Source organism: Sphingomonas aurantiaca (assembly GCF_003050705.1).
Taxonomy (GTDB): domain Bacteria; phylum Pseudomonadota; class Alphaproteobacteria; order Sphingomonadales; family Sphingomonadaceae; genus Sphingomonas; species Sphingomonas aurantiaca.
In genome coordinates this window covers 230,568-286,787 of record NZ_QAOG01000005.1, presented here as the reverse complement: position 1 = coordinate 286,787, position 56,220 = coordinate 230,568, and the positions used below count along the sequence as shown (strand labels likewise).

54 protein-coding genes and 3 pseudogenes (2 of these 57 running past the window's edge) are annotated in these 56,220 nt (G+C 61.9%); 28 read left to right on the top strand and 29 right to left on the bottom strand.

The window, feature by feature from the left end; translation table 11 throughout:
- Together C8J26_RS15455 and C8J26_RS20935 are read left to right on the top strand one after the other, a co-directional pair.
- A protein-coding gene (locus C8J26_RS15455; protein ID WP_107959143.1) for an SDR family oxidoreductase crosses the window boundary here: on the top strand, positions 1-149 show its end. The gene continues 853 nt to the left of window position 1, outside the view; 149 of the gene's 1,002 nt are visible here — the last part of the coding sequence; its start codon lies beyond the left edge, outside the window; it ends in the stop codon at positions 147-149.
- A 5-nt stretch (positions 150-154) separates the two neighbouring features.
- Positions 155-1,147: pseudogene (locus C8J26_RS20935) on the top strand (glycoside hydrolase family 15 protein); the annotation flags it as partial.
- Positions 1,148-1,222: 75 nt separating this feature from the next.
- Here C8J26_RS20935 and C8J26_RS15445 read toward each other — a convergent pair.
- The 4 genes and pseudogenes from C8J26_RS15445 to C8J26_RS15430 form a co-directional block, all read right to left on the bottom strand.
- A pseudogene (locus tag C8J26_RS15445) lies at positions 1,223-1,795 on the bottom strand (alpha/beta fold hydrolase); the annotation flags it as partial.
- A 584-nt stretch (positions 1,796-2,379) separates the two neighbouring features.
- Complete coding sequence (locus C8J26_RS15440; protein WP_208631411.1) at positions 2,380-2,883, bottom strand: GAF domain-containing protein; 504 nt, start codon at positions 2,881-2,883, stop codon at positions 2,380-2,382.
- Positions 2,884-3,266: 383 nt separating this feature from the next.
- Positions 3,267-3,506, bottom strand: coding sequence for a VOC family protein (locus C8J26_RS20930; protein WP_235517089.1), 240 nt, complete (start codon positions 3,504-3,506; stop codon positions 3,267-3,269).
- The gene (locus tag C8J26_RS15430) at positions 3,503-6,031 is read right to left on the bottom strand and encodes a PAS domain S-box protein (protein WP_056420885.1); all 2,529 of its coding nucleotides are present in this window, start codon (positions 6,029-6,031) and stop codon (positions 3,503-3,505) included. The genes C8J26_RS20930 and C8J26_RS15430 overlap by 4 nt, the downstream gene beginning before the upstream one ends.
- Before the next feature lie 223 nt (positions 6,032-6,254).
- On the opposite strand from C8J26_RS15430, the gene C8J26_RS15425 reads away from it, so the two are divergent.
- A complete protein-coding gene (locus tag C8J26_RS15425) occupies positions 6,255-6,656 on the top strand; it encodes a BLUF domain-containing protein (protein ID WP_056420887.1) in 402 nt (133 codons plus the stop codon).
- 252 nt (positions 6,657-6,908) lie between these two features.
- On the opposite strand, the gene C8J26_RS15420 is transcribed toward C8J26_RS15425, so the two are convergent.
- Both C8J26_RS15420 and C8J26_RS15415 read right to left on the bottom strand, forming a co-directional pair.
- Positions 6,909-7,889: a PAS domain-containing protein gene (locus C8J26_RS15420; RefSeq protein WP_056420889.1), complete on the bottom strand. Its 981-nt coding sequence runs from the start codon at positions 7,887-7,889 to the stop codon at positions 6,909-6,911.
- Positions 7,890-8,021: 132 nt separating this feature from the next.
- A complete protein-coding gene (locus tag C8J26_RS15415) occupies positions 8,022-8,423 on the bottom strand; it encodes a response regulator (RefSeq protein WP_056420892.1) in 402 nt (133 codons plus the stop codon).
- A gap of 399 nt (positions 8,424-8,822) precedes the next feature.
- Here C8J26_RS15415 and C8J26_RS21180 point away from each other — a divergent pair, with 399 nt between their 5' ends.
- A complete protein-coding gene (locus C8J26_RS21180; RefSeq protein ID WP_425275412.1) occupies positions 8,823-9,113 on the top strand; it encodes a DUF6966 domain-containing protein in 291 nt (96 codons plus the stop codon).
- A 193-nt stretch (positions 9,114-9,306) separates the two neighbouring features.
- On the opposite strand, the gene C8J26_RS15410 is transcribed toward C8J26_RS21180, so the two are convergent.
- The gene (locus C8J26_RS15410; RefSeq protein WP_056420903.1) at positions 9,307-10,404 is read right to left on the bottom strand and encodes an ATP-binding protein; all 1,098 of its coding nucleotides are present in this window, start codon (positions 10,402-10,404) and stop codon (positions 9,307-9,309) included.
- 151 nt (positions 10,405-10,555) lie between these two features.
- The gene (locus C8J26_RS15405; protein WP_107959141.1) at positions 10,556-11,104 is read right to left on the bottom strand and encodes a TetR/AcrR family transcriptional regulator; all 549 of its coding nucleotides are present in this window, start codon (positions 11,102-11,104) and stop codon (positions 10,556-10,558) included.
- Between the two features lie 71 nt (positions 11,105-11,175).
- Here C8J26_RS15405 and C8J26_RS15400 point away from each other — a divergent pair, with 71 nt between their 5' ends.
- The 10 genes from C8J26_RS15400 (at position 11,176) to lysA (ending at position 19,186) form a co-directional block, all read left to right on the top strand.
- Entirely contained in the window at positions 11,176-11,865 is a 690-nt protein-coding gene (locus tag C8J26_RS15400; protein WP_107959140.1) for a DUF1349 domain-containing protein, read from the top strand.
- Between the two features lie 2 nt (positions 11,866-11,867).
- On the top strand, positions 11,868-12,416 hold the full coding sequence (locus C8J26_RS15395; protein ID WP_056420915.1) for a sugar O-acetyltransferase: 549 nt from the start codon (positions 11,868-11,870) through the stop codon (positions 12,414-12,416).
- A 45-nt stretch (positions 12,417-12,461) separates the two neighbouring features.
- Entirely contained in the window at positions 12,462-13,133 is a 672-nt protein-coding gene (locus C8J26_RS20665; protein WP_146168864.1) for a hypothetical protein, read from the top strand.
- Between the two features lie 26 nt (positions 13,134-13,159).
- Positions 13,160-13,759, top strand: coding sequence for a hypothetical protein (locus C8J26_RS15385; RefSeq protein ID WP_107959138.1), 600 nt, complete (start codon positions 13,160-13,162; stop codon positions 13,757-13,759).
- A 167-nt stretch (positions 13,760-13,926) separates the two neighbouring features.
- Entirely contained in the window at positions 13,927-15,582 is a 1,656-nt protein-coding gene (locus C8J26_RS15380) for a hypothetical protein (protein ID WP_107959137.1), read from the top strand.
- A 390-nt stretch (positions 15,583-15,972) separates the two neighbouring features.
- Entirely contained in the window at positions 15,973-16,536 is a 564-nt protein-coding gene (locus C8J26_RS15375; protein WP_056420929.1) for a hypothetical protein, read from the top strand.
- Between the two features lie 343 nt (positions 16,537-16,879).
- Positions 16,880-17,143 (top strand): hypothetical protein, encoded by a 264-nt coding sequence (locus tag C8J26_RS15370; RefSeq protein WP_107959136.1) that lies wholly within the window; start codon positions 16,880-16,882, stop codon positions 17,141-17,143.
- 14 nt (positions 17,144-17,157) lie between these two features.
- On the top strand, positions 17,158-17,673 hold the full coding sequence (locus C8J26_RS15365) for a methyltransferase domain-containing protein (protein ID WP_107959204.1): 516 nt from the start codon (positions 17,158-17,160) through the stop codon (positions 17,671-17,673).
- A complete protein-coding gene (locus tag C8J26_RS15360; RefSeq protein ID WP_107959135.1) occupies positions 17,670-17,933 on the top strand; it encodes a hypothetical protein in 264 nt (87 codons plus the stop codon). Before C8J26_RS15365 ends, C8J26_RS15360 begins: the two co-directional genes overlap by 4 nt.
- A 20-nt stretch (positions 17,934-17,953) precedes the next feature.
- Positions 17,954-19,186: a diaminopimelate decarboxylase gene (gene lysA / locus C8J26_RS15355; RefSeq protein WP_208631410.1), complete on the top strand. Its 1,233-nt coding sequence runs from the start codon at positions 17,954-17,956 to the stop codon at positions 19,184-19,186.
- Positions 19,187-19,375: 189 nt separating this feature from the next.
- Here the strand turns inward: lysA and C8J26_RS15350 are convergent, their stop codons facing one another.
- From C8J26_RS15350 to C8J26_RS15340, 3 genes are all read right to left on the bottom strand, one after another.
- The gene (locus tag C8J26_RS15350; protein WP_244185341.1) at positions 19,376-21,472 is read right to left on the bottom strand and encodes a beta propeller repeat protein; all 2,097 of its coding nucleotides are present in this window, start codon (positions 21,470-21,472) and stop codon (positions 19,376-19,378) included.
- 409 nt (positions 21,473-21,881) lie between these two features.
- Positions 21,882-22,586 carry a hypothetical protein gene (locus C8J26_RS15345; protein WP_146168863.1) on the bottom strand — a complete coding sequence of 235 codons (705 nt, stop codon included), beginning with the start codon at positions 22,584-22,586 and terminating at the stop codon, positions 21,882-21,884.
- A gap of 32 nt (positions 22,587-22,618) precedes the next feature.
- A complete protein-coding gene (locus C8J26_RS15340) occupies positions 22,619-23,716 on the bottom strand; it encodes an alpha/beta fold hydrolase (protein ID WP_107959132.1) in 1,098 nt (365 codons plus the stop codon).
- A 261-nt stretch (positions 23,717-23,977) separates the two neighbouring features.
- Here C8J26_RS15340 and C8J26_RS15335 point away from each other — a divergent pair, with 261 nt between their 5' ends.
- The 8 genes and pseudogenes from C8J26_RS15335 to C8J26_RS15305 all read left to right on the top strand — a co-directional run bounded on the left by C8J26_RS15335 (position 23,978) and on the right by C8J26_RS15305 (position 30,155).
- On the top strand, positions 23,978-24,352 hold the full coding sequence (locus tag C8J26_RS15335; protein ID WP_146168862.1) for a hypothetical protein: 375 nt from the start codon (positions 23,978-23,980) through the stop codon (positions 24,350-24,352).
- 600 nt (positions 24,353-24,952) lie between these two features.
- Positions 24,953-25,381, top strand: coding sequence for a hypothetical protein (locus C8J26_RS15330; protein ID WP_107959130.1), 429 nt, complete (start codon positions 24,953-24,955; stop codon positions 25,379-25,381).
- A 918-nt stretch (positions 25,382-26,299) separates the two neighbouring features.
- The gene (locus C8J26_RS15325; protein WP_167398862.1) at positions 26,300-26,749 is read left to right on the top strand and encodes a hypothetical protein; all 450 of its coding nucleotides are present in this window, start codon (positions 26,300-26,302) and stop codon (positions 26,747-26,749) included.
- Positions 26,750-26,797: 48 nt separating this feature from the next.
- Complete coding sequence (locus C8J26_RS15320) at positions 26,798-27,259, top strand: hypothetical protein (RefSeq protein WP_107959128.1); 462 nt, start codon at positions 26,798-26,800, stop codon at positions 27,257-27,259.
- Positions 27,260-27,270: 11 nt separating this feature from the next.
- Positions 27,271-28,131 carry a DUF1906 domain-containing protein gene (locus C8J26_RS15315; protein WP_107959127.1) on the top strand — a complete coding sequence of 287 codons (861 nt, stop codon included), beginning with the start codon at positions 27,271-27,273 and terminating at the stop codon, positions 28,129-28,131.
- A 43-nt stretch (positions 28,132-28,174) separates the two neighbouring features.
- Positions 28,175-29,104 carry a hypothetical protein gene (locus tag C8J26_RS15310; RefSeq protein WP_146168861.1) on the top strand — a complete coding sequence of 310 codons (930 nt, stop codon included), beginning with the start codon at positions 28,175-28,177 and terminating at the stop codon, positions 29,102-29,104.
- 86 nt (positions 29,105-29,190) lie between these two features.
- Positions 29,191-29,281, top strand: a pseudogene (locus C8J26_RS21175) (transposase); the annotation flags it as partial.
- A 40-nt stretch (positions 29,282-29,321) separates the two neighbouring features.
- Complete coding sequence (locus C8J26_RS15305; protein WP_146168860.1) at positions 29,322-30,155, top strand: hypothetical protein; 834 nt, start codon at positions 29,322-29,324, stop codon at positions 30,153-30,155.
- A 376-nt stretch (positions 30,156-30,531) separates the two neighbouring features.
- Here C8J26_RS15305 and C8J26_RS15300 read toward each other — a convergent pair whose 3' ends face one another.
- The 6 genes from C8J26_RS15300 to C8J26_RS15275 all read right to left on the bottom strand — a co-directional run bounded on the left by C8J26_RS15300 (position 30,532) and on the right by C8J26_RS15275 (position 37,619).
- On the bottom strand, positions 30,532-31,950 hold the full coding sequence (locus C8J26_RS15300) for a TolC family protein (RefSeq protein WP_107959124.1): 1,419 nt from the start codon (positions 31,948-31,950) through the stop codon (positions 30,532-30,534).
- Entirely contained in the window at positions 31,947-33,038 is a 1,092-nt protein-coding gene (locus C8J26_RS15295) for an efflux RND transporter periplasmic adaptor subunit (RefSeq protein ID WP_107959123.1), read from the bottom strand. Before C8J26_RS15295 ends, C8J26_RS15300 begins: the two co-directional genes overlap by 4 nt.
- A complete protein-coding gene (locus C8J26_RS15290) occupies positions 33,028-34,713 on the bottom strand; it encodes an ABC transporter transmembrane domain-containing protein (RefSeq protein ID WP_107959122.1) in 1,686 nt (561 codons plus the stop codon). The genes C8J26_RS15295 and C8J26_RS15290 overlap by 11 nt, the downstream gene beginning before the upstream one ends.
- 88 nt (positions 34,714-34,801) lie before the next feature.
- Positions 34,802-35,701: a hydrogen peroxide-inducible genes activator gene (locus C8J26_RS15285; protein ID WP_107959121.1), complete on the bottom strand. Its 900-nt coding sequence runs from the start codon at positions 35,699-35,701 to the stop codon at positions 34,802-34,804.
- Positions 35,702-36,161: 460 nt separating this feature from the next.
- Positions 36,162-36,794 carry a tyrosine-type recombinase/integrase gene (locus tag C8J26_RS15280; RefSeq protein WP_107959120.1) on the bottom strand — a complete coding sequence of 211 codons (633 nt, stop codon included), beginning with the start codon at positions 36,792-36,794 and terminating at the stop codon, positions 36,162-36,164.
- A gap of 309 nt (positions 36,795-37,103) precedes the next feature.
- Positions 37,104-37,619 carry a hypothetical protein gene (locus C8J26_RS15275; RefSeq protein WP_146168859.1) on the bottom strand — a complete coding sequence of 172 codons (516 nt, stop codon included), beginning with the start codon at positions 37,617-37,619 and terminating at the stop codon, positions 37,104-37,106.
- 737 nt (positions 37,620-38,356) lie between these two features.
- On the opposite strand from C8J26_RS15275, the gene C8J26_RS15265 reads away from it, so the two are divergent.
- Positions 38,357-38,542 (top strand): hypothetical protein, encoded by a 186-nt coding sequence (locus C8J26_RS15265; protein WP_107959117.1) that lies wholly within the window; start codon positions 38,357-38,359, stop codon positions 38,540-38,542.
- Positions 38,543-38,732: 190 nt separating this feature from the next.
- The gene (locus tag C8J26_RS20185; RefSeq protein ID WP_146168858.1) at positions 38,733-39,368 is read left to right on the top strand and encodes an SMI1/KNR4 family protein; all 636 of its coding nucleotides are present in this window, start codon (positions 38,733-38,735) and stop codon (positions 39,366-39,368) included.
- Positions 39,369-39,564: 196 nt separating this feature from the next.
- On the opposite strand, the gene C8J26_RS15260 is transcribed toward C8J26_RS20185, so the two are convergent.
- Positions 39,565-40,401 (bottom strand): helix-turn-helix transcriptional regulator, encoded by an 837-nt coding sequence (locus C8J26_RS15260; RefSeq protein ID WP_107959116.1) that lies wholly within the window; start codon positions 40,399-40,401, stop codon positions 39,565-39,567.
- A gap of 96 nt (positions 40,402-40,497) precedes the next feature.
- Between C8J26_RS15260 and C8J26_RS15255 the strand changes: the two genes are divergently transcribed.
- On the top strand, positions 40,498-41,400 hold the full coding sequence (locus C8J26_RS15255; RefSeq protein ID WP_107959115.1) for an SDR family oxidoreductase: 903 nt from the start codon (positions 40,498-40,500) through the stop codon (positions 41,398-41,400).
- A 265-nt stretch (positions 41,401-41,665) separates the two neighbouring features.
- Here C8J26_RS15255 and C8J26_RS15250 read toward each other — a convergent pair whose 3' ends face one another.
- Both C8J26_RS15250 and C8J26_RS20180 read right to left on the bottom strand, forming a co-directional pair.
- On the bottom strand, positions 41,666-42,166 hold the full coding sequence (locus tag C8J26_RS15250) for a hypothetical protein (RefSeq protein WP_107959114.1): 501 nt from the start codon (positions 42,164-42,166) through the stop codon (positions 41,666-41,668).
- Entirely contained in the window at positions 42,163-42,342 is a 180-nt protein-coding gene (locus C8J26_RS20180; RefSeq protein WP_146168857.1) for a hypothetical protein, read from the bottom strand. Before C8J26_RS20180 ends, C8J26_RS15250 begins: the two co-directional genes overlap by 4 nt.
- Positions 42,343-42,357: 15 nt before the next feature.
- On the opposite strand from C8J26_RS20180, the gene C8J26_RS15245 reads away from it, so the two are divergent.
- Complete coding sequence (locus C8J26_RS15245; RefSeq protein ID WP_208631409.1) at positions 42,358-43,044, top strand: TetR/AcrR family transcriptional regulator; 687 nt, start codon at positions 42,358-42,360, stop codon at positions 43,042-43,044.
- A gap of 4 nt (positions 43,045-43,048) precedes the next feature.
- Here C8J26_RS15245 and C8J26_RS15240 read toward each other — a convergent pair whose 3' ends face one another.
- Positions 43,049-43,714, bottom strand: coding sequence for a VC0807 family protein (locus C8J26_RS15240; RefSeq protein ID WP_244185340.1), 666 nt, complete (start codon positions 43,712-43,714; stop codon positions 43,049-43,051).
- The gene (locus C8J26_RS15235) at positions 43,711-45,111 is read right to left on the bottom strand and encodes an 8'-apo-carotenoid 13,14-cleaving dioxygenase (RefSeq protein WP_107959112.1); all 1,401 of its coding nucleotides are present in this window, start codon (positions 45,109-45,111) and stop codon (positions 43,711-43,713) included. Before C8J26_RS15235 ends, C8J26_RS15240 begins: the two co-directional genes overlap by 4 nt.
- Before the next feature lie 54 nt (positions 45,112-45,165).
- On the opposite strand from C8J26_RS15235, the gene C8J26_RS15230 reads away from it, so the two are divergent.
- Positions 45,166-45,702, top strand: coding sequence for a TetR/AcrR family transcriptional regulator (locus C8J26_RS15230; RefSeq protein WP_107959111.1), 537 nt, complete (start codon positions 45,166-45,168; stop codon positions 45,700-45,702).
- 526 nt (positions 45,703-46,228) lie between these two features.
- On the opposite strand, the gene C8J26_RS15220 is transcribed toward C8J26_RS15230, so the two are convergent.
- The 7 genes from C8J26_RS15220 to C8J26_RS15190 all read right to left on the bottom strand — a co-directional run bounded on the left by C8J26_RS15220 (position 46,229) and on the right by C8J26_RS15190 (position 54,585).
- Positions 46,229-46,771: a hypothetical protein gene (locus tag C8J26_RS15220; protein WP_107959110.1), complete on the bottom strand. Its 543-nt coding sequence runs from the start codon at positions 46,769-46,771 to the stop codon at positions 46,229-46,231.
- Positions 46,761-49,274, bottom strand: coding sequence for a DUF2235 domain-containing protein (locus C8J26_RS15215; RefSeq protein ID WP_107959109.1), 2,514 nt, complete (start codon positions 49,272-49,274; stop codon positions 46,761-46,763). The genes C8J26_RS15220 and C8J26_RS15215 overlap by 11 nt, the downstream gene beginning before the upstream one ends.
- Positions 49,271-50,284 (bottom strand): hypothetical protein, encoded by a 1,014-nt coding sequence (locus C8J26_RS15210; protein ID WP_107959108.1) that lies wholly within the window; start codon positions 50,282-50,284, stop codon positions 49,271-49,273. The genes C8J26_RS15215 and C8J26_RS15210 overlap by 4 nt, the downstream gene beginning before the upstream one ends.
- Before the next feature lie 78 nt (positions 50,285-50,362).
- Complete coding sequence (locus C8J26_RS15205; protein ID WP_107959107.1) at positions 50,363-50,989, bottom strand: M15 family metallopeptidase; 627 nt, start codon at positions 50,987-50,989, stop codon at positions 50,363-50,365.
- A 700-nt stretch (positions 50,990-51,689) separates the two neighbouring features.
- Complete coding sequence (locus C8J26_RS15200) at positions 51,690-52,058, bottom strand: hypothetical protein (RefSeq protein ID WP_107959106.1); 369 nt, start codon at positions 52,056-52,058, stop codon at positions 51,690-51,692.
- Positions 52,055-52,981, bottom strand: coding sequence for a hypothetical protein (locus C8J26_RS15195; RefSeq protein WP_107959105.1), 927 nt, complete (start codon positions 52,979-52,981; stop codon positions 52,055-52,057). Before C8J26_RS15195 ends, C8J26_RS15200 begins: the two co-directional genes overlap by 4 nt.
- A 152-nt stretch (positions 52,982-53,133) precedes the next feature.
- Positions 53,134-54,585, bottom strand: coding sequence for a Dyp-type peroxidase (locus C8J26_RS15190; RefSeq protein ID WP_208631408.1), 1,452 nt, complete (start codon positions 54,583-54,585; stop codon positions 53,134-53,136).
- Positions 54,586-55,794: 1,209 nt separating this feature from the next.
- Between C8J26_RS15190 and C8J26_RS15185 the strand changes: the two genes are divergently transcribed.
- Positions 55,795-56,220: the 5' end (the start) of a DUF6623 family protein gene (locus C8J26_RS15185; protein ID WP_341871506.1), read on the top strand. 540 nt of this gene lie beyond the right edge of the window; only the first 426 of its 966 coding nucleotides appear in the window; the start codon lies at positions 55,795-55,797; its stop codon lies beyond the right edge, outside the window.

Below are 56,220 nucleotides of genomic sequence, written 5' to 3'. Positions count from 1 at the left end.
GCAAGGACCGGGTAAAAGGAAGCCGCCGCGAGTTCTTTACGAGCCGTCAGCGCGATATGCTAAAGCTAGGCGTGGTAGGTGGTCTGCTGGGTGCGGGTGCTTTGATGGGTGTCGGTGCGTCACGCGCGCTGCCGCGTCAGCTTCGTTGACCGGGATGCTGGAGCGGCTGCTGCCACAGCATCATGAACGTATCGAACTCGGCGTTCGCAAGGACGGCTATCTGCCGCTTGAGCAATATGGCGCGCTTGGGGATGGCCGATCCGTCGCATTGTCCGGTGCCGATGGATCGATCGACTGGTGGTGCGTACCCAACATGGACTCGCCTCCACTGTTCGACCGATTACTCGATGGCGAGAATGGTGGGTGCTTTACGCTACAGCCCGATCACCCCTTCACGGTTGAGCGCCAGTATCGCCCGGGCAGTAATGTACTCGAGACGATCTTTACGACGCCGAGTGGGCGAGCAAAACTGACCGAGTCTCTCAACAGTGGCACGGCGGGGCGTCTGCCATGGGCCGAGCTGGCGAGGCGGGTCGATGGGCTGGATGGCACTGTTCGCTTTAGGCTGACGATGAAGCCTGGTCGGCGAGGCGATACGGTCAGTCCGTACCACTCGAAGATTGGGGGCCACACAGTTTTCCATGTCGAGCGCGTCCTTGGTCTATTCGTTCACAGCGACACGGTACATTGTGACTGGGCCGACGAAGGCATCACGGGCGAAGTGACGGTGGCTGCCGGCGAGCGTCAGACCGTCGCAGTCGTGGCTGGTCGTGACGAGCCGCTGGTGGCCCCAACGATTGAACAGATTGATGCACGCATCGACATATCGGACCGGGAATGGCGAGACTGGTGCGAGCATGTCTCCTACTTCGGTGAAGACCGCGAGGCATTCCTACGCAGTGCACTGGCGCTGAAGCTGCTACTCTACTCGCCGTCTGGCGCCATCGCGGCCGCAGCAACAACGTCGATCCCGGAAGGTATCGGCGGAGCAAAGAATTATGACTATCGCTACGCCTGGATCAGGGATGCCGGCTACACGATCAAGGCGTTCCTGACGGCAGGCCTTGAAGCCGAGGCGAAGGCTGCGTTCAGCTGGCTGCTCGACCAGCTTCGCAGCGTGGGCACGCGCGTGGTCTATATCCGCGGTGATGTAATGTGGCAGGTTGAGCCGGCGCTGAGCATCTTCGCCAAGATCGCCGTCCTCGGCGCCGGCGAGGATCAGCGCCGGGATTGCGATGCGTCCAGCCTCGGCGCTCCAATCCTCGCGACTGCCACGTTCCAGCCAGCCGAGCCACGCCTCTCGGCTTGACCGTCGCACGTCGTCGATCGCGGTGTCGCGCAGAGGTTTGGCCAGTGTTCTGGCGGTATTGGCGTCGACGAAGGTCGCGGCATTGACGCCTGCGATCTGACCGTTGGCGAACCAGTCAATCATCTGGTTACGGCGCTCTTCGTCCATCGGTTCGGGTGACGGTGGCGATGCCGCGACTAGTACGACCCCAAGTACGCCTGACAGGCCGATTTCGCCGGCTGCGGCGCGGGCCGCGACGAGCGTAACGATCTTGCCGCCCATGCTGTGACCGACGAGCACGCATGAGGTCAGCGCACGGGAGCGGATCTCGTCCGCCAGCCAGTCCGCCATCACTTCGACATCGCAATGCCCCGCCTCCGCCGCGGCGCCGAATCCTGGCAGGTCTAGCGCTACGCACGCTTGGTTTGGCAGGTGATCAAGAACTTGCTTCCACTCTCCCGCGCTGGCGCCGAGGGCATGAAGAAATACCAACGTCGGTCCGGTCATGCATCCTCGCTAAATCAACTGCATGCCCGACGTTGCAACGGTCAGTCCGTTCCGGTGTAATGCGTATTTCGTTGATTTATCTCACGATAAGGCGGCGACCATGATGGCTTCTCGGTGTCAAACCGACTGAGAGCGTTTTCCGTCAAGCCGCTAGAGACCAACGAATAACTGATGGGCCTTTTCCTGCTGATCCTCACCGCCGCACCGATCGCTACAATCCAGGTTCTGTATAAGGAGGAACCCGGATTGGCATCTACAGTCCGACGCAGCGTCCCCACTAATCCCGTACCTAAGCTTCCCGCAAAAGCCGTCTGCAGCTCATAGGGAGTAAAACCTAAACTTGGACAGCCTTCCTGCCAAACTATCGCCCAGCTGCGACATTCGAGTTCGCAGGTCAGGCGCCAAAGCGGGCGTTACGCGGAGATGAACCAATGTCTGGAGTTGGGGAGAGGGGAAGGGCGCGCGAATGACCGGATGTGGGTCGATCCCGCCTGCCGCGTCCGACTATCAGGTGCTACAGGCCATAGAGTGCTGGTGGCCGTCGAACGACGTAACCGAACGGCTCGCCGATACCGTCTGAGGTCTTACGTTAATGGAGTAACTACCGCCTTCATTCGGCTGGCAAGTTCGCGTTCGACTTCGCGAGCCATTATGACAAGAAGGGACTGATCAAAGTCCCCCGCCAGCGGCTCACTGTCCGCAACGCATATCGCGCCAAGCGCCAGTCCCGCGGGATCAGTAATAGGCGCGCCAGCATAGAAGCGGACGAATGGATCATTTATAACACTGTCGAACTCTTCGAAACGCGGATCGCTGCGCGCATCGGGGATGACCAGCATCTGCCCGCCCTGCCGAACCGTGACGGCGCAGAAGGCCGTGTTTCGCGGGGTTTCGGTGACACCCAGTCCACGTTCCGCCAACAAAGTTTGCATGCGTTTGTCGATGATTGAGATCGCCGCATACTGCGTCCGATAGTAATCGCGAACGACGTCCACAATGCGCTCAAGCTCCTCGCTGCCGCGCATTGCTAACGCTCCGCTCTGATCTACGGCAAGCTGTCGCTTCTTCTCATTAGAAAAAACGTCCAACCATGAACCGACGTGTGCCCCGTACACATCCATCTCCACACATTACCGTCGCACAGATATAGAATGGTTTCATAAAGCACGTGCAAGGAAATTATCATGTACTAGAAACGTAAATGCATAATTATAGCGTAATTACAGGGTGGAGCTAACGCCAAACATGCTTTATAGACGGTTGTTATTGGCCATATTGGTTATTTAGCGATATGTTAACTGACGGTCCCGTCATAGTTGGTACGACGAGACCTTTATAAGGTTGTCGTCGGGATCACGCACATAGACCGAACATATCGGCCCCCGCGCGCCCTTTTTGATGCCGGGGCCGGTTTCGATCGCAATGCCGAGGTTGCGGAAGTGGCCAGCGACTTCGGCGGGGGGCGTATCGGTCAGGAAGCAAAGATCATCGCTGCCGAGGTCGGCGTACGCGCGGTAAACCACGCCTCCTGCGAGGCGGATATCGGGCGAAGGTTGATCTTGTTGGGGCCAAATATCATGCTCATGCGAATTGGACCGTCATCCGAGGATGAAACATGCCGCTCCATGTCGAGCGCCTTCTCGTACCACTCCGCTGAAGCATCCACGTCGCGCACGTTGAACACGACGTGATCGATCGCCTTCACTTTCATCGACTGCCCTCTCGGTCGCTGCGTCGGGGTGAAGCGGTTGATGTACGATCCGACCTCTGGGTGGTGGTCTTCATCATGTCCGCCACCTTCAATGCCAACGCCTGCATGGTGAACGGCTTCGTCAACAGCTCCATGCCAGGTTCGAGATGACCATTACCGACCGCGGCATTCTCTGCGTATCCTGTGATGAAGAGCACTTTCAGCCCCGGTCGCAGGGTCCGTGCCGCGTCGGCGACCTGTCGTCCGTTCATACCGTTCGGCAAGCCGACATCGGTAATCAGCAGCTCTATCTTGGCACCGGACTGAAGGACCTTGATCCCGGACGCGCCGTCCGCGGCACCTATGACCGTGTAACCGATCTCGTCGAGGACCTCGTCGATGAGATGGCGGATGCTTGCTTCATCATCGACGACCAGAATGGTTTCGCCGCTTGCGGATGCCGCTGCCGCCAGAGCCTCTTCCTCTTCGGGAAGTAGGGCCTCCCCCATGTAGCGTGGCAGATAGACACAGATCGTCGTTCCTTCGCCCACCTCTGAGTAGATGCGGACCTGTCCGTTCGACTGACGGGCAAAGCCATAGATCATCGACAGACCAAGGCCGGTTCCCTGGCCGATCGGCTTTGTCGTGTAGAAAGGCTCGAACGCCCTTTCGATCGTCTCGGGTGTCATACCTGTCCCCGTGTCGGTCACGCAGATCGAGAGGTACTGGCCAGCGGGAAGGTCCCGCTCGCGCGCAGCATGGTCATCAAGCCATTTGTTGCCAGTTTCGATCGTCAGCCGGCCTCCATCCGGCATCGCATCACGGGCGTTGATGCACAGGTTCAGTATGGCGCTTTCGAGCTGCGTGGCGTCGATCATGGCGGTCCACAAACCAGCGGCTCCGATAACCTCGATGTTGTTTGTAGGGCCGACCGTTCGGCGCAGCAGATCCTCCATACCGACGATCAAACGGTTTACGTCAGTGGCCTTGGGATCGAGCGTCTGACGGCGGGAGAAGGCAAGCAGCCTCTGGGTGAGCGATGCCGCACGTCGGCCGGCCCCTTGCGCCGCGAGGATGAAACGTTCCGCGTCGTCGAGCCTGCCCCGTGCAAGGCGTAGCTGGAGCAATTCCAGATTGCCCATCATACCGGTCAGCAGATTGTTGAAATCGTGCGCCAGCCCACCGGTGAGCTGGCCAACCGCTTCCATTTTTTGTGCTTGCCGAAGCTGGTCCTCGGCGACCGTAAGCGCTTTTGCGGCAGCGCGTTCTTCGGTGGAGTCGCGGCCTACCGCGATAATCTTTTCATCCCCCGGCCCAGCGGCCCAGACGATATCACGATAGCTGCCATTCTTGTGTCGGTAGCGGTTCTCGAACCGGGCATAGGTCTGCCCGCTCGCGATGCCGGAGGCGCCGGTGATCGTGTGATCGAGATCCTCTGGATGAATGAGGGAAAATAGCGAGACACCGATCAACTCGGCTTCCGACCATCCGAGAATACGCGTCCATGCAGGATTTACGGCTTCGATGTCGCCGTCGAAGCTCGCTACCAGCATCAAATCGGACGAAAGCTGCCAGAGCCGGTTTCGATCAGCTGTCCGTTCGGCGACCTGTTGTTCCAGGGTGGCGTTCCACCGCTCAAGATCCTGCCGGGCCTTCTGGCGCTCTGTCTCATCACGAGCGATTTTGATGAAGCCCTGGTCATGGCCCTGAACGTCCGCGATGAGTGGATGCATCGATCCGCTTAGGAAAACAGGATGGCCATTTTTCTTTATATGCCAGCGTTCATCGGTAGCGGAGCCGTCCCGCGCGGCGCCAGCAAGCTCGCGAACATCGGCACCGCTAGCACGATCCTCATCGGTGAAGATCATTGAGATTGATTGTCCAACGGCTTCGTCGCCAGACCAGCCAAGCACGGCAGTCGCACCGGCTGACCAAGAGGTAATGATACCGCCAGTATCAACGGTCACGATCACATGATCCTTGGCGCCTTCGATAACGAGGCGAAGGCGTTCTTCACTTTGGCGTAGGGCAGCATCGCCAAGGACACGATCAGTCGTTTCGTTGGTGAGGATGAAGAGGCCGGCGACCTCGCCCTCTGCATCAAGGATGCGTGAATAGGAGAAGGTAAACCACGTATCCGCGGGCCCTCGGTCGGTCGCGAGCTTCCATGGCAGGTCCGTAAAGCGTTGGCTCTTGCCCTCGAAGGCATCGTCGATGATCGGCTTAGCCTGCGTCCAGGCGTCCGCCCACACATCCCTGAAAGGCGCCCCCATCGACCACGGAAGCCTAGGCCCGAGAAGCGGGAAATAGGTCTCGTTGAAAAAGAAGGTCAGCTCTTCGCGACCCCAGGCCAGAATCATAGATTCTGGTGAGTTGAGCACTGTACTTAGGGTCGACTTCAGAATGTCGGGCCAGCCCTCGGGAGGACCCAGAGGGTGGTTCGACCAGTCGCGATCAACGATGAGACGACTGGCTTCGCCGCCCCCCGCAAGAAACTGCAGCCCTGCTGGGAGGGAGGCGGGGGTACGAAACACGTCAGAAATCATGTCGATCCAGTGGATGGCGCCGGCGCTAGCAGGTCAAACCTACAGGCTGTGCCTACGATCCGGCAAGTCGGCGAAAAGCTTTAGGCAAACCCCTACTGCTGAGCAGGCCGATGCTACTGCGTATGGAGACGCCAGATTGGGACGCCGCAGGCGTCCCTGATCAATATGGTACCCCGATTGCCTTGGCCTGGGAACGCGATCCAAACCAGACGGTTACGATTAGATGCACCGACTAATCTATATCAGCAAATCGTTGATCGGGACCGATCGTAGCGATCTTGACGCGATTGTGAAAACCTCAGCCGTTCGCAACGCCTGCGCCGGCATCACCGGGGTGTTGTGGTTCGACAAGAATAACTTCGCACAAGTTCTCGAGGGTGATCGAGCAGCAATTATCGAAACTATGGACCGGATTAACGCCGATGAGCGCCACACGGATATCGAGATCATTTGCGACCGCGAAATAAAGCAGCCAATGTTCGGGAACTGGTCGATGACGCTTCCACGCGAAACCCCGGAGGGCATCGAGGCCACAGCTTTTCTGATCGGCTTTGCACAGAACGAACAAAGCGCCTCAGCAAGGAAGCTGTACGAGATCGCCATCGTCGCCGACGATCTTGGGTGATCAGCGATCGGTACCGCGCCTCTGAAAACAAGTTCTTAGTGCCGTGTGCCTTCCTGATTGTTCATCCCGACCGGGACGCAGGTTCCGCAGGAAAACTTGGTTTCGGACTACAGCACAGGCCGAACTCGATTGACGCATTGTCCAAGGCGCTGCGGGAGGTTTGATGCCTAGGATCGTGACGTGTTCTCGGCCCACCAGACGTCCGCGCGGCGACTGAAACAGGTCCCTTCCACGACCTTAAGACTTCGCTCGTCAGCGCCGGAAGGTCAGCCTGACCGACAAGCCGCTGTCATCCCAGTCGTAGGCAATGATCCCGCGACGGGCGCGCACGATCCGTTCCATCAATCGCAAGCCCTGTCCGCCGGTCCGATCACGCGCTAGGACCGGCTGGTTAGAACGCTCGACCCATAGGATCGTCAAGCTTTCGAGCTCTTCAACTGCGCTCACATGCACATTCCCGCCATGATGCAAGGCGCCGTGCTTGGCGCTGTTTACCGCCAGTTCGCCTATTACCAACGCAATGGCGTTCGCTTGGCCCTGGTCGACGATGGATGAGGAAAGCCGCTCGATCGTCACAGGACACGCCGGTTGATCGAATGGCGTCACAAGTGCGGGTATGAGGCGATCCAACTCCAGCGGCACCTCATCAGAAACAAATAGCGCCTGCGCGGTACTGAGCGCACCCATTCGCTCGGCCATCTCGTGCGCGAAGGCTTCGTTGTCCGCATTGCCCTTGGCGAACCCGATCAACAGGCTGCCGATCATGGAATAGGTATTCTTCAACCGATGTTTCATCTCAGCTGCCGCGATCTCGAGTGCCTCGCGCGCGGTCTCCGTCTCGGTGATATCGCGAGACACAGAGAGGTAGCCGGCGTGGTCGCCGGCATTGTCCGTCACCGGTGAGACAGTTACGTCCCACCACCTGGGCGATCCCTTTGCGGTCGGGCAAAATGCCCTGAACCGTACGGTTTGCCCGGTCGCTGCCTGCGGATACGATCCGATTATCGCCTGTCGCGCTTCGTCCGGCCACAGATCTGCCCATGGCTGACCTTCGACGGCGCAAAAATCGTCGATCTCCATCGCGCAAATGCCGTTGCCGTTCATGTACCGGATGTTGCCGTCGAGACCGATCAGCTTCACGCAATCCACGCTCTGATCGAGGACCGATGCGAGCGCGACGGACGAAAGACCGCTGACAGCGTGTGGCGCGACAATGAGTGCTTCGTTTTTCAAACCATGAACCCGACAAGAGCCCCGTGTGGTCAAGCTGACCGCCGCATCCGTCCATCTCGGCGAACGACTTCTTCTAACGTAATCCGATAGTTCGCGCCAATGCCTTGCCAAAACTGGTGAGCCGTCCCCGCTCTACCTGTGGTCCGTCGGCGATCCAGCGTCCCGCCTCGCCAATTGCTCTTGCACCAGTTTAACGAGCTGATCCGTCGCATACGGCTTGGGCAAAAACTTACCGGAATCTGGAACTTCGGCCGAGTCCAAGCGAACCCCACCAGAGGTGACGATGATCTCGATGTGCGGCCAGCGCTTTGTCACCTCCTCTGCCAGATCAAGTCCGTCGAGATCACCCGGCATGTTGATGTCGGTAAAAATCAGGGCGATCTCCGACGAACGCTCCAGTATCTCCAACGCCTCGCGTGCGTCACCGGCTTCGATGATGGAGAACCCCCGGTCCTCCAGAGCATCAGCGGCGATCATCCGGATGAACATCTCGTCTTCGACGATGAGAAGCGGTTGCTGCGGGGTGTCGGTCATTGAGGTCTAACGCATCAGCGCGATAACCGCTTATCGCGCCTTAAATTTCTTTGATATTCGGCGACTTCGCTTCGCCACGTCGGTAACCTGTCACTAGCGATCGTTTAAGCTATAACGATTTCAATTGCCCATGCTTTCTGGGAAAGGCGGCATATGTTCAAAGTCGCCTATCGCCACCCACCTTTTTAAAAGCGGAAGGTCCGCTCTCCGATCCCATCACGACATTTGCGAGCGGATAGCTGGGCGTCAAAATCGGTCATTCGCGAAGATGAACCAGCGTCCGAATTTAGGAAGCGAGGGAAGGGGCGTAAGCGTCCGGATGTGGGTCTGATGGAAGCCGTAGGGCAGGGCGTGTTCGCCCACTTGCGATCATTCCGATTGAACCGATAAGTTAGTGAAATGACATTGCATCCTGATGTTGCTCGGCTTGCTGAAACACTCGAGGCAATGACGACATTGCTGAAGCTGCACGGTGACAACAGATGGGCCGAGCAGGTCGAGCGATGTAGATCTAGTATCGCACAATCCGACTATCACGGGGTCGACCGATTTTTTTGTCTTTACGGTGGAATGGGATCGCTAAACGACGTGATTCTGCAATCCGGTGGAGTTACCCCGGCAGAAGACAACGAGCGGTTTGACGCGCTTCGAACTGATGCTTGGAAACAGGCGAATGCACTGGCGCGATAGGCAGTTCGCGGTAACGGCCGCTAACCTCTCCATCACGACCTTCGCGAGCGGATAGCCAGCCTTCAAAATCGGTCATTCGCAAAGATGAACCAGCGTCCGAAGTTGGGAAGCGAGGGAAGTGGCGTGAGCGTCAGACTATGGGTCGGACCGGCAGCATGGGCAGGTACTCCTGCCCCGTAGCTGACGTTCTTAGCTAAGCTCCCTCCAGCGGCTCGAGCCTCCATTTGGCAGCAAGCATCGACTGCAAAAGGTCAACGTAGCTCCAACCCTTGCCGCGGGCGGCGATCGCTGAGAGACAATCCTGATCTTCGCGCCCCGGGCGGCCTGGCCCCGTCATGTTGGGTTTCATGTTGAGGTCGAACAATTTGAACAGACCATGACGATCGGCGCGGCAATCGATCCGGATCGCGGTGCGGGCGTCGACCAGCGCGGCCGCCGAGACGCAACTGTCGATCATCGCTACGATGGAGGGATCGAGCAGCCGCTCGGGAGCGATTGCGATGCTGTTGGCGGTGACGGGAACGTCGCCGTTATACGGAGCTACACCGCTGCGCTGATCGAAGCGGTACACGGGCGGCAACGCCCAGTGCGTCGGTGCCCGCGAACCGTCTGGGCGCGGGGACGCGGGCGGCATGAGGGTGACGGTCATCTCGTCACCGCCGAGAAACTCCTCCACCATCAGCATGTCGCCGAAGGTTGCGGCTGCGATCAACGTCGTCGCGGCATCGCGCAGGGCACCGAGGCTTTCTACCAGGGTGACGCCTTGGCTGCCACGTCCGCGCACCGGTTTGACGATCATCGGAAAGGACATGCCGCGCAAAGCACCCGCGTCCTCGACATCGGCCAGCGCGCAGACGTTCTCCTTCGCCGTGCCGGACAGCAGAAACGACCGCGCTACCGGCAGGCCAGCCTCGGCCAGGAGTTGGTTGGTCTCGAACTTGTCGTCGAACGCCTGCATCGCCGCGGGAAGCTGCCCGACGATCTCGAAATCGGCCATTGCCGTCTCGAGCGGATGTCCTTCGAACAGGACCGTGTTCGCCCACAGGACCGTAGCGCCGGCTGCGCCTGCGCCACGGATGCCCTCGGCCGTGTCCGGGAATACCCAGTCGAGTGCCTTGGAAGGGTCTGGCAAGGCGGTCGGAGTGACCACATTCACGCCTGCTGTCCGCAATGCGAAAGCGATGTCGGCGCCGCCATCTGAATATCCGCCCGGCTTCGCATCCTTTCGCAGTCCGGCGATCAACGGTGGCGGAAGCGCTTGATAGAGAAGGGCGACAGGCGCTGTTTTCATAAATAATCTCCTGCGCACCGCGCCTTAGCCGGGCGCGGCGCGCCCATGAAAGGGGCATAGATTGCGGTAATGCGGCAGTGATACCTCATGCATCGGCTTGACCCTGACCGTCGCGCCATTTGCGCTGGGGTACCCTGATGGATCGGACCGGCTAACACCCGGCAATCCGCTCGACGATGGTCTTGATCGCATCGCGCTCGAGGGGGGCGCGATCGATCGAATTGTGGATGCCGCTGCCCTCGATCAGCGCGTCAAGCGCGCGCGCCGTTAGCGGGTCGAAGAAGCGGCCCAGGGCGCCTCGGCTGCTGTCCATCCAATTTTGCATGACCGCGCTGACCGGTGGGTGCCGGGCCGCGAAGGCGTAGAGTTCGTAGCTCAACAACAACGTGCGCGGTTCCGCCCAGACCTGGTTCGCGATGATGTCGATGACTGCCGTACACGCCTCTGCGCGGTCCGTTGCGGCCTCCAGGCGCGCGCGGAAGGCAGTGGAGGAGTCCGCCGCCAGTTGCAGGAAGGCCGCCTTGAGCAAGTCCTCCAGGGTCGCGAAATAATAGGTCACGGAGCCGAGCGGCACCTGCGCCGCCTCGGCGATGCGACGATGGGTCGTTGCCGCGGTTCCGTGATCGGCAATGACCGCCAGAGTCGCATCGATGATGCGCTGTCGCCGTGCCGGATCGTTGCGCCGGGACTGTTGGGTCATCGCCTCTTTACCTCGATCTTGACATGTGTACATATGTACACAGCATCGAAGGTAATTGGAACGCAGCGGCTATGACGGACGATCGGGTGAGCAGGCGGGCGGTGATCGGTGGTGCTGCGGCGCTTGCGATCGCGGGAAATGCCGGCGCCGCGACCGCGCAGCGCCCGGCTATCTCGGCGCTTGGGCGCCGTGACGGTCGCTGGCTGAATGCGCCCAAGGCCTGGAAGGCCGCACCCGGCGGAGACCTGACGCTCTTTACCGACAAGGGCAGCGATTTCTGGCGCGAGACGCATTACGGCTTCACCCGGGACAGCGGTCATTTCCTCGGCTTCACCGCGCCTGCCGCGTTTACCGCCCAACTGCGCATTCGCGGCCAGTATCAGAAACTCTACGATCAGGCCGGCATAATGGTGCGGGTCGACGAACGACGCTGGGTCAAGGCGGGGATCGAATTGTCCGACGGGCGCGCCATGCTGAGCAGCGTGCTGACCGATGGAAAGTCCGATTGGGCAACCGGCCCCTACGAGCATGACGCGCAGGATTTCTGGATGCGCGCGACCGTCGCCAAGGGCGTCCTGCGTTTGCAGGTCTCGGCGGACGGCAAGACCTGGCCGCTGGTCAGGCTCGCGCCTTTTCCGATCGCGTCCTCCTATCAGGTCGGGCCGATGGCCTGCACGCCCGAACGCGCCGGACTGGAAGTACTGTTCTCCGACCTCAGCATCACCGCGCCGCTCGGTAAGGACCTTCACGACTTGAGTTGATCATGATGACCCAGAAGGAACGGATGCTGGCGGGCGAGCTCTACATCGCCGACGACCCGGAACTCGTCGAGGATGCGGCGCGCGCCGCTGCGTGGTGCGATCGCTACAACCGCGCCGCGACCGCCACCGCGCAGGAGCGCCATGCACTTTTGGTAGAAGGTCTCGGGCACGCCGGATGCGGTGCGACGATCCGGCCGCCCTTCCACTGCGACTATGGCTTCAACATCGATCTGGGCGAGGGCGCGTTCCTCAATTTCGGATGCACGGTACTCGATGTCGTGTCAGTGCGGATCGGTGCGGGCACGCAAGTCGGTCCGGGTGTGCAAATTCTAACGGCCGATCATCCGCGCGATCCGGTCCAGCGTGACCGGATGCTTGAGTTCGGTCGGCCGGTCATCATCGGACGCAATGTCTGGATAGGCGGTGGTGCGCTGATCCTGCCCGGCATCACCGTCGGCGACAATGCGATCGTCGGCGCAGGCAGTGTCGTGACGCGCGATGTTCGCGCTGGTGCGACCGTGGCGGGAAATCCTGCTCGCCTGCTGAGATAGTGGCAGATCACTCAAATACGCCGGACTTCGGATGGACATGAATGAATGTCCGAAGTTCGGAAGGTCGAAAGCGGCCGCGAACGTCCGCAACTGGGTCAGGCCGGAAGAGGGGCACGCATGGCAGCTTGCGACCAGATCAGGACGTTCGCCGATCACAGCGTGAACGGCCGCATTTGTTCGAACCGGTCATTTGCTTGCCATCGAGGAGTTCGACAGCTGTGCGCCCGTTTTTGGTCGTTCGGGGTTCGTCAAAGCTTTTCACGAAACGGACGTTGGTTCAGAGAAGAAGTCACCACGATCGGATGCTGGAGATCTGCTTGCAGCAAGCCACCGCCTCATCCGACGGGTGGAATGCGCTATCGAATACGGAACAACATCAGCATGCAGATTCTGGTCGATTTGGAACATTGGGAGGGGTCTCCGGTGGTGCGCATGGCTGGCCGCGACTATGCGCGCAAGCCCGCCGCCGCGTTTCGCGACGAGGCGGCAGGGCTCACCGATCGCCAAGCGGTCTTTTATCGCAACCTTATCTCGATCGCCTCGGCACTAAAAAGCGGCGACATTCCGGTCGACTTCGAGACTCGCGACGGGACCCGCTGCTATCTCGACCGCGGCTGCATCAAGATCGCCGAGCATGCTGGCTTCATTTCGGCCCTTGCCGATGACGCAAACGGCACGGTTTCGACGATCCGGCTCGCTTGGGCCGTTGGGGGCTGATACGCAGGCGGAGGGGAAGAGGCGAAATGGCATTCGAAACCGAGCAACATGGACGGTTTGAGATCAAGTCTGGCCCGCTCGGCGGGACCTGGGCGGCGAATGCCTTTTGCCGCAAACTCCTCGTCGCTAAGGCTGTCGGCGCTTCGCGCGAAGACGCGATCGCGGCGGTAAAGGCCAATCTCGACCGCCTTGGTCGCGCTGAGAGTGCTGTACGCGACGAAGAAGGCGCACCGTCCGCGTCGGTGTACGAGGCGGCCTTTGCGCTCCTTATACCCGATATGCCAGACAGCTACCTGGCAATGCTGCGCGCGCATCTCGCGGCGACCGATCACTTGATTTCGGCAACCCGCCTCGCCCAAGCCGCAGGCTACACCGGCCATGAGGGCGCCAATCTGCACTACGGCAAGCTCGGCCAGCGAATTGCCGATGAGATCGACTTCGATCCGCCCCGGCGCGAGGATGGCACAAAGATCTGGACCTGCGCGATTGCGCGCGACCCATCGCTCGACACCGACTATCCCGACACCTCGATGCTCGACGCGCTCGCGGGCAACTTCGACGACCTCCATTTCGAGTGGCAGATGCGCCCCCAAGTCGTCACGGCGCCGCGAGCCCTTGGTTTGTAAGGCCGACGATACGGACTCGTCACAAGCAAAGATAAGACGGGCCGACACACTCGCGCCATCGATGTGTCGCTTGCTCGCCCGCGATTGGGAATCGCTCGCCTTACGCTCCGACTGGATGCTAGGCTGGTACGTGCCAGCCCGCTCGCAATTTAGGATAAAGGTCGTTTATGAGCGAGTCCGAGAAATCTTTCAAAAGCACGGAATTATACGACCTTCTCGAGACCTGCACCAATGACGAATTGACCCCCATCGTCGAAGCGCTCACCAAATCGGGGGCAAGCACGCTGAGGGTCAGTCGGACGTTTGAGCGCCATTCTCCCGATCACTACCAATATACCGACCAAATTGGAGACGAAATTTACCGACTGAGCTTTGTCGCGCTCGGACGCGGCGATGGGGAACGCGCTGCCTATGAGAGGATCGTCGCCGGCCTCTGCAAGAAACTTGGGATCGCGGCGGCGAAGGAGGTCGACGCAGCGGAGGCCAACCTGCTCAACCTCTTCTCGAAGCGCACACTGCTTTCGGTCCCTATTCAAGATCAGCAATCGGCTGTCGATGATGCGCGCACCGCCGCGTCGGCGGCAGTTGGCGGATTTTGGACCTCGGACGCCTGGCCGCCGCTAGCGTCGTGCATTCTGCAGATCGGCTATCTGAGGGACAAATTAACCGCCGACGGGCGGATAACCGGACGCTCGCTTTCCGAACCGACGTTGGCCGATCCCGCAGCATTGAGCGAAGGAGAAAGTGCCCTCACCATCAGCACCGAAAGCGGCAGTCCGGTCCTCACACTTGCGACGCTTCAAGCAAGCGAGGGCGATAATTGGCGCGATGTCCGCAACGATAGGTCGTCGAGCGACCTGCTCACGCCGATCCTCAAAGCGGCGCAGCCCCTGCTCTCGGCCGAGCGATTGCTGAGCAGCGGCAATTATGCGCGAATCACCCTGCCACCCGGCGCCGACCTCGTCTTCAGCGACAAGTTCAACTCGTTCATCGGCGTCGCTCGCGGGGCCGATAACAAGTTCGCGACCATACTCCTCGATCCGGTCAATCTAGCGAGCATCGCGACGCCGGCCGTGCTGCTGACCTTCGCCACTGCGATGGCCGAGCAGAAGAAACTTGAGGAGATCAATCGCAAGCTCACCGAGATAAAGCTCGCGGTCGAGCGCGTCGCGATGTTTCAGACCGACGAGCGCCGTTCCGTCCTCACCGGGTCGATCCGCTACTTCCAGCAGATCGCCGAAGCGGTTCTGACCGGCGAGTATTCGGACGAGGTGCTGCATGTCATCGAGCAGCACGAGGCCGCGTTAATAAAACTCCAGGAACACATCGCCAAGGATATCGGAGTCCAGGTCGAGGCCATCCGAGCCTTGAAGGACGAGGCTTGGTTCAGTTCGGGCAAGTTCGCGCAGACGATCCAGGACCATCAGAAATTGCTCGAAGCACTCTATCGCGACGTGATGCTGTGCATCCGGGCTCGAGCTTGTGGCTGGCAGCTGCTCCACGCCTATCCGGGTCGCGAGAGGCGCAAGGAATCGAGGCTCAACGACATAAACGCTGCGCTCGATAGGTTTGCGCCGATCGGCGACCTTACCGCAGCGATGGACCGACTGATGCGCGAAAAGATCCAAGGCATCTCTGCGGCCACGACCAAACTTCCGCTGCTCCAAAGCGAGCAGAGCTTCTGCAAGAGATTGGCCGACGAAGCGCAGCAGATCCGAACTGATTTGCGGGATGTCGAGCGCCTAACGACTAGGCGCGAGCAGTCGATCTCGATGGACCTGCGCCTCGAAAATGGTGAGATAGTCGCGTCGCGGATGCTCTGATCGCGCCGTCGAGCGCCGATGCCTGCTCATTGGAGCCAGCGTCCGGGGCGCCGGCCGGGCGTCGTCCGCTCCTGCCGCAAGCTGCCCTTCGCCACAGCCGTCGGGAACGGCCGCTTAGTCCCGCATCTCGCCGTTCGGAGTAAAATATCTGGTCGCTGTGAGCACCGAAGGATCACATTAACAGCTGTCCGCTTCCGGGGAGCCAGGCTGGCGGTCTGAATGTCGCGTTCTGGGTCAAGCTACCGGAGCAATTACTATCGGTATCCCACCAAAGGTCTTTGCTCAGCCATGGGTTTTCCGACAGGAAGGAGGCTAACGTTGCATGAATTGACCGGTTGCCATATCGATTGTCGCGCTGGGTAGATTTCCGGCTTAACGAGGGGGTGTTGCGTGGCTTCCGATGAGGATCTTCTCGGCCAGGAATACTTTCATCTTCAGAAGGTCATAGAGGACTATGACACCAAGACACTTACGGTGAAGGCATGGAGCGTGACCTTCAGCGCCACGGCCATCGGCTTCGCCTACGATAAGCACGAGCGTGTCATTCTAGTGGTAGCCTTGGCATCCTCGCTCGCATTTTGGGTGATGGAAGCACTTCTGAAGGCGAACCAGCAAGCGTATTACCATCGTATCGGCGAGATCGAGACCCACTTCTCGGGAGGTGAGCGGCGAAAGCCGTTGCAGATCGGAGCGGCTTGGGAAGCCGCTTTCAAAGCCGCGGGCGGCTATAATCGGATTTCATCGCTGATGCGGTGGCCGCACGTTTTCATGCCCCATTTGGCGATCGGATTGCTCGCTTTGGTGCTACTGCTCGTTATCCCGCCAGCGCCCCTCCAAGTTCCGCCGCGGGTAGCAGTTAATCAGGTTGGCTTCGCCAAACCGGCGTCCCCTCTTCAGCCAATCGAGCGCGTTGGTCGCATTAGCGCTCTGCCTGACCGAGCATCGCCGCATTAAGCCATGTGCAACTTAAGGTCAGGTGGGGTGATCATTAATGGCGGGCAATCATGCATCAAAAATTGTCCGCGCGGAGATGAACGAATGTCTGCAGTTGAGAAGCGCGGAAGGGCGCGCGAATGTCCGGGTTTGGGTCCGTTGCGTTTCTCTGCTTAACGCTTTGGGCGGTGAACGCTAGTATCGCGAGAAGCGAGGCCTTTGAGTGTCGAAAAGGCGGTGAATCAAGCGCAATACTATGCGCGCACTATGCGATCCGCTTGCATCGATCTCGAAGCACTATGCCGTGACCCGTACATACCGGGGGCGGGCGGGACGCTCGTGATACGAAAGGCACTCAGGCGAAATGTCGTCCGAACCCATCTCGGAGCCCGATCCTACCGGGCTCGTCATCTATGTCGGTCAGGACCGCGCAGGCCATTGGCTGGTCCAGGACAGCCGGCGCACTCTCGAAGGCCGCTTCATTTCCTACGCTGCCGCGATGGGCTATGCGCAGGCCGAGCGGGGCATCTACCACGCCAGCGTCGAGATCGCCGAACTGCCGCTAACGCCACTCGTGTCCTTTGCGCCCGTCGGTCGCGACGAGCGCGCCTTGCCGCGCGCGGCGTGACGGGAGGAATGGCGATGAACATCCACACTCTATCTATCTCGTCGCGTACTGTCGTCGGCGCGGTCAAGCGGACCTGTACTGCGCAACCCGGCTCGGAAGCGGCGGTCCATGATCCGCGCTGGCCCCGTATCGAGGCCGCCTTGTTGGCATTACGGTCTAGCGGACGGCATGCGGTCCGCATCGTCGATGCCGACTGCGGTGCCGGAACGCTACTGCTGCATGCGCTGGGACATGCGAGGCAGCTGGGATTCACCGCCGTCGAGGGACACGGGATCGATCGATCGTGGCTGTCGATCGGCCGTGCACGATCGGCAGCGAGGCGTGCTGCCGACCCGGCGCTCGGCGTGGACTTCGAGGTGGCGGACATCGTCGGCGCCTTGCGCGACGAGCAGGACCTGCCAGCCGATATCGTAATCTGCCACGATGTCACACGGGACCAGCGGCCGGAGGCAGCGCGGGCAGTCCGGAACGCCGGGCGGATCGTCATCGCCGATCATGCCGCATGCCATGTCCAGGGAGTCGCTGCATGACCCGGCGCGATATCCTCTGGCGCGGCATAGGCGTGGCGCTGGCGGTGACGGCCTGTGGCGTGGCTGCGGCGATGAATGGGTCGGCGCTAGCAATGCTCGTGTTTCCGATCGCGCTGTTGGGCCTGACGCTGATGATCAACGGCAAGCGCGTGGTGGTAGTGCTGCGGGCCGAACGTCATGGTCACGGGCATACCGCCGAAGCGATCCACGTCGTGCGCCTCCGTCGCTCCCGCCGGCGCGTCGATCCGCCCTGTTCCTGATGACCGGACACCGAACACTCGTGACTTATTTCAGTTCGCAGGATGGCGTCCTGTGCGCCGAAGGCGTGCCGCTACCCGTCATCGCCGAGGCGGTGGGAACGCCCGTCCACGTCTACTCCGCCGCCGCGCTGCGCGATGCCGCGCACCGTTTCAGGTCGGCGCTGGCGATCCTCCCAAGCGTACGTGTTGCGTTTGCCGTCAAGGCGAACCCGAACGGCGCGGTGCTGCACTTGCTGGCCGGGTGCGGCTTCGGCGCCGACATCGTCTCGGGCGGCGAGATGCGGCGCGCGCTCGACGCGGGGATCGCGGCGTCGGACATCGTCTTCTCGGGCGTCGGCAAGACCGACCGCGAACTCGCCGACGCGCTCGCTGCCGGTATCGGCCAGTTCAACCTCGAGCTGGAAGAGGAGGGCCAAGTGCTCGCTTCGCTGGCGCGCGCGCGGGGCAGGCGAGCGACCGCGGTGCTGCGCGTCAATCCCAACGTCGATGGCCGCACGCATGCCAAGATTTCGACCGGACGGCGCGGCAACAAGTTCGGGGTTGCGATCGCCGACGTCCCCGCAATGTACGACCGACTGTCGCGGCTCGAGGGTCTCGACCTGGTCGGGGTCGCGTTGCACATTGGCAGTCAACTGCGCGATCTCGCACCGCTGGAGGAGGCCTATGATCGGATCGGCTACCTCGTGGCGGACTTGCGCGCGCGCGGCCATGTCATCAGCCGCGTCGACCTCGGCGGCGGTCTCGGCATCCCGTACCGCGCCGACGACGTCGTCCCGACGCTCGACGCCTATGCCGCGATGGTCGGCAGGGTCACACGCGACTGGGATGTCGAACTCACGTTCGAGCCGGGGCGGGTGGTCGCGGGGCTCGCCGGCGTGCTGATGACGCGAGTGATCTGGGTGAAACCGGGTGCGGACCATCCGTTCGTGATCGTCGATGCCGCGATGAACGACCTAGCGCGGCCGGCTCTGTACGATGCCTTTCATCGCTTCGAGGCGGTCGCGCCGGACGGCGAGCGGATGGTCGCAAATATTGCCGGTCCGGTCTGCGAAAGCGGCGACGTGTTCGCGGTCGCGCGCGACATCGACCGGGTCCGCCGCGGCGACCTCGCTGTGCTGCACGCCACCGGCGCGTATGGCGCGGCGATGGCCTCGACCTACAATTGCCGCGCGCTCAGCCCGCAGGTTCTGGTCGATGGCGACCGGTTCGAGATCGTCGCCGATCGCTATCTACCCGAGGAGTTCGCGGCGTAGGGAAGGGGCAGTCAGCTACGCGTGAACGATTTCGAATAGCTCCTCGACCGCGACCGTGCGCCGATCGTCACGCAATGGGCCACCGTTGGTGACAAGACAGCTCGATCGCGTTTTGTCTAATGCACGACGACGTGAACGAATGTCCTAACCTGGGAAATGTAAATAGCCATGCGGATCTCCGGAACTGGGTCAATGCACACCGGCACCCATGGGCTGCGGCAAAGGATCTCCGTAGAAGATGCCCCGGCCATCGGTCGCCAAGTAGATACGGCCGAAGAGGCGAGGATCGCCCGTGATGACTCGGTATCTAAGACCCCATTGGTGCGCGTCGTCGTTAATCCGGAGCCAGCGCGCGCCCGCGTCGGTCGAGCGCCACAGCCCGCCGAATGTCTTCGTGACCCCGAAGGCGTAGAGAGTCGGCACGTGCACGTCGGGTGCCGCCTTGCCGAGACCGAAGCTCACGAAATACATACGACGCAATACCGGATCAACTGGCGTGGACGCCACGAACGTGCGGGCATCGTCGCTGGTGTGGAAGAAGCGGCCTTCCAGGATCAGCCAAAGCTCGCCGGCCGTCCCCGGCGTTGCCGCCGCCATCGGCTGGAACTCACGTGCCGCCGGGCGGGAGTTGGCGATGTTGGCCGGCAATCCCTGCGCGAGTGCCTGCGTGAACGTCTTCGCTCCATCACGGCTGACGAAGATACGCGCACCGGCATAGTCGATCGCGTACCAGGCGAGGGGGTCGACCTTGTCGGCGACCGCATAGGTGCGTCCCGGCAAACCCTTGGGTCGCCACCATATCCGCCCCCTATCGGCCGTGGCGAGCGTCACTAGCCCAGACACCAGAAAGGTGTTCCCATCCGCCGAAACAGTGATCGGTGCCTGGCCATCGGCGTCGATCCGGCGTGGCGCGGCGGACCCGATCGTGATTGGCGGCGCCAGCATCTCGTGCCAGCTGCGGCCTCCATCCTCCGACCAGCCGAGCGCCCCCCCCTCAGGGTTGGGGGTATAGCCTGATGCGCTTCGCACCATGATTCTAGGCGCCACACCGGCATAATCGACATTGTTAGTCTGCGGCAGGTCGGGATCGGCAAAGGCCCGCTCGGGGGCGCGGTCGAGCCGATCGTGGACGAAGCCATGCGTGTCGCCGATGCCGGAAATCAGGTGGGGTCCCTCAGGCGGGCTGACGAGGCTGAGCGGTACCGCCTCTTCGATCCCGGCGACCCAGGGCCGCCAAACCATGTCGGCCTTGTCCGCGTGCTCGGTCCGGAACACCGTCAGCCCGGTGGTATAGGCAAGCGTGGCACCATCGAACGGATCGAACGCCAGACCCGCGATCCAGCCGCCGAACCCGCCCTTATCGAGCAGGAGCCAAGGCGCGCGCGCGAGATTGCGTGAACTCCGCTCCCGTAGGCTCGTCCAGTGCGCGCCCCCATCGGACGACAGCCAGACGGTATCGCGATGGTTCCAGCGATCGACCGTCGACACCGCCAGCCGGCCGGGATGGAGCCGATCGAGGCTGAGCCCCATGTAGCCGCCCTCGGCCTCGTCACCGCGCGCAGGCGTGATGTTCGTCCATCCATCCGATCTCGGGTCGAGCTTCCAAACCTCGCCTTGTGCGATCCCGTTCGGACCGATGTCGGAGCAGTAATCGATGTAGAGCACGCCCTGTTGGTCTACTGCCGCCTTGACGGGCAGCATGGGCGCGGCTGGACCGCCGGTGACGGCGGTCCAGTTCCGGCCGGCGTCGTTCGAGCGGTACAGGTGTTGCGCCGCGGCGTCTGAAACGCTGGCATACATGGCGCGCGACCGGCCAAGGGCAGTTTCGCTCGGCGGGCCGAAGACCACGAAGGAGACGCCGCCATGGGTGTGGTTCGCGGCGGGACGGCCAAGCCCCTTCCACGGGAAGCTCTCGACCTTGTGCCACGTCCGGCCGCTGTCCTCACTGTCCCAAAGACCGTCGTGCCGCGATCCAAAGAACAGGTGCGTCCGCCGATCCGGGTTGATCGCGAGGCGCTCGCCCAGACCGCGACCGTCCTCGTTGCCGCCCATGCTGAAGGGAACGGGCGTTATCTGCCAGGAAGCGCCGCGATCGGCGCTCCGCATGATCGCCGCAGGCTGGCCGAAGTACATGCCTGCGGCGAGGTAAATGATGTCTGGGTCTACCGGGTCCGGCGCGATGCTTTCGACGCCCATGTAGCTATTCTGCGCTTGGCCGTCCTGAAGCGCAATCCAGCGCTGCGTAAGGGCATCCCAGCGATAGGCGCCACCCACATCGGTGCGCAAATATGCGAGGTTCCTTTCGGCGACGCTGAACACGATGGCGGGCGAGAATCCGCCGCCACCGATTACGACATTGTTCCATTGGTACGGCAGTTGGGAGGGAACAGGCAAAGTGGGAGCCGCAGCGAGCGAAGCTGCCGCGAGTCCGAGCAGCGGGATAATGAGTTTCACGCGGTCACCCCTCTCCGATGTGTCCAAGTTAGCGAAGTAGAATCGGGACGGATAGTCTAGTTGTCTCAAATAGCGGCCAAAACGCTACAATCGGTTCAGGTGCTGGTTCGTGGCTCGAAAACTCTGTGAACTGGTTCGTATCGTCGGATTAATGTCCGTCCGCTTTCGGGCACGGTACGGTCGATCGCGAACGAACGTATGTGGGTCGTTCAACTTGGGTTCCCCTAGGCGCGGATTTGCCTCAGTAACCCACCTCCAGCGTTACGACCGTAAGGCGGCCGTCGACCCTACCGACCAGAGTGACATTCCCGCCCGGATAGTCCGGTCCGTTCATCGCCATGATTGCGATAGTTGCCATCTTCGCGGTGAATAGAGGTTTGAAGGAGTCCGTGTACGGAGCCGTAACAATCGTCATCCCTGCTTGCTTGTCCGACCATGCCGCGTAGCTCCAAGCGCTATCAATGAATGCTAGGCCGCTACCACCAGCAGGAGAAGGAGGAAGTGCCTCACTTGCTACCTGCCGCTCGTTGCAGTCGATCGGGGACATACGGCCGTTCAAGAGTGTGCCCCCGAAATAGTCCGCCTGTAGAGAATAGCACTCGCCATCATCGAACGAGAGCGTGATTGGGAGAAAGCCACTAGACCATGCCGCGATAAGATGTCCCTTATCCGTCTCCTGGATCTCAAAGGCTCCTACGACCTTGACGTGGCCCGTGCTTGCTCCGCGCTTGTAACTTGGCACGATGGCGAAGCGATCAGCCAACGCATTGTTCGGAAGGCGCGTCAGCGCTGGCGCCGTAGAATCGGTCGGAGTGGCAACTCCAGGCCTGTCTCCTTGTCCGCTAAAGCCTGACGGGGGTACGAACTGCGCATGCCCTCCATTCGCCGCCAGCAGCACAGTCGATGCTATGACGATCCATGCTTTGACTGAACCAATCAGCCTCATATGATCTCCTCCCACCAGTAGGCGGATGAAGTCTATTCCGTGCGACGGAGCAGGTCGACCAGGTCCTGCTTCCAAAACCGGGCAGAGGTGTGCGTGCCGTGACCGCGAGTGTCAGCCGTCTCGGGGACGAGGCGAAATCTGGCATCTCTCATGCGCGCCACCGCACGCTGAGGGTAGTCGAGGTTGCGCGGGTTGATGAAGTCGTCGGCCGAGTTCACCCAAGTCGTGGGCGCCGTGATCGCCTCTAGCTCTGGCCAGGGGTTGTAGGTGCGCGATGCGTCCACTTGGTAGATTAGGTCGTTCGCGTCCGTGCCCTTGATGGACGCTGTAACCCGCTCCCGGGCAAACGCCTCGGCCGCTTCGCGCCCGGCGTATTGCGCTTGGAAGTAAAGGGGTGCGGCACCGGCGACGAAGAGCAGGCTGGCGGCGGTGCGAAGTCCTTGCGTGGGTGGCGTGCGGTACTCTCCACCCGCCCATGCCGGGTCCGCTTCGATCCCATCGATCGCGAGCTTGCGCCACATCCGGTTGAGGCCGGCGATCTCGACCGGCTCGCAGGCTAACGGCATCAGCGCACGGGAGAAGTCGGGGTGCGTCTCGCCCCAGATTAGGCTGTGCATGCAGCCCATCGAGGTTCCCATGATAAGGCGCATGCGCCTGATGCCAAGCCCATCGTTCAGCAAGCGGTATTGCGCCTCGACCATGTCATCGTAGTCATAGTGCGGAAAGCGCATGTGCAGGCCGTCGGAAGGTTTGGAAGACTTGCCGTGGCCGATCCCGTCGGGGAGAATGATCCAGTAGCGCTTGATGTCGAACGGCTGGCCAGGGCCGTAGAGCTCGTCGGCGAACTGTGGGGCGAGGAACTGGCGGCCGGTGCCGCCAGTGCCGTGTAGGACCATCACAGCGTTATCAATCTCACCCTTGGCGTTCCGGTGAGGCGATCCGAGCGTTGTGTAATTGATGCGCAACTCGGGCATAGTTTCACCGGAACGAAGGCGGAAATCACGGACCTTGAACTGTGCGTCGCGCGCCGGCCACTTGGAGACCGATGGCGCAGATTTGCTCGCTGGAGTGAGCGGCGGGGTCTGGGTGGTCGCGGCTTGGAGGAGCAGAAGTGGCAGGAGATACAGCATGGCGCATCGTCGCGCCTGATCGCCTACGGTGCAAGCGGGCATTCCGAACCGAGATACGCGGGCCTTTCACGCGTTCGAACTGGATGGCTTCATGATCGGGCACTCGACTTTCGGGCCTCTGACTTCGAGCATGAACGAATGGCCAATTTCGGGAAGTGCCTTTTCAAGCTTCAGCGACTGCTTCTGGGTCTCGCCGGCCCCAAGCGGCCGGGCAGTTCCGCCTAATTGCGGACATTGCTTCTCTGATCCAGAGTGCAGGACATGGAGACTAACCACACTGCCAACGATACCCGCTTCGGCGTAGTAAGCCGAAAAGTTGGTGCGGTCATCGGCCTGACCTCTGGCGCTGTATTCCTCGCGTTTGCGCTGGCGGGCTATGAAAGCGCGGGCTCTTGCGCTGCCGCGTCGCTGCTGGTCGTTCTTCTAGGAATGCGAATGAGTTGGCCAATGCGTCATGAACGTTGGTTTTGGCCTCTATTCGCCGGGGTAGCCGTCCTTCATGCCTTCGCCGTGATACACGCGCCCGAAATCGAGGCTCGACCCTCTTACGAGTATGTGCCCTACGTGCTCGCCGATCTAGCAGTGGTTATGGCGGTCGTGTGGGTCGCCACCAAGGCGTTCGCGAAGGGCAGCTAACCACCAAAAGCGGCCATTCCGCTTACGCCCATGACGGACATTTCGCGCTGTTTACGACCTGCCCATAACCGGTCGTTCATTCAATTTCGGGTAACGTCTCGTAGCGTGTCGGTGGATAGGTTGCAGGGATAGTTCTGTGTCGGAAAAACCCGAAAATGACGAGATGGAATATGTGCCTGCTTGGGCAGTAGCTAAAATACTGACGCTAGCTGTTTTCATCATTGCGAATCTTGAATGGTGGGTTGGACGCTCACCGCTAATGCTAGCCGTCGACCTACTCCTCATCGGACTATGGCTTGCAATTCGCCGCCTGAGGCCGGCGGATTATGATCCTGGCTGGCCGCGCAAAATGAAGAATGACCTATTGTAGAGCCGTTGCTCAACTTCAACTGCGCTGGCTGGAAGCAGTCGGGCCGCTATCCTCTCCCCGTCATCCAATCCGCCGGCAACGATCTCGAGTGCGCCCGCGTCTCTGCCAAAGAAAGTATCCGATGGTTGTACGGTTAGGCGAGTCCGACGCGGCTGTTAAAGGCTGGGAAGGCCTTAGGGGCTAGACCGCGCTCCAACGTGGCATGGGGCCGCGCGTCCGGAGTAGGCAACTTGGCGACACCCCTCTCAATCCGGTTGTTCGCGGCCTTGTTCGCGATCAGTCTTATGTTTTCAGCGGCACTGACTTACTATGCCACCCACACAATGAGCTTCGCCTTTCCGATCGTACCTGAGGCGATGACGACTTTGGTTGAGCGGATCCAAGCGATCCGGGCAGTCGGCTTAGGGCTAGCCGTGTTCCTGATGTTACTGGTAGTCCTTTCGGCGTCGCGCGCCGCTCGTGGTGCGCTGGCTTTGCGCTGGACCCTCGGTGTCATGACAAGTGTTGCGTTTCTGCGCGGATCAGGGCTGATCCAACCGCTGGCGCAGCATGACACTGCGATCATTGCAACCTCCGCTTTCCAACTCGCGCTGGAAGCGTTGGCGATCCTGTTGCTTTACGGGGAGGATGCGACCGACTGGTTTGAAGCGCGCCGCTGACCATATCGCGGCCGCGCTGGTCGTGGTCGTCGCAGCGCAAATCCGTTATGATGATTACGCCCAAAGGTGGCCGTTTTCGGCCAGCTTACTGCTTCCCGATTGCAGATATTCGTCCGAGCGAACTACCTGTGAATTGCGATGCCAACGCAAATGAAAACCGCCGCTAAAGTCATGGCGACAGCTAAAAATCGGAATTGCCGCCCACGGGCGTCTTCGGACACCGGAGCATTGGCGAAAAACGCACCCAACACCTCGACCATTGCTCTGAACATCCGCGATCCTTTGCGATCGAATGTATCGTATTGGAACGGACACGCAACGGCAGTTATCCACGCCGCGTTCTCGAAAGCAGCCGGTCCGCTTTCCTCCCATTCACGACATCCATGACGGCCGATCATGCACCAAGGGCATTCAGCGCGGAGATGAACGAATGTCTGAAGTTGGGGAGCGGGGGAGGGGGCGCGAATGTCCGGGTTTGGGTCGTCCCTGCAACGGCAGGTGTCGACCACTTCTGGTCATTTGACAGTTCAAGGACGACCATCTGCTCTCGCCAGAAGCCGCCGTTCGTGCTCCAGAGATTATTCGGGCGGTAAGGTGTGCAACTGCCGCCGCTCGGGACCTCATCTAACGAGATCTTGAAAACTGCGTAAGCGAACGCGCGAACGTCCGCTTCTGCTGATACGCGAATAGGAGCCTGAGAACCTGGATGCAGAACGGGTTAAATTGCACCTAAATTGAACCAAATCGTCACAAAAATTGACATAGAGCAGTTCACAGTATCGCTTTTCTTCAATATTCTCGCGATTAAAATAGTAATTGTTAAAATCTCGGGTGCATCGATACAATAATGTGAGTGGGCGCGCCTTACATGTGCGAGAAACGTCGTGGTTCGGGCAAGCAGATGCGGGGAGGCGCGGGATGCATCTGGGGAAGCTAAAGACCTTTGCCTTCGGCCAGATAAGGCGGGCAAAGTCATGGGCAGCCATTTCCACACTCATGATCGCTATCACGCTTTCGGGTTGCGCATCGACACCGGGCTATGCGCCGCGGGCCGCCTTTCCGATCGACCAGGATATAAAAGAACTTCACGATCAATTCGATACCGCAGCGTCGATCAAAGGCTATTATGCGGTCGGTGCGGACACCGAAGCACGCAGAAGCGAGTTCGTCGCAGGCCGCCTCGCGCTTTACGATCTGGAATATATTCGCTTCATCAGTCACTTCCGCCTGAGCCGCGCTGAGCAGAGTACGGCCTTTGACGCGATCGCACTCGGTGTCGGATTCGCCACGACAATCTTGAAGGGCGAAAGGGTCAAAACCATCCTGGGTGCTGTCACGACATCGCTGACAGGCGCGAGAACGTCGTAGGAAAAGAACTTCTACGACGACAAGACGGCTGCGGCATTGGTCGCGCAAATGACGGCCGAGCGGAAAAAGGCCCTGATCCCGATCATCCAGGGCCTCAAGCGCTCGGTTGGCGACTATCCGATCACCACCGCCATCGTCGACTTGGCCGACTACCAGATGGCTGGCACGATCGACGGCGCGCTGAACGGCGTGCAACAAGACGCTGCGGTGAAGGATGCGGCAGCGGCCAGCGTGCTCGACCAATATCGCACATCCGCCTACGGGCCCGATGGTAATACCGGGCGCTTAAGGGCCTGGCTGTATCCAGGCTTCGCGTCCGTCTCACCGGATGGCCAACATTTTCTCGATAGAGCAGGTAATGTCGTTGGCATCGACGCGGGTCGCAGAGCAATGCTGCAGGCCAAGCTCCAACAAAGCGGATTACAGAATATAGCGCCAACGAATCTTCTCGTCGATCCGCGCCTCGCAGAACTGCGCGCTTCGCTCGTGAGGGATATCCCCATTCCATAGGAGACGTCGCGATGCCGGGCACATGTGGGGTTTGGAAGACAACCGATGTTACCGATGCGGACCTCGGGCTGGTCGTCGGTGGCTATAATGCTGACGGTGCGCAGAAGGTCGAGACCAGCAGGCAGCCAAACAATCTTTGGACGGTGACGGCAACCTTCCCGCCCTGCGGTAGCGATGCAGACACGACTCTGGTCCGAACCATGGCTCTTAGTGACACGACCACCCATCTGGCGGTCGCGCAGTCGAGCATCGGCATGGATTGTGCGGCGGATTGCACCAGCCGTGCGGCCGCGATCGCCGCGAGCAACGCAAAGGTTGTTGGACGATATTATCGCTGGCCGACGTCGAAATATAAGTCCCTCACGCACGCCGAAGCGGCCGCGTTGAGCAAGGCGGGCCTATCGATCCTCTCCCTGTGGGAATGGGCCTCGGATGCCATTGAAAATTTCAGTTTCAACGATGGCGTTGATCAGGGCACCAGCGCGGTAAACCAGGCGCTGAAGGCGCACCAGCCTCCCGGCACGCCCATCTATTTTGCCGTTGATTTTGACGCCTCATCAAGCGATGTCAGCGGACGGATCGCCGATTACTTCAAGGGTGTCCAGCACGCGATCGACAGCCTGAAGGCAGGGTATGTGGTTGGCGTGTACGGCTCCGGACGGACCTGCGCATGGTTGCTCGCGCACGGCGGAGCATCGCGGACCTGGCTGGCGGATGCCCGCAAATGGGCCGGTTATGACACGTTCACGGAATGGCACGTCCGTCAGGGGCACAATGACCTGAATATTGCTGGTCTGAAACCCGGCGCCAAAGGCGATTATGATTCAGACGAGGTCAAGGCAAACGCCGGGTTCTTCTCAGGAGTGGTCTGAGCGGAGCGATGGCGCGAACTGCCGCTGGCGAACGGAGGGAGATATGACGCGTTGGTTACTGGGTGTCCTAGCGCTATTCCTAGCATCCGCGCCTTCGTTTGGTGCGCATGCGGTGACCCCCGGCGCGCTCAACGGGACAATCATAGCGTTCGGCGAGCGACGCGCGATTGTTGGTATCGAGGCACATCATGCGCAATTTCGGCTGAAAATTCCCAACGCAGACTTCCAAAAAAGCCTCGTTGCGGCGCGACTGGGGGATTCGATCGCGGTCGTCGTCGACAATGCTGCGAAGCCTGGCGCAATAACCGCGATGACATCCCTCACGCGCCCCGTTGCGCCGATGACCGTGTTGTGGGTGATGTTCTGCTCGGCCGCGCTGATTGCTGGCTTGAGCGCAGCGTTTCTATGGAGGCGAAATCCCGTGGTTGGTGTCGACAACCGGTACAGCAATTCGCAAACGCAATTGGCATTATGGTTCGTGACGGTGGGGGCCGCCTATGTTGCGACAAATATTCTTCGCGCTTTCGTTCTGGACGGCGATTTTATCGGCGGTGTGGAACTGACGGGTAACGTCGTCGCGCTGACGGGGCTTAGCGCTTTCACCTTTGGCGCCGCGAAGGTCGTTGCGAGCCAGAAAGCTGACGGGCAGACCCTGGGGGCCGCCCCCATCACACTGCCGCCGGGCGCCACTCAGGCGACGCCGGTATCCCCGGTGAAGACGATCGCCGACAAAGCTCGACTGACCGACCTCGTACGCGATGACAAGGGCAACGCGGATCTCGGCGATCTTCAAATGATCTTTGTCACGCTCGCTGCCGTAATTATCTTCCTCTGCCAAAGCTTCTGGTGGTTGTCGGCCTTGCAAATTGCGGCTCAGGTCGTTTCGCCCGATGTCGATACGGCGTTGCTTGCGACATTTGGAATCGGCCAAGGCGCCTATCTGTTTAAGAAGGCCGCAACGCCCAACGGCTAAAGCGTGATGATTTTAGGTCAGGTATATGAGCTGCACCCGGTTTCGTGGACACCAAAATAAGGTGTTTTTGGAACCGGAGGATGAAGTTGCAGCGACGGAAGTTCAGCCGGGAGTTCAAGCTCGAGGCGGTGAAGGTGGTATTGGAGCGGGGGTGTTTCCGCAGCGCAGGCGGCGCGGTTTGACCCTCGATAGAGTGTGCCGGGTCGGAGGGGCGACGATGAAGAAACTAAGGATCGTAGTGATTGGTGCGGTCATTGTGCTAGGTCTGTGGCTGTATTTTCGACCTGTCCCGCCAAGCTGCGCTCTCAACCAAGGCAATTGCGCGCCGTTCATAGGTCTGGAGAAGGGCGCGACGTTGTGGCTGACGCCTGGACAGCCTAAGCCGGGCGACGTTTATCGCGTCGTTCGTGATGGCAATGTTGCGACCGCGTCGCTCATTTCTGACTATCTCGATTCACGCGCGCCGCTGACGGAGCGGGGGCCCAGCATGGACCGGTCGGTGTCGGTCAACGACAGTGGCGGCATTCAGGCGTCGGCTCGTTTCTTGAAAGGCTTGGCCTCGCAATCTGGAATCGATTTTAGTCACGCCCGATCGGTGAGCCTCGAGGCGCGCGATACCGAGTATCTCGCGATCAAGTCGCGGTCGGCATTCCTGACTTGGTTACAGGACGATGTTGATCCCAAGAAGCGGGACACGTCTGACGGCGAAAATTTAATAGGGGAGCTTCGAAACCCGTTGCCCGCATCCACGGAGGACGATCGAGCGGATGGTGAGCGCTATCTCGTCACCGAAATTCTTCGGGCGAGAACCATGAAATTTGCGAGTTCGGATCAGCAGCACGGGACGGCCGGCATCGATTGTGGCGGCAAGGATAAGGACTGCAAGATCATCAATTTCGGACGCAGCTCCGACAGCGCGAGCGGCGATACGATCAACAAGGCCAGCAAGCCGATCGTGTTTTGGGTGAAGATGTATCGCATTGGGGCGGCGAAAAACGGCACGCTTCGATACGATGAACATAGGCCCGGTCCTTTGATGATTGGGCAATAAGTTGAAGGTTCGCGACGCTAGGAATGGGGCAACCGGGTCACGCCCGTTTCACAGCAGATCCGTTCCGGGGCGCCAATAGCTTCTCGCTCTAGCCGATGCACCGAGAACGGCCGCTCTCGGCAACAGCGGTCGTTCGCCGCCGATATTGGCAACGGCAGGAAAGTCCCAAACCAAGCCGTTCGCCTCGCACTTCCGCGACATGAACCAACGGCCGAAGTTGGGAAGGCGAAAAGTGTCCGCGAGTGTCGACTAATGGGTCTGGCCGGAAGCTGGGGGCAGGGTGCCTTCGCCCACACCCGGACGCTCGGGTGAGGAATCTTAGACACTAAAGCGGACATTCGTTCAGTCTGACCGTTCGCGTTCCGCGCGATTGTGATTAGCGGATAAGCCGTAACGCAGTTCGATCGGCGGTAGCAGCAACCAATTCGGCACGGGCAGACGCGATCCGCGCCTGCGCGTCAATTAAGCGCACGCGGGCGTCGGTGGCGGTTTCCTCGCGCTGGTTGACCAGGAAGAAGTCGGCGGATCCGAGCTCAAATCGACGGCGCTCGGCTGCCGCCAGTCGTTCGGCCAGTTGACGCTCTTCGTCGGCAATCGAAGCCAGCCGCTCCGCGGCACCGACCGCGATGACGACCCCCTGAACCTCGACGGTGATCTGGTCGCGCAGAAAGCGACTGCGTTGGCCCAGCGCGTCGATCTCGGCGCGCGCCTCTGCGACGCGGCCCCTGGCGGCACGGTTTTGCAGCGGCACACTGAGCCGGAAACCGATGGCAGCCTCTAACGGCGTCCTGCTCGGGCCGCCCAAACCGACCGGCCCGACGTCCTTGCCGACCTCGCCGCGCAGGTCGAGCCGGGGCGACAGGTCGTTTTCCGCCAGTGCCAGCCGCGACGTCGCCTGATCGATCCGGGCGAGCACCGCGCGATAGTCGGGGCGTTCGACCGGCCCCGCGCGCGTCGCTGCGACGGATAAAGCGGCCAGCGCGCCGGCATCCGCGGGCATGCGATCGTCCGACACCGTCACGGGCGCCCCCGCCTCGTCGCGCAGATAGAGCGACAGCGCATTGGCGGCACTGGCGACGTCCTGCTCGGCCCGCACCGTCAGCGCGCGACGCCGGACGAGGTTCTGGTCGTTCTCGACGAGCAGGATTTCGGGGCGTGCGCCGAGCGTCACCAGCCGGCCGATCGCGCTGCGACGCCGCTCCGCCATCTGCGACAGGTCGCGATAGGCGCGCAGCCGCAGACCCGCCGCGACCCAGGCCTGGTAGGCATCGACCGCGCGGCGCTGCACGCCGATCGCGACCATCTCCGCCTCGAACCGCGCGACGTCGATCTCGGTACCGGCGATCGTCCGCCGCGTGCGACGCTCGTCGATCACGCGGTCGCGCAGCAGCGCGAACAGCGCGCCGACCTTCGCCTCGCCAAGCCTGTTGGTATAGGCTTGGTCCTCGTAGACCGGGAAACTGCCGCGCGATGCGCGATAGCCGCCATAGACATAGCCGCCATTGCCGGTGAGCGGGCGCGTCGCGCGCCCCTCGACGACGGTGCCGTCATAATAGCCCGCAATGCGCGACTTCGAATCGACGTCGAACACGGTGTCGAACGCCCCCTCCGCGGACAGCGCGCGGCCATCCGCCTGCCGCACCTTGGCGAGCGCCTCGACGATCTGCGGTGCGGACCGCGCGGACGAACGCAGCACCTCGTCGAGCGTCAGCGGCGCGGCTTGCGCGGACGCGGCGGCGGGTGCCATCAGGACGAGCAGGAAAGCGACGCCAAGAAGAGGGGGGACCCGCGTCATTTCTTGGCGTCCCCGTCCTTGCCGGTTTCGTCCGCGCTTGGCTTGGCGGGCGGCTTGGGCTGCGCCTTGGCCGATGCCGCACCGCGCTGGCCGAATTCGAGCGGGAAGTCGTTGAGCTGGCGCCAAAGTTCGTAGCCGACGAGGACGGTTTCGCCCTGCACCCAGCCGCGCACCTTGCCGCCCGGGCGGACGAAGGTGGCGGTCGGCCAGCCCGGCTTGCCCGGCCGCGGTTCGACCAGGATGCGGAACGTGCCGTCGGGGGCGGCATTGGGGTCGATCATCCGGACGCGCGCGTCGAACATGCCTTGCGCGACCGACGGCCAGCCGCTGAACTGGATCGCGGGCCAGCCCTCGAACTCGAGCCGCACCGGGCGACCGGGGCGGATCAGCGGCATGTCGCGGCCATCGACGTAGAGCTCGACCGCGCGCTCGACGCGCTCGGGCGCGATCACCGCGAGCACCGTGCCGGGCGACACCAGCGCGCTGCCGCTCGCCGCATTGAGTTGCTGGACGCGGCCGTCGCGCGGCGCGCGTACCAGCTGGGCCGACTGGCGGTTGAGCTGGATGTCGATCCGGTTGAGTTTCGCGCGCGCCTCGGCGAGCTTGGCGCCGGCGTCGGCGACCTTGATCTGCGTCTGCTCGTAGTCGCGGCGGGCGGCGAGACCTTCGGCGAGCAATTGTCCGGTGCGCGCGACGTCGATTCCGGCGACCGCGCGGCTTTGCTGGATCGCGGCGATCTCCGCCTGCACCTGCGCGCGCTCGGCCCCCAGGCGCGCGAGCAGATCGGGATCGAGATCGACGACGCGCGCGATCGGATCGCCGCGCGCGACATGCTGGCCGTCCTGGACGTACCAGCGCTCGACCTTGCCCGGCACCAGCGCGGTCACCTGCTGCTGGCGGTCGCCGGGATCAAGCGCGACGACCTGCCCCGTGCCGTTGGCGGTCTGCACCCAGGGGACAAGCACCATGATCGCCGCGGCGATCGCGATGCCCAGCGCCAGCATCCACGCCACCGCCGATGCTACTCGCGGCGCGCGCATCGCGGCGAGCGTCTGGAAATGCGCAAGGCGATCAGGCTTATACGGCATTGCCGGCTCCCTGCTGGGTCGCGGCGACCAGCGCTGCGCAACTGTCGAAGCGTCGCTGCCGACCGGGTTCGAGATGGAACCAGCCGTCGAGCGCGATATCCTCGGGCCGGCCGGTGCACAGCAAGACCGTCGTACCGGGCGCCTTGAGCTGGCGCAGCACCTCGGCCAGGCGGCTGGTCGGGATCAGATCGTAGAGCTGCGACAGCATCAGGACATGCGGGCGCACCAGCAGCGCATTGGCCAGCTTCAGCGCCATGACCTCGCCGATCGACAGCGGATAGCCAGAGGCAGCCAGCGGCGTGTCGAGGCCGTGCGGCAAGCCGGCGACGCGGTCGCGCAGGCCGACCGTCTCGAGCGCGTCGAGCATCACCGCGGAGGTCGACGCGGCCGCGGCGAGCGTCAGATATTCGCGGATCGTGACCTCGACGATGCTCGGCCGGTCGAGGACCATCACCTCGGATCGCAGCAGATACATGTCGAACGTCGCCATGTCGGCGCCGCCGACCAGAACCAGCCCGCGCTCGGGCACGACATGGCGCTTGAGCACCATCGCCAGCAGCCGCTCTGCCCCGCCGTCCGCGCGCGTGACGAGCTGTTCGCCCGCCGCGAGCGCGAAATCGAAGCGCGCGCCCTCGGTCACGACGCGGTCGAGCTGCACCGCGCCGTCGCCGGGCGACTGTCCCGCGGCGGCGACCGCGCTCTCCTGCGGGATCGCGTAGAGCAGCGACAATTCTTCCGCGCTCGCCACCAGATCGTAGAGCGTGTCGAGATACCAGCCGAGCTGCGACACGCCGTAGAAGACGCCGCTGAGGATCAGCTCGGCCGCGACCAGCTGTCCGATCGACAATTCACCGCTTAGGATGAGGTTGCCGCCCAGCGCCAGCAGCGCCGCGCTGGCAAAGGCGTAGAGCAGCAGGAAGGCGACCGTCTGCGTGAAGCTGTAGCGGAAGTAGCGGCGGTGGCGATCGACATAGGTGGCGGTGACGGCTTCCGACCGATCCATCGCGAAATCGAAATGGCGGCTCGATTTGTAGAAGCCGTTCGACCCGCCGACGCTTTCCAGCCAGCGGGCGGCCTCGTGCTTGGCATGGCTCAGCGCGACCGCCGACCGGATCGAGCCGCGCGACCAGATCAGCCAGATCACGAGGATAACGAGCAGGAGGATCGCGTTGAAGCCGAGGAAGAAGGGATGGTAGAAGCTGGTGACGATCAGCCCCACCGCCGATTGCAGGATGATCGTGAACGCGCCGATGACCAGGCTCGGCACCGCCTTCTGCACGACGACGAGGTCGAAATAGCGGTTGAACAGGTCGCCGCGATTCTGGTCGGCAAAGAACGGGTTCTGCGCATGGACCGCGCGGACGGTGATCTCGGCGAAGATGCGCGCGAACAGCCGTCGCTCGAACAGCGCCATCATCCAGAACCGCATCGCGCTCAGCCCCGCGACCACCAGCAACAGCCCGAGCAGCAGGCCAGCGAGCGTCCATAACGGTGCGGGCATCGCGGTATTGGCGACGCTGTTGATCAGCAGCTGCACCGAGATCGGCGTGGCGAGCGACAACAGGCTGATCGCCACGCCGTAAACCATCGCGAGACGGACATAGGGCATGTCGGGCCCGACGATCTCTGCCAGCCACCCGGCCGCTGACCGCCATCCGATATGTTCGCCTGCCATGTGCCCCTCGCGTCTGATCCGGGGCGAGTATTCCCTATCCGAGATATTGGAACAATGCAGTGCGGCTTATGATTTCGATAGGAATTTCCTATGCGAAAACGGCGCGTAGCAAGCCTGCGATCACGCCATAAGCGGGTGCGCGGCCAGCGCCCTGTCGCCATAGCAACCCGATGTCCCTGTAATAGCGGCTCCCTTTGATCGGACGCACGACTACGTCGTCGCCCTCGCGAACTTCCTGCCGGACGTAGAGTTCGGGTAGCAGGGCAAGTCCCATGCCCATGCCCGCCATCTGGCGGATCGCATCGAGGCTAGTCCCTTCATAGTCGCGCAGCACGCTGGCGCCCACATCGACCGCGATCGCCGCGACCTGTTCGGCGAGTCGATATTCGGGCTGCAGCGTCAACAGGCTGGTGCCGCGAAGATCGGATGGTGCGATGATCGCCTTCGCCACCAATGGATGATCGGACGCCATCGCGAGATAGAGCGGTTCGCGAAAGAGCCGCTCGCTGTGAAACGCGCCGCCCGTCACGGGCAATTGTGCCAGGATCAGATCGTGGACGCCGGTGGCAAGCCCGGACGCAAGCGCGGTCGGCAGGCCTTCGCGGACATGGACTCGGAGCGTGGGGTGCTCGCGGTGAAGTCGCGCGACCAGTGCCGGCAAAAGATAGGCGCCGAGCGTCGGCGATACGCCGAGCCGGATCGTGCCGATCAGCGGATCGGCCGATGTCGCCCTAAAATCCTCGAGATCGACAACATCGAGCAGGATGCGCCGTGCCCTGTCGAGCAAGTCGCGGCCTAGCGGGGTAAGGATCGCGGGGCCTCCCCGCTCGAACAATGCTGCGCCGATGATGGTTTCCAGCGCGCGGATCTGTTGCGAGAGAGACGGCTGGGAAACCCGCATCCGCTCGGCCGCCCGCGTGAAGCTGCCCGCTTCGGCCAGCGCGACGAAATAGCTGAGGTGTCGGATCGTAGTTTTGGGGAAAGGCATGACCCTCGTTATCTCGTAAGCGCGCTTGTACCCACCCTTGGACGGCTGAACCGAGCGAATGCGCAGCTTTCATCAACCGGGCGCCTATTTTTAGCTTAGGCTGTCTCGGACTGCTGACGTTTTCCGACACCCTGGACTAGTGCCTATCCCACTACGGTTAGTCCCGAAACCTCATCGTTTGCGGCAACGTGCCGCCACGCGATGTCGGCTATCGCTTTCAACCCTAGCGTAAGCGGACGGTCCGCTTTCCACCACAAGACGGCGATGCCGCCCCCTGCCCGGCTGTCTGAACGAACGTCTGCTACGCCGTTAGCGTTCCGAAAGTGGACGGGCGGCTTTCCTTCCATTCACGACATCCATGACGGCCGATCATGCGCCAAGGGCATTCAGCGCGGAGATGAACGAATGTCTGAAGTTGGGGAGCGGGGGAGGGGGCGCGAATGTCCGGGTTTGGGTCCACTCAGACCTCAGTGCGTTCGGCCAATTCCAAAGCGTCCTCCACGTCAACGCCCAAGTAGCGCACCGTGCTGTCGATCTTGGCATGGCCGAGAAGAATCTGAACGGCGCGGAGGTTGCCAGTCGCCTTGTAGATGATCGATGCTTTCGTGCGCCGTAGCGAGTGCGTCCCATAATCCTGCGCCGGAAGGCCAATGCCGACCACCCACTCGCGCACAAGGCGGGCATATTGCCGCGTGCTCATGTGGTCCATGTAGTCGTTGCGGCTCGGGAAAACGAAGTCGTTCAGTGTCCCCCCACGTCGCTCCAACCATGCCCGCATCGTCTTTCGCGCCGTGTCCATTATCTCGAACTGAACCGGTCGTTTGGTTTTCTGCTGAACCACGACGGCGCGGTCACGGACGCGCCCGCCGGAAACCACATCGCCGATCCGCACCCTGACCACGTCACAGCCGCGCAGCTTGCTGTCGATGGCGAAATCGAACAGTGCTCGGTCGCGCAGTCGCCTATGCTGGTCGAGCCAGAAGCGAATGGCCCAGACCTGTTGCTGTTTCAGCGCCCGCTTCGCACCGATCAGCCGGCCTTCGTTCCAAGGCCGAAGTTCATGAAAGGCGGGGTCCATTGACGAATGACCCATCGATCATCTCCATCGGTCAGTCGAGTGTACGCAGGCGCAGTAAACTGGCGGTTTGGAAATGTGGTTGATCAGCCGTCGATGATGCTGAACGAGCGGTCGGTTTCGGGCGGCGCCTCGCAGTCTCTGTGCGGCCCAAAGTGGGTCATCAGTCCCGCGCTGCCGGGCAAATCCGACCATTTGCTGCTGTTCGTTCATAGTCGTAGCGCGCCGAAAATCAGAGGCTAGGCAGACCATCTCGACCGGCGTGCGCATCTACGAGACGAGGGGCGTTCAACGGCTTCTCGCCTGAAGGTTTGTTCTCAGATCCTGTCAGCTGATATTTTTAAAGACCTGCTTATAGACGATCGGCGTAGAAAGCAGCGGACTAATGATCGTGGTATTCTCTATCAAGTCATGGCCGACGCTATGATATTTTGAGGTTCGCTCGCTGTCGTCGCCGCGAAATGTCAGAGCGACGGTTCCACCGTCAGCTTTTACCGATACATCGAAAACAAGCTCTGGGATGAGTTTCCAGGTGATCGGATTTCCGCCTATCCAAACTACGATCGGTGTTTTGGCATCATAGGCGAGCCCGACTCGACCTCCTGCGGTGGAAATTCTAATCCTATTTACCGCAATGGACTTGCGGAGCCTCATCCGAACGCGAGGCCGCTTGTCGTCGGAAATGGTGGCGGTAGCGCTGTCGATCACTTTGAAAGCGTTGTCACTCCGCGCAGTGTCCAGTTCATAGATGCCCGAAACCACACCTTGCACCGAGCTCGCGGAGCCTGAGGTACAACTCAACATGGCAACTGCGATCGCCGCCGATAAAGTATGATGACGCATCACACGCTCCTCGAATTTCGCTGCTCGTGGGTACGGGGGTAGCGACGATCCGTATTAGCGCATAGGTGATACCTTGGCTGTCGGGGCGGGGGACTTCCTCCCGTTTGTAGGCACCCCGACTTGCGGAGGACTGGCAGTCCGGAACGCCCACTTGCGGACATCAGCGCGGCAACGCAGTTTGCACCAATGGAACAGTCCAATTCAGCGGCAAGCCGGCCCCGGCTCGATAGATGGCGAGGGGTCAGAATCGGCATCATATTCACGTGCCCGGCGATCCTTGCGGCGATCATGTCCGCTGGAGCCGGACACGGATCCTACATTACGGCACGCGTGCTGTTCCCTTTCGCTATGCTCGTCAGTCAGCTCGAAGGATCAATCGGGCCTGTCGCTATGGGCGTGGGATTGCTCCAATTTCCGCTGTACGGGGCACTGTTAGGCCGGACCGTCGGGGAGAAGACCACTACGACTTGGTTAGTGACGACAGCACACCTCGTTGCCACCCTTGCCTGCTTCTCGGGGCTGCTTCCTCGAATTGCGTAAAGGCGAACGTCGGCTTTCCACGAAAACCAGACTTTGCCGCGGAGGATATACCCTCCGCCGCAGCCTTTCCGAACCCACGGAAAGACGTCGTTTCTCGTGACCCTGTTCGACGTTGTACCCCGCCGATACCCCGGTACAAAACGCCCATTTGCGGACTTGCGCTCGTGGAGGCAGGATGGGCCGCGAGAGGAATCTGGATGCCAATCTCGCTTGCTGACTTCGCCGTGGCTATCGTTCTGCTGTTCGGCGTGCCGCTCCTGCTGGTGCTGGTTGCCAAGCGGAACAGACGGTGGGCGGCGTGGTGCGGAGCTTGGATCAGCGTGTTCATCCTGGTCGGAAACGCCGTGGAGAAGCTGGCGACCGGACAGTCAGGCCTGTTCTAACGAACGTCGGCTTTCCTCCCCAAACCAGACATCGCCGCGGCGGAGACACCCTCCGCCGCGGCCACCCCAATCCCGCTGCTATGCTGTATTCTGTGGCACTCGATGCGGCGATGTACCCCGGCGATACCCCGTCTTAAAACGCCCATAGTCCGCCGCTCAGGGGTTTGATCGACTTGCCCCGAACCTGCCGTTGGTTCAGCTTGGCATTGAAGGCGACGGTGATCTTCGGCGGGGGAAGTTTGTGTTCGATTGGTTGCGAAAGGCGAAGCTACCCGCAGGGCTGCATCGCACGGGCATCCCGCCCATTGATCCGACGCTGTTCGACCAAGGTGGAGAACGTCTTTTTAAAGCTCTTGCCCAATTTTGGGCGTCCTCTGACCCGAAAAGCTATTCACCGGGTTGCGCAGAAGTCCAGATCAAGGCGCTTGAAGACCGCTACTCCATCCGCCTCCCCGATGAATTTCGATCTTATCTGTTAAATGCCGCGCCACGAATAACATACATCGATGACATCGGCACCCAGTGGTGGGCTGCAGACGAAATCAAATCTATCCCAGATGAATGTCCAGATGGCCCGCCTGGTAAAGTCAATGACGAGATCGAACGTGAAAAGCACGCTTATCTCATATTCTCGGACTACCTGATCTGGTGCTACGCATGGGCGATCTGCTGCTCGGACGGACCGAACCGCGGAAAAATTGCCCTTATTGGCGGCCTGCCAGATGTGATCGTCGCCGATAGCTTTCGTCAGTTCCTCTTACTGGAGCTGACAGACGATCTCTCAATCCATCAAGGCGCCCGCGGAGCATCGCGCACTCGCAATTGATGGGCGCAATTCCGGATGATTGCGTCACAGCGGCCTGTCCGCTTTCCTCTCCCTTCACGACGTCCATGACGGACGATCATGCGCCAAGCGCGGTCAGCGCGGGGGTGAACGAATGTCTGAAGTTGGGAAGCGGGGGAGGGGGCGCGAATGTCCGGGTTTGGGTCGAGTCGACAAGGCCGAGACCGGTCGATCTCTATCATTCTCTGCGAGCGTCTAACAGCGCGCGCAGTCGTTTTGCGTCCGCCGACGATGCGGGGTTGTAGATAATCATGCCGAGTTCGGGCCGCCCTTCGACCGCGAACGAGGAAAACTCCATGGCGATCAGTCCGGCATCGGGGTGGTGGATGCGCTTCACCCCCTCGGTGTGCGCGACCACGTCGTTGTCTCGCCACAGTGCTTCGAACTCGGGGCTCATCCGGGACAGTTCGGCGACCAGATCGGCCGTTGCTATGCTGTTGTTCGCGCCCGCTCGTGCAACGTCGGCGCGAAAGGCACCGACGACGTAACGGGCGATTCCGGCCCAATCCTCGTTCCGGGCGCGGACACGGTCACTGTCGAACATCAGGCGAAGGATGTTCCGACCCTCGCGCGGCAGCTTGGCATAGTCGGTCAGCAGCAGCGCCGCCGCCCGGTTCCAGCCCACGACGTCCCACATCGCGGTCTTGATGATCGCAGGGCTCAGCACCATTCCGTCGAGCACGCGCTGAAGCCTGGGGCTGATGCCGTCGACCGGCTGGTAGCGCGCCTCGGGCAGACGGCCGAGGCCAAGCATGTAGATGTGCTCGCGTTCCGGCTCGGTAAGCATCAGGCCCTTGGCGATCCGGTCGAGCACGTCGGCCGATGGCGCGCCACCACGACCTTGTTCCAGCCACGTGTACCAGGTTGGGCTAATGTTGGCGCGGCTTGCCACCTCTTCACGGCGGAGCCCCGGGGTACGCCGCCGCCCGCCGCCGAACCCAAATGCCACCGGGTCGAGCCGGGTTCGACGATCGCGAAGATAGGTTCCGAGCGGGTTTGGCGCCTCACTGGCCATGATCGATCCTGTTACCCATTATACCACGATAAGATCACTACTTTAACACCGTAATACGGGTCTCGATAGGTCGTCTCGGCAACAAGGAGATTTCCCATGCGCGTGTTTCTAACCGGCGCGACCGGCTTTATCGGCTCACACGTCATACAAGAGCTACGCAGTCGCGGGCATCACGTGCTCGGCCTCACCCGCTCCGACGCGGGTGCCCATCGCCTCGAAGCGGCCGGCGTCGAGGTCCATCGCGGCGACCTCGAACAGCCCGAGACGCTCGCGCGTGGCGCTGCGGCGGCCGACGCGGTGATCCATTGCGCGTTCGATCACAATTTCGCGACCTTCTTCGAGAACACCAAGAAGGACGAGCGCAACATCGCCGCAATGGGGGAGGCGCTGGCGGGGACGCAGAAGCCGATCCTGATCACCTCGGGTGTTGGCATCGGTACGCCGCTCAACGGCGGCGCTGCGACGGAGGACGTGCTGAACCCGCGCCACGCCAATCCGCGGATCGCGACCGAACTGGCTGGCGCGACGCTGATTGCGCGCCGCATCGACGTGCGCACGATCCGACTGCCGCAGGTGCACGACACCACCAAGGCCGGGCTGATCACTCCGCTGATAACCGAGGCGCGTCGCGCGGGAGCGGTGGCGTATCTCGGCGAGGGGCAGACACGCTGGTCCGCAGCGCACGTCAGCGACGTGGCAAAGCTTTACGTCCTGGCGTTGGAGAAGGGCGAGCCGGGCGCTCGCTACCATGCGTCGGTTGAGGAGGGCGTCACGGCACGCGCCATCGCGGAGGCGATCGGAAAGGGAACCGGGCTGCCCGTCCGTTCGGTCGCAGCCGATGAGGTCGAGCGCTATTTCGGTTGGATGGCACCGTTCGCGGCGCTCAACATGATCGGATCGAATGCCTGGACGCGCGCGCGCCTCGGATGGGAGCCGACGGGGCCTGATCTGCTCACGGACCTCGCCGCGATGGACTTTTTAGCGCTCGCCGACGCTTAATCACCCCCGTCACTCGCTTGCTGGCCGGCGCGCCGGGCCGGCAAGCGACGACGTACGCCGATTCCGAGTTGAAGGGGGCGCAGGTGCGGATCCGAGTGGTATCGCCTGCGAGCTACAAAACTGAACGAATGTCCGTTGTTGAGCGGTGTCCAAACGGCCGCGAATGTCGTTTTTTGGGTCTTGCCGGCCGTAAACCCGACCGGCGGCAAGCGCCCACGATGGCCGCTCAGGTGGCAGCTCGCGCTAACCAGAAACTGGCATTCGTTCAGCCTCTCTGCTCAACGGCATATGGTCCCTGCCTAAAGACTATAATCGCTCCAACGCTGGCATACCATATCGCCTGAGCGGCCACGATCAGCCCAAGGCTATGGGCATTGAGCCGCTCACCGCCAAAAACCAAGATACCGAGCTGGATCATCGTGGAGAGTAGCCCGAGGGCACCAGCAATCCGTGCACCGTCCTTTCGCAAGATGAGATCGCCAGACCATAATGCTGTCGCGCCAGCGAGCGCGACAAGCCCGAGCCGGGTCATGAACTCGATCTGCAACCCGCCAAACCTCAGCAGGGCCTCCGCCTCGCTGGCGCAGTTTCCGCCGACGGTCATGCAGCGCATTGCAAGTGCAGGGGCGACAAAACCATCCAGCAACACGGCAACGCAGATCAGGACCAAAGCAAGCGCCGATGAAACTGCGCCGAGCAGAACATGAGGACGGGCGAAGCCGAGCCGCGCGGCAAAGCCTAGCATGAACGACGTCATCACTGTCATTGCCGCTGCCAGCGTTCCATGAACCATGCGATCGGCGGATGCCTGGCATCTGCCTGCCGAGCGGCTGGATGGTGCATGACCATCACCAGCATGAGAACGATCAATACGGCGATGCCGGATGCGGTGAAGACATCCCCACGCGGTGATCGTTCGGGAGAATGGGTCTCAGCAGTCATTTTTGGCTCCTTGTTATGATGGCCCTGCTAAGAGATTGCGTGAGAAAGATACTGGACGATCACGTCGATCTGTCCCGAAGCAAACGGAGAGCGGTTTTGCCCGACATCAAGGGGAACTTGCCTGAAGGCCCGAGTGGCGATCGAAGGGCTCGCCGGAGCCGTGCTGCGCTGACGGCCGCGTTTGCGGACCTTGCTTTAGAACGCGGCTACAGCGGCTTCGGTGTCAACGACGTGGCGGAGCGTGCCGCTGTCGGGCGCTCGACGCTCTACACCCACTTTTCCGGCATGGATGATTTGCTGGCGAAGAGCCTCGACACGCACTTGAGCACGATCGCGAGATGCACGGTGAAGCCGGACATGGAACCCGAACTGGAGCGGGTCATCTCTCACTTCTGGCAGCAGCGAAGATTCGCTCGAACGATGCTGCAAGGCGATGCGGGTTTGGCGATTTCCAGGCTTCTCGTCAGCCGCCTTGAAGAAGCGCTTGTCGGGCTGCGCAGCGCCCAAGGGTCGCGATCCGCCTTGCCCATGTCCCTTCTCGCTGAGCAACTGGGCGCCGGGCAATTGGCGTTGCTCGGGACATGGCTGGCTGGCCGAGCACCCGCATCCCCGAATATCGTGGCGCGCCTGCTTCATAGAACAACGTACGCAGCCGCACTGGCATCGTTATATGGCTGCGGCAGCGTTTGGAGAAGATGCTAGCTGGTCAGCGTGCCGCCCGGCGTTGCGCTAGCCGTCTGTACCAGACGGTCCAAAGGCCGAGCGCGCCCATAGAGCCGTAGCCGACAAACGGGCTGACGAGCATGTAATTGTGAATGCTGAGCGTGAAGACGAGTACGCAGGCGAGCGCTGACGAGGCGAGTAGGCCTATGCCCCATACGAGCGTCATGATCGTCATCACGCGGCGGAAGCGGGGCGTGTCCCGCTTGGCTTCGAACGCGGCGACCTCGTCGGGCGATTTGCGGGCGAGACCTGCTCGCGCGAGCTGATAGATCAGCGGGCGGCCGATCGCAGCCGAGCCTAGGAACACAAGGCCGATCAGTGCCGAGACAAGGTTCTCGCGAAGCTGGAGGAACTTGGCGGACCCACCACCCAGCATGGCGAGAAGCGACAGCGCAATGCCCGCCAGAACCAGGATCGACAGAGCATCGACCCGCCGACGGCGGACGAACTCGGCTAGCGACCAGAGAAGGGGCGGCAGCGAGGACGCCATCAGCGCGACCACGTCGCCCGAATGCGGCGCCACCCGATCGTAGATCAACAGGGGGAGCCCGAAATTGACGCCGGCCTCGATGGCGATGAGGCCGATTCGGCTCCCCGTCTGACGGTTCATTCCGGTGCTGTCCTTCATGGTCGTGACGATCGTGTTCATTGTGTGTTGCCCCCATTGATCCAATTGCCATGAAAGCCCGGCGGGACACGATGCGGCAGGCGCACCGTAGCGACTGGCGCGCCCTCGAATCTGGCCGCGTTCAGGATCACCAGTTCTGTGGTGTCCGTCCGCTCGTCGATGACGAAGCCGATCAGCCAACCTTCATCCTCACCCGCATCCTCGTGCGCGGGCACGAAGACGAACTCGCCCGGATGGCGGTCAGCACCGAAGTCGTGCACCTCGCGGCCACCCTCGACCAGATCGTGTTTGTAGAGCCGGCCTGCGCTCTGGAAGCGGCGATCGGATTGCGTGGCCAGGGCATAGGCATAGCGGTACGTCTGGCCGAACCGGCGTTCGTCGATGCGGGGAAACTCCTGCGGCGCGGCGTCGATGGTGTCGACTATGGTCGTGCCCGAGACAGGATCGAGCGTCCAGCGTTCCAGCCCGCGCGAGGTCGCGTCCGGCCCGCCAGGCTCGCCGGCGAACATCGTCGGATAGACGCACACATCGAGGACCACCAGCCCGTCAGGCAGGTCGAAGGCGTTGGCGACATGAAAGACATAGGCAGGATCGACGTCGCACCAGATGATGGCGTGCTGGTCACTGCCCTTCGGCATCAGCCCGACGCGGGCACGATGCGCCGAATTCCAAGCATAGGGTAGCGGTTGGCCCGCCAAGTGGGCCGCCAGCGAGAAGGTCACCGGCAGGTCGAGAATGATTACGTAGCGCGCGGTGATCGCACAGTCGTGGATCATCGGGCCGTGCTCCACCGCGATCGGCTCCTGGCGCACCACCGTGCCCGTGGCATCGAGCACGACGTGGCGGATTTCGTTGGGACAGCGTCCCTCGTAACAGATGCCGTGATGCTCGCCGGTCAGAGGGTCGCGGTGCGGATGCGCGGTGAACGCGCCAGCCAGTGATCCGCCAAAATCGTCATAGTGCTGCTCGTCCAGCGTCTCGGACAATGCGACGGGGTAGCTCCCGCCCTCCACCACCGCAAACACGCGCCCGGCCAGATCGACGACGTTGGTGTTCACCGTATCGCTGGGACCATGACGCGGCCCCGGTGCCGGGGTCGTACCGCGAGCAGCTGCATTGGCGTGCGATCCGATCCAGCGATTTCGGTACCACAACGCCTTGCCGTCGCGGATCGCCAGGCCATGCACCATGCCGTCGCCCGTGAACCAGTGATAGGAAGCGGGATCGGGCGCAATCGGATTCGGCCCGGTGCGCAAATAGCGACCGCAGAGAGTTTGCGGAATGGTGCCACGCACCTCCAGCTCGGTCAGCGTCAGTTCCTGCTCCATCGGACGATGGATGCCCGTCAGGAAGCGATGCGCCGTCCGCTGCCCCTCCTCGACCTCACCGTCATCTATTGTCGCCAGAACGCTAGCCATGCCCGCCTCCAATGTTTACACCGTGATCATAGGTGAGAAGGTAACGGTGTCAACATGGAAAAGCGCTATCATCATGGTGACCTGCGCGCAGCGCTGATCGAGGTCGGCTTGCGGCTGCTCGCCGAACGGGACGTGGAAGGCGTGTCGCTGCGGGAGATGGCGCGCGAGGTTGGGGTCTCTGCGACCTCGGTTTACCGGCACTTCCCCGACAAGGCGGCGCTGATGCGGGCCCTTGCCCGCGAGGGGCTGGAGCGGCTCGCTACTGCCCAGCGAGATGCCGCCAGCGGCAAGGAAGGCGCCGCCTCATTCGCGGCGACCGGTCGGGCCTATGTGCGGTTTGCGCTCGCCAATCCGGCCATCTTCCGGTTGATCTTCACCTCGTCCGCGCAGCTCCAAGCGACAGGTGAAGTAGAGGCGTTGCGCATGTTGCGGGCCAATGCCGCCGCGGCTTCGCCAAGGGATGCTGGCCCGGATCAGTCAGAAAATGACGCGCTACGGGCTTGGTCGCTCGTCCACGGTCTCGCCATGCTGATGCTTGATGGCCAACTGCCTGCTGACGATCGGCTTATCGATACGCTCATCCAAGGGTGAACGGGGAGCACGCGACCATTCTCATTTTACCATCCTTCGCGGGAAAGACAGCAGCTGCCCCTTGTCGGCTATCGCCACCCGCCCTCCCGAAAGCAGCCGGTCCGGTTTCCATCACTATTGCCCTTCTCAGGTCGCCAGTCCGGGCATGACGCCTGAAAGCCAACCGGAAGCTGTCGCAGAAGAGCAACGGGTCAAACTCGGACGATACAAGCCGAAATCAGATTGTGAATGAACGGCGGGTTTCGGGGAGCGGATAGGGCCGGCCGAATGGCGACTTATGGGTCAGTCTAGTCGCAGGTGCTGACAATCACGCTGTTTACGGGACCGGCCGGGTGGGTCTGATACTGGAATGGGCGAAGCGCGCAGACTTAGCGTCGCGCGCGAAGCTTGCGATCGCTTTATTGCTGCTCGAGCTGTGTGTGTAGTCGTAGTGCTACCGTGACGAACCTACCCCACGCGGCCCCCCTGTATTCCAACGACCGGATTGCACCATCAAACCGTGGGATTAAAAACTCAAGCCGACTTGTCACAAGGTCAGTACGACCACGACTGACGCACCGAGTAGGACGACGCCTGCCATCAAGAACCCGCCCGAGGCGAACAGGATCCCACCCGCCCAGTTGTATCGCGCGTTGCGCATCGCCTCGTCGGCTTCCACCCTAGCGGACAGACCGGCTAACGCGCTTTTGTCGTGCTGGACATCTTCATCGCCCTGCACGACGAGGTATTTGGCCGAGCGTAGGTGATGGAACATCCCGTCCGACGCCAGGTAGCGATGCAGCAGCGCGCAGCCGGCGGACATCGCCAGCATCGACAGCGCGAGCGCCGCGATTACGACGAACGCCCGGCCGTGGAGCGGCCGCCCGAACTCCCCGTTGTTCGTCAGCAGCCCAACGATCGCGCCGAACGCGGCCATCCCGGCCAGCGCCATACGCAGCAGTTCGGACGAAAAGCCAAGGTAGCGATCCAGAAGTTCAAAATCGGCCTTGTAGCGCGTCTCTGGTACGTCGACCGCGCGTCCCGACAGGAAGGACCGACGCGCTTCGCCCGTCGCCGGCTCAATCGCCATCGGACGTTATCGTGATAGTTGCCGATCCCGCATTTGCGCCCCGGCCGCCGCGGTAGAATCGGTCGACCTGTCCGAACGGCGGAACGGCGTCGTTAGCGAACAGGAACAGCTCGCCGTCGCGCGGTGCTTTGAATGTCGCGCGCCAAATGCCGCTGCCGGGATCGCGGGCGAAATAGAGCGGGGCGATGAATATGGATCCGCGCAATTGCCACCAGAGGCGTGGCGACCGGATCAGATAGGCGGGTTGCAGATAGCCCGCATTGACCACCCGGCGCAGCGGCACGCCCAGATAGCCGACGCCCCGAGGCAACTCATCCGCTGCCAAGCCGACGGGCGTAGCGGCTGTTTTGCCGTCCGACCACGCCTCTCCGATCGTCAGGTCCAGCGCATAGCGATGATTCCGCGTCACCGATCGCTTGGCGGGAACGCAGGTCCTACTTGGTTCGAAGTCCAGCCGGACAGCGACGAGCGGCGCGACCGGACCAGGACTGGCGCACAGCGTACCGTCGCTTTCGAAAGTCGGCAGGCGCACCTGCGTAACAAGCCCTGCCGCGAGCCACAGCAGCGCCGCGAGCATCAGCGCGCCGATCAGGCCGGGGAGCAACGTCCACTTCGCCGATTGCATCAACCGCTGATACGCGCGCGCGGTGCGCAGCCGGGGAGCGGGCGCTCCGACCGCGGCGTCGTTCGCCGTCGGTATACGCGCGAGTGTGTCCGCCCATATCGAGCGCGTCCTGTCGCGAAGCGTCAGCTCCAGAGCCGCGCTCACCCGCATCAGCGCGAAGATCAGCAGCGCAAGGACGACGAAATAAAAGGAATGTGCGGCGACTTTCTCAATCCAGCCCTCGAGAAAGTTCGGCAGGAAGCGGCCGATCCCGCGGACGATCTCGCCGATCCACGTCCGACCGTCGGCAAGGACGGGCGGGTCGGGCACACGCCGGACCCACAGCGGCAGCAGAACAAGTGCGGCCGTGGCGAACAGCGTCGTGAAATAGACGATCCGATGCCACCAGACGAGGTCCCACACAGCCTCCATCGCCAGCACGCGCTCGTCGCCGCCGCGTGGATCTTCGAATCGTCGGCGCAACGCCGGGTCGATCATCGGCGCGGCCGCCTCACCGGATCCGCTCGGCGTGTTCGGGGCGAGGTTGTCTGCCTGCGGCACCGTCTCGCCGCCCTGTTCGGGCGGGGCGATCTGGATGCGCGCGGGCAACGTGATGGGCGCATAGCGATCGGTGCCCCCCGCGATCCGCGCCGCCACGCTCTCATGGACAAAGATGTCGCGCAGATAACCGCGAGGGCTTCCGTCCTTCAGCACGTTGTCGGGATCGCGCTGGTACAGGCTGCCGGGATCGGCTGTCGTCATCCAGGCGGCGATCTTGCGCGGCTGGTATCGGTAATAGCCACCCGTCCCCGACCGGCTGTCGTGGATCGGCCCGGCGCTGTTGGCGAGCGCGCGATAGCGATCGGTAATCACCTCCAGCGTGCGCAGGCCGCACGACTGTGCCTCGTGGATCATCCACAGGAGCGAGACGTAGCTCAGGCTTTCGTCAGGATAGCCGCCGCCGACATCGGCGTGCATCCCCGCGAACCAGACCTGTTTCAGACGTCCCGGCGCGATCTTGCCATCTTTCGTCTCGTCCTCTTCGTGAAGTTCGTCCCACACGAGCGGGTGGAAGGCGTCGCGCTCGTCGTCGATCGACAGCGCGTGGGCGGCCTGCCGGACCTTGTTGCTCAGCTTGTAGTCGGGCATGCTAAGCGCATAGAACCAGTTGTCGATCGCACGGATGATCTCGGCGATCGGCCCACCATAGGCGGCCACCGTATCCCAGACACCGACGAAGCGGATTTCAGGATGGTGGTTCTTGTTCGGATCGTAGAGCGGGATTTTTCGCCACGTACGCCAGGTCGTGATGATGCGGTCGCGGGCTGCACGGAAGGCGAGTGTCGGCCATTGCAGGCGGCGCGGCTTGAACTCGCGCCGGAAACATCGATAGGCGTCTTCGCTCAACCGCCGAAGCTCCTCCTCGCTAGTCGACGCTACCAACCCCTGCGATGCGATCAGCGCAATGACGAGCCGCATCGTGAACGCGCCGCGGCTGAAGCCGAAGCCGTAAATGCGGTCGCCCCCCCCTTGATCGTTGCTGATACGGTAATTGCGGCAGGCGAAACGATAGATGTCGAGAATGTTGCGCTTCAGCCCGAAGCCGAACACGCCGCTCAGGATCGCGAGCGGCTGGAACGCGGAGGTGCCGACGCCATTGTCGTAGTAGGCGAGCTGCTGCTCGCGATCCGCCGCCGCCGGGCCGAGGTCGAGCGCCTCGTACATGCGCCAGACATTAGTCTTGAACAGCTTGGCGCTGCTGTTCCCCGTCCCGTCCGAGAAGAGGATGATGTGACGGCGCGTCAGCGGGGCCGCGGTGGTGATCGCGGGATCGGGGACAGAAGTGGCAGCGAAGGCGGGCGGAGCGGCGAGGGCCGCATCATTTCCAAGGCCGGTCATTTGCTCGCCTTCACAAGAACGGTGCCGTTGATCCTCGCCACAAACTCGCCGATCGCCTCACCGGCGACGTTGGTCACTTTGCCCGTCGCGACCATGGCATAGTCGACGCCCTTCGTGCCCGCGGCGGTGGGCGCGGCGGACACGGTGACGACGTCGCCATCGGTGGTCAGGAACGTCGCACCGCGCCTAACGTCGTCGGCCGTGGGCGGAGTCTCGCTGACAGAGGAAACTCCGGCGACTGTGACGGTAGCGCGCCGCACGCCGTTTATCACTGCGGTCTGCGTCCGCATCTGGTTGCCGAACTCCGCAGCGGGCGCGTTCACCGAAAGGGCGGCACTGATGTTGCAGGCGGCGTGATAGCGAACCGCGTCGGACAGTGCGCGCACCAGCGAGTAGGTGACAAGGTCGTCTCGCTGGTGCCCCTCGATCTGGTGGCGCAGCAGTTCGCGGACCTCGCCGACCTTGGGAATGATCGGCCCCTCAGTCAGGCCATGGAGCATGGCCGCATCGATCGCGGCGCCGCTGCCCGCGGCGGCGCCTGACACGGCCGCCAGGATGCTAGCCGCCTGCCCCTCTACCACCGCGCCCGCGCCGCCCGCCAGGACCGACAGGACGTTTAAGGTCCCCCGGTTGATCGCCCCACCGCGCTGCAGATACGTCTTCCAAAGGCTGCAATTCTGCCCCGACCGCAGTATGAGGATATGCTGGACGTCGTTCCGTAGCCGCTTCGCCGTCTCCGCATCGGCGGTCGCGTTCTTGTGGAAGCAGGCAAGCGCTCCGACGGACGCGTCGGGGCGGGGGGCATCCGCAGCGCCGACGGTCGCGGCCACAGCGAATTGCTCGGGGCAGATCAGCGTCGCCAGATCATCCGACCGTAGCGGCTCCTGTGCGAACCTAATTAGGTGGTTGGTACCGGCGGGATTGGGCCAGCCGAAGCCCAGAAAGGCGCGCTCGGGCCCGCTTCCGGTGCAGGCGCCCAGCAGCGCGATCGGCAGGATCGCCCATGCCATGTGTCGGTGTCGACTCAAAATCATCCAAGCCCCCCCCGGGATCGAAAAGGGACGGCAACCGCGTTGCCAGCGGTCGCGTCAGCCCAGCGCCTTGCCTGCCTCGAACCGTGCCCGCGTTTCCGCCACGCTCAGGCCCGTGCGAAGCTGGTAATGCGGCGCATCAGGAAAGGTCTTCCAGTCGCCGCCCCATTCGATCGCGGGCAGCTTCGCCTTCACCATGGCGGCGAGGTTACGATAGGCCGTCACATCGGCCTTGGTCGCGCCGGTCATGTAGCGACCATCGGCGCTGAAGATGCCGATGTCCCAGGCTATACCGAAATTGTGGTTGCTGCGCCCCGCCTTGGCATTGGTCACGGGCGATCGGTTGAGCTGAGTCGTCCGGCCGATCGCATAGAGTGCGTCCTGTTCGGCGTACGTGCGCGTGCCCGAGATTATGCGGATGCTGTGCGGAAATTCGGTGGCGACGCGCATGAACTGCCGCGCGACGCGCTGCGCAGGCACGATGAGAGTGGCGATCGCACGCTCTGTCCTGGGATCATAGCTCCCGAGTTCCGCCTGCAGCGCGATGGCGCGTTCGTGGAGCCTGTCCTCGGCGGCTTCGACCGCGGCGCTCCACTTGCCGTCGATCGGATCGGAATAGCAGCCGCTGCACGCGCAGGTTCGTTGCAGATAAAGGATCGCGACCTTTCCAAGTACCTTGCTCATCCCCCCCCCCCCGGTCAGAAAACATGCTGCGCGGCTAATGTGGCACAAATACGCAGCGGGATGACTCGACTAACGAATCATCTCGTAACTATTATCGCGATCGCGATAATTTGCAAGAGGTGGCGGATACCGCCCCTGTATTCAAAAAATACGGCCACAACTCGCGAACACCCGGCGCCAATCGATATCGAGATTAAAACTGCCCTAAAAAAACTGAGATTACTTCTGATATGAAAGGTGAGTCCGATGACAAAGCAAAGACGATTATGTCCTGCATTATCTGCTAATCATCTTTAAAGAAACTAACATGCCATTGTATTGGCTTGATATTGATCAAAGGCGAATTTCACATGTTCTTACCTGACACTGGACAGGCCGATGACGTAATCATATTTGCCATTCTAAGATGCCGCTCAGAAAGGCACCGGGTGTCAGCTCTTGGCCAGATCTGCCGTTCATCACGTCGCGAAGGAACGGCAGAGGTGTCCCAAACTGAGCTGTTTCCATTAGTGCTTTCGCGGCGTGAACGAGCGGCCGAAGTTGGGAACGCGAAAAGCGCCCCCGAATGTCGACTGTTGGGTCTTGCCGGAGGGGGGGGGTAGGCAAGGGAACTTGCGCCGAATCCATTGTCGCCCGCAGACGCCGCAGGCAAAAGCGCGCTGAGCGAGCCGGCATTCCAACCACGGCCTCGTGGCTGCCATCAGATTGCCGTCTTCGCTATGTCTATGACCTTGTCCACTATCCGTAGGAACTTGGTCACGCCGCCGACAAAGGCGCGGATGTCGTCGAACTTCTTGATCGCGGCCTCGACATCCGGGATTGCGTCTGCCACCGTCGCCGCTCCGCGACTGATCACCGCCGTCTGCTGCGTCAGCAGTTGGCGGCCCACGGCGCCGACACGCGCGTTTACCTCGGCGATCTCGTCGGTGATCGCGATGACCTGGGCAGAGGTCTGGGCGTCGCCGATCGAAGCGTTGAGCTTTACTACGAGATCTACGAGGGAGCTATGCATCGCCTTCAGGTCCGGATTGGCGGCCGGCGGGGTTCCGGTCTTGATTGCGTCGTTCATCGCGCGTCCTCCTCCTCGATGTCCTTGGCGAGGTCGCGGACCTCGTCTAGCCTTCCTTCGATCAGGTCGAGCAGCTCGCCCACCGGCCGTTTGGAGCCATCGGCTGCCGCGGAGTGCGCGTCCGCGAGGCCAAGGAACGAATGCCTGAGCGCCGCCAAGTCGTTCAGCTGCGCTTGACGGCGCCCCAGCGCGGACAGGTAGTCGTTCACGATCGACCGCTGACGCGGCTCGTCATGCTGCGCTGCTGCGACGGCGTAGGTGCGCTGCAGCTCCCCGGTGGATGTGGTCCAGGCGGCGGCAACCGTGCCCCGAAGGCCTTCGCCGTCAGTGGCTCCGATGGCCTCCGCCATCGCGGTGAGCAGCCCCCTCACGTGAGGATCGTTGCGGCGCAGGATGCCAAGCGCCTTGCGCCGGGCGTCCTCCTGCACGAGCGCTCCAGCGAGCGAAGAGAAAGCCGCCGCGACCCCGGGAGAGATGCCAGCGCCCGCGACGCCGCCATTCAGTTCGACGCCGAGTTGTTTGAACGCGTCCGTCGTTTGCGCCCCCTGCTGAGGATCGGTAAGCGTGCCGAGGAGGAGGCCGTAGCGCTCGAGGTAGAAGAGTGCCGAGCGCCAGGCGGCCGCCACGTCGGGCGGGACGGCCGGCGGGAACGGCTTCTCCGTCAATCCGACCGCGCCCGAGCGTACGAAGCGGTCCACCTCCGCCGCACGCGCGATGCGGTCGGCGCTGGCGAAGTTCGCATCCGTCTGCCTCTGGAGCGCTGCCGCGGCGGTGCCGAAGCCGATGAGGTCGGCCGAGGATACCGTTCGTGAGCAGCCGGGAAGAGCCGTTGCTGCGAGTAGCGCCGCGGCGAACACGCTCGTCTTCCGAATGCCCGTCTTGGCAAGGCCGGCTTTGCCGGATGATCTCAAGTGGCGGTTCATTTGTATCTCCGAATTGCGAAAACACAGCATGATGGCGGTGGCGTCGCTTTCGCCCCCGGTGCGGGCGACGCCGGAGGGCGGGGCGCCGACGACTTGCGGCGATCGAGCGTTCCGGCCGGGCGCGGCCCTCCGGCCGGCCGGAACGTCGGCGGTTAAAGGGCTCTCAGGGTGCTGATCGCCGGGGCGAAAAAGTATTCTCCGCCCTTGTGGCGCACGAACTCGCCGAAGCTCGCCGTGGCGGTCGCGGCGTCGCGCTTTCCCCAAGTGGTACGGACGGTCAGGTCCTCGGCGGCGGCGGAGCCACGCTGTCCGATCACGGGGTCCCGGCCGGTGCCGTCGCGAACGAAGCCCGGGTTGTTGGCCCATCTGGCCTGCGTGAACTCGAAGCCGGTGGCCAGGTTGTTATGGAACGACATGAACATCAGCCCGACGCCGCCGTTCGGTTTATCTGTGGGGTCCACCACGCGGTCTCGCCGGCCGTAGGTCATGCCCCGGCGCGCCATGATGTGTGAGCGCTCCTCCTCCAAGCTAACGCCGAACTGGCGCACGCTGTCTCCCCGCGGGTTGGTCTTGCGAATGTGCGCATGGAGCGGGCACCGCAGGCCGTCGGGGTCGCCGGCATAGTCGAAATTGTTCATAACGGGGTTGTCGCCGCCGTCGTCCCTCTGCAGCACTACGGGAGTGCCGTCCTCAAAACGACCGACGAGGGTCGCACCCATGAGCTCGCCCATCCCGCCTAGAGCTTCGTCCTCCCCCATCTCCTCCTCGCGCGCCTTGAACCCGGCCACGTCCTGCTCGAGCTTGCGGAACACGAAGAAGCTGCCGAAGCCGGTCTCTGCCGAAGGCGAGCCGGGATCGGGGACGAGGACCTGACCAAGAGGGAACGTAGGATCCCACACGCTTATCCCGTCGCTCTCGTCGCGCTCCCGTTCGACGAGCTCGTCCAGCATCAGCGGCTGGCTGCGTCCGTCAACGTAGCCGAAATGCTCGATGCCTTCGATCTTATTGATGCCAAGCTCGTCCGTGCCGTTATCCTTGAATATTGCCCGGCCGACTTCAACCGCAACGACGTAGGCGCGTCCCTGCAGGATGTTAAGGACCTTGGTCTCGGCGTTCTCGGTCTCGGTGGACTCCCAGCTGTCCGCGGCGTCAGGGTTGCCGCCGATCAGCACCATGGCGTCGATGCCCTGGCGGTAGGGCTCGTCGAGTTCACCCGCGTCGGGGTCGGCTAGCAGTTCCGCCCTTGCGAGCATTCCTTGCACGAAGGCGCCGCCGTCGTCCGGCTCCGGCGCCTTCTGCGCCGCTTCGAGCGAGGCATAGCCGGAGGAGGATAGGAGTAGGCCGAGGAACGGTCCGCCGCTGACGCCGTGCTCTCGGAACGCCTTTGCCGCGGTCAGCTGTTCCAGAGTTGAGGTGATGTGGGGCGCGAGCTCGCGGATGAACGCCCGGGACGCGGCGGCGTCTTCGCCGAACCGCAGGAGGACGTGCCGCGTGGCCTTCCTGCCGTGCCCGTCGAGGATGTTGCCTTGAATGTCTGCGAGGGCAGCCTTCTCTGAATCGCTCGCGGCCATCCAGCGCAAAGTACTATTTAGAGCTAAGGCCATGTGTCACCTCTTACTTTTGAAGACTAACGCTTTTATAACGCGACTGTGCTCTCTTTTTTTGGAGCAGGCTATCGGAGCTTTTACTACTGCATAACAACAGGATTTATACCCATGAAAGAGGGGGGTAAATAACCACCATAGAATAGAGGCGTGGATAGTCCTATTGAGTGTTCGCGATTTCTATGCCGTTACCTTATATTTTACTGTCATTCCTTGGCACCTGCGGGCGCAATGACGCTGCGACGCCTGCAGCTAATCCCAACCGTCAGACGAGACGCTTATCGGCGTGAACCTGCCGCTGCTCCATCATGCCAGCCTCAATCGTGCGCCTACGCCGCGGGCGTCCATGGAGGCCAATCGTTGGTCGACCCTTGAGGACCGGCCTTTTAGGACAACGCACGTGCGAGGCATCTCCACGGTCGTGGAAGAGTTATTGACTGAATTAGCCCAGCAGCTTGTTGATCGTTCCAGAGGCAGGAGGACGCGGGGTTCGCCGATCTTATCGGGGGGGGCGCCTGGATTGAAGGCGCACTATTTCGTGGGTGTGCGACTGGTACGGGATTCAGCAGTAGGAGCTCGATCCCGAAAGGTCTTTAGCCAATTTTCTTAGGATTGAGCCGAGGCGTGTGAAGCTTGCGGCCAATCTGCCTCGGTCCGGGAGCAAAGCTGTAGGACATTGCACGTGGCTTCTCGCCCCGACTTTTGAGCGGCGCCACTCAGGGAGACGCCGAATGTCTACTCCAGACAACAGCTGACGTTCCGCCGGTCGCTCTTGAACGGCAGTAAAGTCCCGGCTCCCGCCATTCGATCGGCGTCGTAGGGCGATCGTAAGCCGATGAATGAGTGTCAGGAGGTGGGAAGCTTGAATGCCGGACCTACTTCAAGTGCCGGCACACCGCCTGCGGCGGTCTATGGGATAACCGCGCCGTATGCGTCTGGCTCAAATACTTAGGGCAAACGATTGAGTCGGCGGCATCGATTGAAGGTTAAGACCAGGACGCTCGTCGAGCGCTACACAGACGTAAGCATACGACGAGGTGAGTTATTCTCGCAAGCAGAGCTAGACAAGGAAATTGACTCCTCATCGGTTACTCGTGATAGTAATGCATATAACGAGAAACAAATATCGAGTCGTAAGCGTCCTTGACCGGCTAGTACCATGAAATTGCTAAATTTCATGTATTAGCTTATTTTGGGATACTTCTAATTATGGTGCTAAGTCTAAAGCAGGCCATGTGGACTCATGGCCACGGAATGGAAATCGAATTTCCTGACCGGATCGCGACTACATGGCGCGCGGGCTTCTTCGTTCGTGTGATCGGTAAGCCGAACACGACAAACTGGTTCCATTTTCACATCCCCACCACCGTTATCATGAAGAACAAGCGGCTTGAGATCGATTCGGCAATGCTTCGCTATCGAACCGGTTCCGCGAATGCGGCGGTGACGAACGTCCATATATTCGACGGTGAAAATCGGATCGCTGTGCAGGATGGGCTAAACTTGTCGCCGCAAGGCAACTTTGTATTTCAGCGGTTCAACGCACCCGGCAAACCCGATGTGCTGTGGGGAACCGGCGTGACGGTAGGCGTGCGCTTCGGCGGTGGCAATGATGCGCAACGCACGATGGAATTT

What these genes read in the sequence shown, in the direction of transcription:
- C8J26_RS20930 (WP_235517089.1), bottom strand. Translation starts at nt 3,506, where the DNA reads ATGAAAGTGAAGGCGATCGATCACGTCGTGTTCAACGTGCGCGACGTG.
- C8J26_RS15430 (WP_056420885.1), bottom strand. Translation starts at nt 6,031, where the DNA reads ATGATTTCTGACGTGTTTCGTACCCCCGCCTCCCTCCCAGCAGGGCTG.
- C8J26_RS15425 (WP_056420887.1), top strand. Translation starts at nt 6,255, where the DNA reads ATGCACCGACTAATCTATATCAGCAAATCGTTGATCGGGACCGATCGT.
- C8J26_RS15415 (WP_056420892.1), bottom strand. Translation starts at nt 8,423, where the DNA reads ATGACCGACACCCCGCAGCAACCGCTTCTCATCGTCGAAGACGAGATG.
- C8J26_RS21180 (WP_425275412.1), top strand. Translation starts at nt 8,823, where the DNA reads ATGACATTGCATCCTGATGTTGCTCGGCTTGCTGAAACACTCGAGGCA.
- C8J26_RS15410 (WP_056420903.1), bottom strand. Translation starts at nt 10,404, where the DNA reads ATGAAAACAGCGCCTGTCGCCCTTCTCTATCAAGCGCTTCCGCCACCG.
- C8J26_RS15405 (WP_107959141.1), bottom strand. Translation starts at nt 11,104, where the DNA reads ATGACCCAACAGTCCCGGCGCAACGATCCGGCACGGCGACAGCGCATC.
- C8J26_RS15400 (WP_107959140.1), top strand. Translation starts at nt 11,176, where the DNA reads ATGACGGACGATCGGGTGAGCAGGCGGGCGGTGATCGGTGGTGCTGCG.
- C8J26_RS15395 (WP_056420915.1), top strand. Translation starts at nt 11,868, where the DNA reads ATGATGACCCAGAAGGAACGGATGCTGGCGGGCGAGCTCTACATCGCC.
- C8J26_RS20665 (WP_146168864.1), top strand. Translation starts at nt 12,462, where the DNA reads ATGTCCGAAGTTCGGAAGGTCGAAAGCGGCCGCGAACGTCCGCAACTG.
- C8J26_RS15385 (WP_107959138.1), top strand. Translation starts at nt 13,160, where the DNA reads ATGGCATTCGAAACCGAGCAACATGGACGGTTTGAGATCAAGTCTGGC.
- C8J26_RS15380 (WP_107959137.1), top strand. Translation starts at nt 13,927, where the DNA reads ATGAGCGAGTCCGAGAAATCTTTCAAAAGCACGGAATTATACGACCTT.
- C8J26_RS15370 (WP_107959136.1), top strand. Translation starts at nt 16,880, where the DNA reads ATGTCGTCCGAACCCATCTCGGAGCCCGATCCTACCGGGCTCGTCATC.
- C8J26_RS15365 (WP_107959204.1), top strand. Translation starts at nt 17,158, where the DNA reads ATGAACATCCACACTCTATCTATCTCGTCGCGTACTGTCGTCGGCGCG.
- C8J26_RS15360 (WP_107959135.1), top strand. Translation starts at nt 17,670, where the DNA reads ATGACCCGGCGCGATATCCTCTGGCGCGGCATAGGCGTGGCGCTGGCG.
- C8J26_RS15345 (WP_146168863.1), bottom strand. Translation starts at nt 22,586, where the DNA reads ATGAGGCTGATTGGTTCAGTCAAAGCATGGATCGTCATAGCATCGACT.
- C8J26_RS15340 (WP_107959132.1), bottom strand. Translation starts at nt 23,716, where the DNA reads ATGCTGTATCTCCTGCCACTTCTGCTCCTCCAAGCCGCGACCACCCAG.
- C8J26_RS15335 (WP_146168862.1), top strand. Translation starts at nt 23,978, where the DNA reads ATGGAGACTAACCACACTGCCAACGATACCCGCTTCGGCGTAGTAAGC.
- C8J26_RS15325 (WP_167398862.1), top strand. Translation starts at nt 26,300, where the DNA reads ATGCATCTGGGGAAGCTAAAGACCTTTGCCTTCGGCCAGATAAGGCGG.
- C8J26_RS15320 (WP_107959128.1), top strand. Translation starts at nt 26,798, where the DNA reads ATGACGGCCGAGCGGAAAAAGGCCCTGATCCCGATCATCCAGGGCCTC.
- C8J26_RS15315 (WP_107959127.1), top strand. Translation starts at nt 27,271, where the DNA reads ATGCCGGGCACATGTGGGGTTTGGAAGACAACCGATGTTACCGATGCG.
- C8J26_RS15310 (WP_146168861.1), top strand. Translation starts at nt 28,175, where the DNA reads ATGACGCGTTGGTTACTGGGTGTCCTAGCGCTATTCCTAGCATCCGCG.
- C8J26_RS15305 (WP_146168860.1), top strand. Translation starts at nt 29,322, where the DNA reads ATGAAGAAACTAAGGATCGTAGTGATTGGTGCGGTCATTGTGCTAGGT.
- C8J26_RS15300 (WP_107959124.1), bottom strand. Translation starts at nt 31,950, where the DNA reads ATGACGCGGGTCCCCCCTCTTCTTGGCGTCGCTTTCCTGCTCGTCCTG.
- C8J26_RS15295 (WP_107959123.1), bottom strand. Translation starts at nt 33,038, where the DNA reads ATGCCGTATAAGCCTGATCGCCTTGCGCATTTCCAGACGCTCGCCGCG.
- C8J26_RS15290 (WP_107959122.1), bottom strand. Translation starts at nt 34,713, where the DNA reads ATGGCAGGCGAACATATCGGATGGCGGTCAGCGGCCGGGTGGCTGGCA.
- C8J26_RS15285 (WP_107959121.1), bottom strand. Translation starts at nt 35,701, where the DNA reads ATGCCTTTCCCCAAAACTACGATCCGACACCTCAGCTATTTCGTCGCG.
- C8J26_RS15280 (WP_107959120.1), bottom strand. Translation starts at nt 36,794, where the DNA reads ATGGGTCATTCGTCAATGGACCCCGCCTTTCATGAACTTCGGCCTTGG.
- C8J26_RS15275 (WP_146168859.1), bottom strand. Translation starts at nt 37,619, where the DNA reads ATGCGTCATCATACTTTATCGGCGGCGATCGCAGTTGCCATGTTGAGT.
- C8J26_RS15265 (WP_107959117.1), top strand. Translation starts at nt 38,357, where the DNA reads ATGCCAATCTCGCTTGCTGACTTCGCCGTGGCTATCGTTCTGCTGTTC.
- C8J26_RS15260 (WP_107959116.1), bottom strand. Translation starts at nt 40,401, where the DNA reads ATGGCCAGTGAGGCGCCAAACCCGCTCGGAACCTATCTTCGCGATCGT.
- C8J26_RS15255 (WP_107959115.1), top strand. Translation starts at nt 40,498, where the DNA reads ATGCGCGTGTTTCTAACCGGCGCGACCGGCTTTATCGGCTCACACGTC.
- C8J26_RS15250 (WP_107959114.1), bottom strand. Translation starts at nt 42,166, where the DNA reads ATGACAGTGATGACGTCGTTCATGCTAGGCTTTGCCGCGCGGCTCGGC.
- C8J26_RS20180 (WP_146168857.1), bottom strand. Translation starts at nt 42,342, where the DNA reads ATGACTGCTGAGACCCATTCTCCCGAACGATCACCGCGTGGGGATGTC.
- C8J26_RS15245 (WP_208631409.1), top strand. Translation starts at nt 42,358, where the DNA reads ATGATGGCCCTGCTAAGAGATTGCGTGAGAAAGATACTGGACGATCAC.
- C8J26_RS15240 (WP_244185340.1), bottom strand. Translation starts at nt 43,714, where the DNA reads ATGAACACGATCGTCACGACCATGAAGGACAGCACCGGAATGAACCGT.
- C8J26_RS15235 (WP_107959112.1), bottom strand. Translation starts at nt 45,111, where the DNA reads ATGGCTAGCGTTCTGGCGACAATAGATGACGGTGAGGTCGAGGAGGGG.
- C8J26_RS15230 (WP_107959111.1), top strand. Translation starts at nt 45,166, where the DNA reads ATGGAAAAGCGCTATCATCATGGTGACCTGCGCGCAGCGCTGATCGAG.
- C8J26_RS15220 (WP_107959110.1), bottom strand. Translation starts at nt 46,771, where the DNA reads ATGGCGATTGAGCCGGCGACGGGCGAAGCGCGTCGGTCCTTCCTGTCG.
- C8J26_RS15215 (WP_107959109.1), bottom strand. Translation starts at nt 49,274, where the DNA reads ATGACCGGCCTTGGAAATGATGCGGCCCTCGCCGCTCCGCCCGCCTTC.
- C8J26_RS15210 (WP_107959108.1), bottom strand. Translation starts at nt 50,284, where the DNA reads ATGGCATGGGCGATCCTGCCGATCGCGCTGCTGGGCGCCTGCACCGGA.
- C8J26_RS15205 (WP_107959107.1), bottom strand. Translation starts at nt 50,989, where the DNA reads ATGAGCAAGGTACTTGGAAAGGTCGCGATCCTTTATCTGCAACGAACC.
- C8J26_RS15200 (WP_107959106.1), bottom strand. Translation starts at nt 52,058, where the DNA reads ATGAACGACGCAATCAAGACCGGAACCCCGCCGGCCGCCAATCCGGAC.
- C8J26_RS15195 (WP_107959105.1), bottom strand. Translation starts at nt 52,981, where the DNA reads ATGAACCGCCACTTGAGATCATCCGGCAAAGCCGGCCTTGCCAAGACG.
- C8J26_RS15190 (WP_208631408.1), bottom strand. Translation starts at nt 54,585, where the DNA reads ATGGCCTTAGCTCTAAATAGTACTTTGCGCTGGATGGCCGCGAGCGAT.